Genomic DNA, 57671 nt, shown 5'->3' with positions numbered 1-57671 from the left:
TCACGCCATGTACAAATAAAAGGACTCTCCGAGCGGGATAACAGCACACCTGTATACAGTTCTAAGGCCACAGCGACATAACCTGCATTAAGCGCATCTTCTGCCTGTAAAAAATCTGCCTCTACATGTGCCAGTAAGCGATAAGGTCTCGATCCGAGTAAGCCACCCAAAATATCACGCAACTGAGACATTTCAGCTTTGAGCGTCCCTACACTGACCTTGCGCTCACCATAAAGTGCATGATGCAGTTTTTCCAGATTCAGCCCTTGTGGACATAAAGTTAAAATAGTTAAAATTTCAACTTGTCGTGGCGTTAATACGAGCGCTTTGCCGTTAAATAATATCTGCGGTGTAGAAAAAGCACGAATAAATAAGTGCTGTCGCTGATGCTCGATAAGCGCATTTTGAATGATGGCAGCACAACGCTCTGCCGCCAACATGCCTAAAGCATTGTGATTTTTCCAAGTGGCAGATAAATCGACAACACCCACGGGTTGTTGTGTATAAGGATCTAAAATTGGCGCAGCGTAACACACCCAATCATGCACAGAAGACATGTAATGTTCATTGGAAAAAACACAACTCGACTGCCGGGTTTTAAGTGACAAAGCCAAAGCATTCGTCCCTACAAGCTCTTCTTTCCACTGACCACCAGCAACAAAATGGACCTTCTCAGCAGCGCTTCGCATTTGCGCACTTGGCGCTGCCCATAAAATCGTGCTGCCTATATCTGCCACCGCAATCACCATCGATGATTGCTCCGCGACGTGTTTAAGATCATGTTGACACGCCTGAATCGCCACATCTAAGACACTGGGATTTTTGTTTGAGGCAGGTTTGAGCAAAGGTGCAGCTAAGCGCTCTTTAGGAATATCGGCAGATGCAGATCGCTGCCAAGAGCTCGCAATACTTTGTTCAATTTTTTCAGCATGTTGCGGCGTCAGTACACTTTGATTTCTCAGTTTATCAATGGTATGCCGCTGGTGAAGTAAATCCTGTTTTGTAAACATTTGTCGTTCCCTTGCAAATTCTCATTATTTCCAACCTTTCTCCAACCTTATTTCTTCTATGCTAATTAAATAATGTACAAAAGTACCTTATACCAAAGCTGCAGATGCTTCAATCATAGATGAATAATAAGCAAAGGAATACTGATATGCGATACATCGACCCAAATCAACCCGGTTCAAAAGTTCAATTTAAAGCACAATATGAAAATTTTATTGGGGGTCAGTGGGTACCTCCTGTTAAAGGCGAGTATTTTGGCAACAGTTCTCCAGTAGATGGCAAGGTATTCACTCAAATTCCACGCTCTAGCATTGAAGATATCGAGCTTGCTCTCGATGCGGCGCATAAAGCAAAAGCCGACTGGAACAGCTCATCACCGACTGTTCGTTCAAATTTACTGCTTAAAATTGCAGACCGTCTAGAAGAAAATCTTGAGTTACTTGCCGTAGCAGAAACATGGGAAAACGGCAAACCGATTCGCGAGACACTGGCAGCAGATATTCCACTGGCGATTGACCATTTCCGCTATTTTGCAGGATGTATTCGCGCTCAAGAAGGTGGAATTTCTGAAATTGATGAAGATACCATTGCCTATCATTTTCATGAACCGCTCGGTGTGGTTGGACAGATCATTCCGTGGAACTTTCCAATCTTAATGGCCGCGTGGAAACTTGCACCAGCACTTGCAGCGGGTAACTGCATTGTATTAAAGCCTGCCGAGCAAACGCCTTCAAGTATCCTGGTATTAATGGAATTGATTCAAGATCTAGTTCCACCTGGTGTACTCAATATTGTAAATGGCTATGGTGCCGAGGTTGGTCGTCCACTGGCGACCAACCCAAGAATTGCAAAAATTGCATTTACCGGCTCAACAAAAGTTGGCCAGATGATTATGCAATACGCAACTGAAAATATTATTCCGGTTACGCTCGAACTGGGCGGTAAATCGCCTAATATTTTCTTTGAAGATGTGCTGGCACAGCAAGATGACTATCTTGAAAAAGCACTTGAAGGCTTTGCTATGTTTGCACTGAACCAAGGTGAAGTATGTACATGTCCATCACGCGCGCTGGTACAGGAAAGTATTGCCGATCAGTTTCTGGAATTGGCAGTCGAACGGGTTAAAAAAATCAAAACCGGTCATCCACTTGATACCGACACCATGATTGGTGCTCAAGCATCTAAACAACAGTTTGATAAGATTATTGGCTGCATCGATACTGGTCGAAACGAAGGCGCGCAATTGATGACGGGTGGCGATCCACGTCACGATGTTGATGGTGGTTTTTATATTGAACCGACTATTTTTAAAGGTGACAACAGCATGAAAATTTTCCAAGAGGAAATTTTTGGGCCAGTACTATCGGTCACCACATTTAAAGATTTTGATGAGGCCATCAAGATTGCCAACGACACCATGTATGGCTTAGGTGCTGGTGTATGGTCTCGCTCTGCACACACCTCATATCGTGCGGGCCGTGCAATTCAGGCTGGTCGAGTCTGGACCAACTGTTACCATTTATACCCTGCTCATGCCGCATTTGGAGGATATAAGCAGTCTGGTATTGGACGGGAAAACCACAGAATGATGCTCGATCATTATCAGCAAACCAAAAACTTGTTGGTGAGCTACTCAACCAAACCAATGGGCTTCTTCTAATCACGTGTAACGTACCAAAAAAAGGCCCACGATGGGCCTTTCTTTTTAGCAATATCGAGGTATGGCTTTGCATTTTGTTCTATGCATACTTCAGGTATGATCGCATGAGATCTTTTTAATATTGTGTAATTTACGCCATGAAAACTATTTATGCAGTTCAACATTTGGCCTTTGAAGATCTCGGCTCACTTGAAGATCTTTTTTATGAGCTCGGTTTTAGGGTGCGTTATTTTGAAGCAGGTGTAGATGACCTCAAGCCTGCCTTTGAGCATGATGGCCTTACCGTCATTTTAGGTGGTCCAATCGGTGTGTATGAAGAAGCCGACTATCCATTTTTAAAACAAGAAACGGCACTTCTTAAAGCGCGCTTAGCGGCGAATAAGCCGACGATTGGAATTTGCTTGGGTGCTCAGCTTATTGCAAAAGCACTCGGTGCCAAAGTTTATGCTGGAGAGCACAAAGAAATTGGATGGAGTACGTTAGACATCAAGGCCACATCAGAGAACCCATTACAAGGGCTGATCGATCAACCGGTTTTACACTGGCACGGTGATACCTTTGATTTACCTACGTCAGCGACGCTGCTGGCAAGTTCAGAACATTATCCGCATCAGGCATTTTCATGTGGAACGAATGTACTTGCTTTACAGTTTCATTTGGAAGTGTGTGGTGATAACTTTGAACGCTGGCTCATCGGGCATACAACTGAGCTTCGACAAGGAAATTTTTCAGTTCAAGCGCTTCGCGCCGATACCGCACGCTATGCTCAAGATTTATCTCACGTGGCACGTTCGATTCTCTTGGATTATCTCAAGCAGCTCAATTTGGTATAAGTCAGCTTTATTTCTGATCTTTTATTCGTCACTGGAAAATTGATCGATCACTTGCTGCTCGGTCATTTGAGGTGACTTCGTTAGAAATTGATAATAATCTGGCTTGTGATCGGCATAAATCTCAAGATGGATTTTGGCATTGGAAGCTAAATCGAATAATTCGGCATTAATGCTGTAATACTCTCGTTCGTTCAGCCTATAAAACAAATTGGTGCCGCACTGCTGGCAAAAATATCGTGCCGCCCATTCCGATGAGTCATATTTTCGAACAAATTGCTGTCCAGTAAGCTTGATTTTTTGAGTCGATTCAACCGTCAAAGCTGGACCTCCTCCCCATGTTCTACACATGCCGCAATGACACACTGTAATTTCCTCAGAATTGACCTCAACGTCAATCTGCACTGCACCACACAAACAAGCGCCTAACATTTCTTATTTTCCTTATTTGTTTGAGTCGGTTTTTATACTATCGAAAAAAAAACATCACATGGCTAAATATTGCACTGTGATGCTTTAGATTTTGTAAACACTTATGCGCTTTTAATACTCAGCTTAATTGCAGCCAGCGTCGCTATTCAATTTTGAGCTGAAATTCATCTTGGCTAATTTTAATCTTGAGCTTTTTGTATTTACGCTTACTGGCATCGAGTGCTGAGTGCAAAACCTCATTAGAAAAAGTTGTATCATTCATCAACTCCGAATAGATTTTATATCCAATCACAATCTTGGATGGCTTTTCCCCATTATGTTTAAAATCTTCAATTAATTGATCAAGATATGCAACATTTGCTTTTTTCATCAGATCTATTCTTTCAGCCTTGATACTTATTTAAAGTACTTAGATTTCTTTACACTTTGATTAATTTTAAAAAATTAACGACTACATGATCATTTTTTACTGGAAATTTAAACTGAAAAGCAGCAATTTTGTTCTATAAACCACTATCACGTTTTATCATTCTCTACAGCATGCGTTACAGGTAAGTTTATTATGTCCCGAAGACCGCGTGAACAGGTTCATTATCTGCATCTTAAGGAGTTAGGTGGATTAGAAATGCTGAGCGCACAATACTATCAGCAAACATTTTCTCGTCATGTTCATGAAGGCTTTTGTATTGGTGTAATTGAAGAAGGTGCGCAGCGTTTTTTCCGTACTGGTGCTCACCATGTTGCGCCCAAAGGCGATATTATTTTAGTCAATCCAGATGAAATTCATACAGGCTCTTCGGCTGTTGAAACTGGTTGGCGCTATCGAGCAATTTATCCAACCCCTGAACTATTGAGCCGTCTTACTCAGGATTTGGTTTCTACCCAGCGTTTCATTCCTTGGTTTACGCATGCTGTGGTTCATGATGAAGGTCTTGCCCAGCAACTCAGATTATTATTTGATCTTCTTGAGCAGCCACAGAATATTTTACTTAAAGAAACGCTTTTTCTATCTACCATGGCTTGGTTGACTACACGCTATAGTCAAACAAAGCCGTCATTGTTGAGCTTAAGTGATGCCAAAAGCAAAATACTTACAAGCAAAGAAATGATCGCAACACATCCCGAACATGATTTTTCACTGGGTGAACTTGCAGGCTTTGCGCATTTAAGCCAGTGGCATTTTTTAAGACAATTTAAAAAACATGTAGGTTTTTCTCCGCATGCGTGGCTTGTTCAATGTCGTATTATGAAAGCACAAAAATTATTACGTGAAGATTTGACGATTTCAGATGTCTCGCAACGTTGCGGTTTTTCAGATCAAAGTCATTTCACGCGACATTTTAAAAATGCACTCGGTATCACACCCGGCGGTTATATTCGAAGTTTAAAATAAGCAAGTTTATGCAATCAAGATCAATTTTAGGTGGCTAAAATCGTACTGTTATTTTGAGATGTAAAATCCAATCATGATGAATAATGTAATATCGAATTATTTTAACTTGGCCCATATACGTGATTTAGTTACGGGCGCCTTAAAAATTACTCCCTTGTGCATTGCTGTTTTGCCATGGGGATTACTGGCCGGTTCGATGGCGATTCAGGCTGGACTTTCCCCTGCTCAAGCCATCGGGATGTCTGCTTTTGTATTTGCTGGTGCAGCTCAGTTGGTTTCACTTGGTATGATCATGGCGGGCGCTCCACTCATTAGTATTGTTTTGTCTGTATTTCTGATCACCTCACAACATTACCTATACGCGCTCAACTTACGTTCATCTGTGAAAAATGAATCTTTCGGCAAACGTGTATTATTGGGATTTGTTTTAACCGATGAGCTCTTTGCAATCAGTAGCACTCAACCACATTACAACTATCGTGTACTACTCGGTGCAGGAATCTGGTTTTATCTCTGCTGGCTTGTGTTTAGTTTTTTTGGTGTTCTACTGACCTCATCATTTTCACAACTTGAACACATGCATCTGGATTTTTCTATTGTTGCAACGTTTATAGCCATTATTGTGCCTCTGATTCAAAACCGACATGCTCTGATCGGGGTGATCACCACGCTTGTTCTGACAGCACTAAGCCTATATTTAAATATCTTGATGGGTGGATTAATTGCTGCACTGATTGGGATGTGCGTAGCGGCATGGTCTGAATCTAAGGAGAAAAAAGAATGACATGGACATTTATGCTTTTACTGGCGGGAATTGTCTTTTTAAATCGTTATATTTTTTTAGAACCTCGTTTTCCGATCAAAATTCCCGACTGGCTTAATCGTGCCTTGCGCTATTCTGCACCTTGCATTCTTTCATCGATTTGCGTTCCGATTATTCTGATGGATAATCATGTCTTTCGAGAGCACATTATAAACCCCTACTTTATTGCCACACTGATTACCATATTGGTTGCCTATGTTATTCGACATACGCTAGCCACAATCTGTATAAGCCTGAGCAGTTTTTATCTTCTGGTGTATTTAATGGCCTGATTTGGTTCTAGTTAAAACGCTGACTTGGGCGTATGTTTTTCCGTGTCGGTTTGTTCAATATTCTCATCATATCGAAATTCTTATCATATCGAATCAATGAGGATGCGCAAGATGTGTAGCTTATCCGACATGCTAATACAGGCTAAATTTTAGTGACAAATATCATAGTCGATGGCCAATAAGTTGAACTCATGCAGCCCAAGTGAATTAAAAACTTACTTTTTGTAATTAAACTCGTTTTTATTGCCTAAATCGAGTACATTCAGGACAACAGACTGCGTAATTAAACGCAGATCGTACATTAAATTTTAATTGAAAATTAACGCATTCTAAAAATTATAGTTTGAATTAAAGGACAAAATTATGTTTAAGCACATACTTTTGAGTTCTATTATTGCATCTTCGACCTTTCTTTTATCTTACACTGCTCAGGCGTGTACTCGTGTGGTATATCAAGGTAATAATCAGAATATTCTCACTGCCCGATCCATGGATTGGAAAAGTGATGTAGGTACCAATCTGTGGATTCTACCTAGCGGTATCAAACGCAGTGGCAATTCAGGTAAAAACTCCATCCAGTGGACGTCTAAATACGGAAGCGTTGTTGCTACTGGTTATGATGTTGCAACCACAGACGGTGTCAACGAAGCAGGACTCAACGCCAATCTATTGTGGCTGGTGGAATCACAATATCCAGACGAAAAAACCTCGAACAAGCCTAAATTAACCATTGCCGCGTGGGCACAATATGCGCTCGATAATTTTGCAACCGTAAATGAAGCGGTTACAGCTTTAGAAAAAGAGCCGTTTATTATTGTCAGTGATGCAGTTCCCGGAGAACAAAGACTAACTACCTTACATTTGTCACTTTCCGATGCCACGGGCGACAGCGCTATTGTTGAATATATTAATGGCAAGCAAGTGATTCATCATAGTAAGACTTATCAGGTGATGACCAATTCCCCTATTTTTGAAGAGCAGCTTGCCTTAAATGAATATTGGAAAAAAATAGGGGGAACAACATTTTTACCGGGAACCAATCGAGCAGCTGACCGATTTGCTCGGGCATCGTTTTATATCAATGCCATTCCCAAAACTGAAGATCCAAAAGCTAGTCTTGCTTCTGTATTTGGCGTGATTCGAAACGTATCTGTTCCTTATGGCTTAAATACTGAAGAAGAACCTAATATTTCATCGACCCGATGGCGAACAGTGGTTGACCATAAACATAAAATGTACTTTTTTGAATCGGCTCTTTCACCCAATATTTTTTGGATAGATTTAAAAAAGATTAACTTTAAAGATGGTATAACAAAGAAACTGAATTTAGGAAAAAATCAGGAAAATGTCTATGCGGGAGATGCAACCAGTCAGTTTAAAGCATCAACCCCATTTCATTTTTTAGGTAAAGACGATTAAGTCGAAAGTTTCTCAAAATTGGATGAACGAGGAAAAACATGAAAAGAATTTTTGGGTGGTGTACAGCACTCTTTTTATTGCATGGTTGTGCAACTGTTCCTCAAGATACGGCTCCACCGGATGATGTGGCAACGGCGGGACTGCTTTTGTGTCAACCGACCGAACAGTGCCCAATTATGAGTGCACGCTGGAATCCGGAAAATAAGAGCCAATTAAGAATCGATGTTCGCCTCAATAGCTCGTATTTGTATTACGACATCAAAAAGGTGACTTTTATTGTTGATGGTAAACATTTATCTTACAAACCCAAACAGCCTACCGTCTTACGTTATGTGAATCGTTTAGAGCCTAGACGTTCGAGTAACTATATTGTGGTACCAAGTAGCTTTTTATCTGAATTTAAAAACGCAAAATCGATTGAAGTACAAATCAATACCGATCATGGTCCAATCAAACGTGCCATGTATAAAGATGGACAACAATCAAGCGCCTATAAAAACTTTATCGAAGTGTATAACAAGTCATAAAAAAACACCTCACGCCATCGATGGTGTGAGGTGTTTTCTAAAGTAGCGTCTTAAGGCGCGATTGGCTCAAAAGGCGGAATCACATCTGCGTTTTGTGCACGATGGCGCATAAAATGATCCATCAACACAATCGCAAGCATTGCTTCTGCAATTGGCGTTGCCCGAACTCCGACACACGGATCATGGCGACCTTTGGTTAAAACATCGATATTTTCACGATCGATATTAATGGTTTTACCCGGCGTAGTGATACTCGCAGTTGGCTTCAAGGCAATCGCAACGCGAATATCCTGACCGCTTGAAATTCCGCCTAAAATACCCCCTGCATGATTCGCCAAGAACCCATCAGCGCTCAACTCATCACGGGTTTCATGCCCAAACTGGCCAGCAACAGCAAAACCGTCGCCAATTTCAACCCCTTTTACTGCATTAATGCTCATCATCGCATGTGCAATATCGGCATCGAGTCGATCAAATACAGGTTCCCCCCAACCAACTGGAACATTTTCTGCTACGATTTCGAGTTTGGCGCCACAACTTGTACCTTGTTCACGTAAAGACGTAACTAAAGCTTCAAAACGTGGAACGGCATCAACATCACCACAAAAAAATGGATTTTGAGAAACTTCATTCCAGTCGAGTTTTTCTGTTACTTCAGTTCCGATTTGTGTTACGTGCCCGCGAATGACAATACCAAACTTCTCTGCAAGAAACTTTTTCGCAATCGCGCCAGCAGCGACACGCATGGCCGTTTCACGTGCACTTGAGCGTCCGCCACCGCGATAATCGCGAAAACCATACTTTTGCGTATAGGTATAATCGGCATGTCCAGGACGGAAAGTTTGCGCAATATTGCCGTAATCTTTCGACTTTTGATCCGTATTTTCAATGTATAGACCAATCGATGTACCCGTAGTTTTACCTTCAAACACACCCGAAATAATTTTAACCTGATCGGGCTCTTTGCGCTGTGTTGCAAACTTTGAGGTACCCGGTTTACGTCGATCAAGATCCTGTTGTAAATCCGCTTCAGAAAGTTCAAGACCCGGCGGAACACCATCTACAATTGCCATCAAGCCGACGCCATGCGATTCCCCACAGGTGGTGACTCGAAACAGCTGTCCAATACTATTCCCTGCCATAACGTTCCTTCCTTATCTCTCTAATGATGCTTGAAATAATTTCTGATGACGACGGCACTGTTCAGCAGTCAATGCAAAGATTCCCGAACCACCTTTTTGGAATGTTAACCAGTGGAAATCGACCGTATTAAAGTTTTGACGCATCGCCCACTCAGAATTACCCACCTCAATCACAATCAGACCATTTTCGCTTAAGTAATCAGCCGCTTGCGCGAGCATTTTACGCACCAAATCTAGTCCATCCTGACCTGCTGCCAAAGCCAGTTCAGGCTCATGTAAAAACTCTTCTGGTAAGTCAGCCATATCTTCAGCGTCAACATAAGGCGGGTTGCTGACAATCAAATCGTACTGATTTTCTGCAGGAATTTTTGCGAAAAGATCCGACTCCATAAGTGCAATTTGATATTGCTTATTGTGATGTTCAACGTTTAGCGCAGCCACTTCAAGTGCTTCTTTTGAAATATCTGTTGCATCTACTTCTGCATCTGGATAAGCATAACCCAATGCAACCGCGATACATCCTGAACCTGTACACATATCTAGAATTCGATGCGGTGTTTTTGGCGCAGCATTTTCAGGCAGATTGTTTTGTGCCTCTCGCATTTGACCATTTTCATCAAGGCAATAAGGCGCAAAACGTTGTTCAATCAGCTCTGCTACTGGTGAGCGAGGAATTAAAACACGCTCATCAACATAAAACGGTTTGTTGGCAAAATAAGCAAGATTCAGCAAATATGACGTTGGCGTACGCTCATTGATACGGCGTTCGAGTAAACTCAAAAATTCGGCTTTTTCACTTGGCAGCAATTTGGCATCTAGAATTTCTGAGTCTGCCGCCCATTCAAGTGACAACGTTTGCAATACCAATGCTGAGCTTTCAGCAAAATAATCTTCTGTCCCTTGTCCTAAATGAGCATCATATTGACGTAATGCAGTCACACCAAAACGAATAAAATCACGAATTGTGCTTAAACTTTCTGCTGCTTCCTGTAAATGTTCAGGGCTGATTGTCGGTCGCTCCACTCAGGGATCTCCAAAAGGTTGTTATGCAAAACGCGTTATCATACCTTGTTTTGCCAAGCTTTATAAGATCAAGATGGTATGCATTTAAAGGAACTGTGATCACGAGGTGCGATCATGTCATTCAAATCATTCTGTGTTAAAGATTCAAAAGCCCATTCATCATGAGTAGGCTTTTATTTTTTATAAAACTAAATAGCATTAAAAATCTTGTTGTGTTGGACGTAGCACAATTTCATTGATATCGACATCTTTAGGTTGTTCAATTGCATAGGCAATTACACGTGCAACACTGTCGAAAGGAATTGCCATTTTATAAAATTCTTTCACAGTTTCTGCGCTTTGATCATTGGAACTTCCAAATCTTCGCTTACTTTCAATTGCATACGGACAGAAAACCTAATGCCTGCTACAGAAGAGAGATTGATAACAAAATCAGATCTTTACAAATTCAAATTTAATCACAATAAAAAAAGAGACACCGCAGCATCTCTTTTTGAATGATTTATTGTGTCATTACTTATTTTTTAGCAGCAGTTGCTTCAGTGGTGATGTTGACTGTGATCTTATCACCTACGTTTGGTACGTAGTTGCCGATACCGAATTCTGAGCGGTTAAACGAAGTGGTTGCATTAAAGCCAATCGCTGGAACTTTTGCCATTGGGTGCTCACCTTGTTTATTAAGTACAGCATCAAGCACCACAGGTTTGGTAATGCCTTTAACGGTTAAATTACCTGTAATTTTGAAGTGTTTTTTGTCTTTGGTTTCAACTTTAGTACTTTTGAAGGTAATGTTTGGATACTTGGCTGCATTAAACCAGCCTTCTTGCTGGAATTCTTTATCTAGAGCTGGCACATTGGTATTTACGCTACTGACTGGAATCGTCACGTCTACCGATGAGTTCGCAGGTTTAGCGTTATCGACTTTAATGACACCTTGGATGTCACTGAAGTTCGCGCTTGGTGTTGAAAAACCAAAATGGTTCCAGCTAAATACGGTTGCTGTATGCGTTGGATCAATTTTGTAGTCTACTGGCGCTGCGAGTGCCAATGTACTGCTGATCGCAACCGCCAAACCTAAAGATAATGATTGAAGTTTCATTCGATGTTTTCCTTTTAAATCATGTTATTTAGTCTATACATTCAACAATTTAAATCATTCTGATTTATAAAACGATATGTTGCATGGATGAAACACCACACTTTAAATTTAATTTTTCTTAATAATTTTGAATTTTATTTATTTAAATTATACATTTAGAGGATGTAATAAAAGTTGCTCTAAAGAATTTATCTTATTTTAAAAGACAAAAAGCTACATTATTGATTCAATCGATCACAATTACAGGCAAAAAAAAGCCCTTGCAAACAAGGGCCTTTCTTTTAAAGCGCTAAAACTTAGTAGCTTTGTACCGCTTCAATTACAGCTTGGCTAGTAATACCAAAGTGCTGGAACAAATCTTTTGCAGGTGCAGATTCACCATAAGTGGTCATTCCGATCACTTTACCGTCTAGACCTACGAACTTCCACCAGTAATCGACATGCGCCGCTTCAATCGCAACACGAGCACGAATGCTCGCAGGCAATACCGCTTCACGATATGCTGCATCTTGAGTCATGAACAACTCTGCGCAAGGCATAGATACCACACGAACGCCTTCAAGCTGTGCGTAGGCATCCATCGCGATAGATACTTCAGAACCTGTTGCAATAATGATCGCTTTCAATTCGCCTTTTTCTTGTGCCAATACATAACCGCCTTTCGCAGCATCTTGAATTTGTGCTTCAGAACGTGACTGGAATGGCAAGTTTTGACGAGACAAGATCAATGCGGTTGGACCATCTTTACGCTCAAGCGCAGATTTCCATGCAATTGCTGTTTCAACTGTATCAGCAGGACGCCATGTATTGAGGTTTGGCGTACCACGAAGAGACGCGATTTGCTCGATTGGCTGATGTGTTGGACCATCTTCACCCAAACCAATTGAATCGTGGGTATATACATGAATCACACGTTGCTTCATTAATGCAGACATACGTACAGCATTACGCGCGTATTCCATAAACATCAGGAACGTTGCAACATAAGGAACAAAACCACCGTGCAGCGCAACACCGTTAGCAATGGCTGTCATACCGAATTCACGTACGCCATAGTAAACGTAGTTTCCTGCCGGGTTGTCCTGCACACCTTCACACCCTTTCCAAAGTGTCAGGTTAGAACCTGCCAAATCTGCTGAACCGCCTAGCATTTCTGGCAATAACGGACCAAACGCTTGCAAGGTGTTCTGGCTCGCTTTACGGGTTGCAATTGTTTCTGCTTTCTCATTCACCTGCGCAATAAATGCATCGGCTTGTGCAGTAAAGTCTGCTGGCAAGTCACCATTTACACGGCGCAATAATTCTGCTGCTTCAGTTGGATATTTTGCTTGATATGCGGCAAATACATCATTCCATGCAGCTTCAGAAGTTTGACCTTTTTCATTGGCATTCCAAGCGGCATAAATATCTTGCGGAATAACAAATGCTTCATCGCTCCAACCCAGTGCTTCACGGGTAAGTTTGATTTCTTCTGCACCCAATGGCGCACCGTGACAGTCTTCTTTACCTTGCTTGTTTGGAGAACCTAAACCAATAATTGTCTTACAGATAATTAAAGTTGGTTTAGTAGTTTCTGCTTTTGCTTCAATCGTTGCCTGACGAATTGCAGCGGCATCATGACCATCTACACGAAGAACTTGCCAACCGTAAGCCTTAAAACGTTGCTCAGTATCATCACTGAACCAACCTTCAACCTCACCATCAATCGAGATGCCATTGTCGTCATAGTAAGCAATGAGTTTGCCTAGACCTAATGTACCCGCCAATGAACACACTTCATGTGAAATGCCTTCCATCAAACAGCCATCGCCCAAGAAGCAATAAGTGAAATGATCAACGACTGTTAAGTCGTCTTTATTGAACTGAGCGGCTAGTGTTTTTTCAGCCAGTGCGAAACCAACAGCATTTGCAATGCCCTGACCTAAAGGACCTGTTGTTGTTTCGATACCTGGTGCATAACCATATTCTGGGTGACCCGGTGTTTTTGAATGAAGCTGACGGAACTGTTTTAAATCGTCAATTGAAAGATCATAACCAGTTAAATGCAACAACGCATAATGCAGCATTGATCCATGACCGTTAGACAGTACAAAACGGTCGCGGTTGGCCCATTGCGGGTTTGCTGGATTATGGTTTAAAAATTCACGCCACACCACATCAGCAATATCTGCCATCCCCATTGGTGCACCAGGATGCCCTGAGTTTGCTTGTTGCACAGCATCCATAGCCAATACACGAATTGCGTTTGCAATACGACGTTCGTTTAAAGGGGTCGTCATAGGTCAGTATCCAAATTAAAGCTGATAAGGAAGAAGAAATGAATCAGAATTCAAACTGTGAGTATTGTCTTAAAAAAAACTGAATGGGTAAAGCCTAGAGTGACGTTTCATGTTTGTTTTTTTGAATTCAGGCACAAAATGTCTAAAAATTAACTGATTCTCGATGATTTTTAAATTGCTCAAATCTGATGAACGAATCTAAAGGCAATAAATTTAAGCACTCAATCTTGTTGAAAGTGAATTTGATTCATCTTTATATACATCTTTGTTAGCTTCAATCAGTTATAGAGTTTTCGATTTAATACACTTCGGTGAAAAGAATCGGATGATTTCACATAAATTTCATCTGAGATTGATTATTGTATAACTGAAACTTAGACAAAACACTATGCTTTATAAGTTCTATTGATATAAATTAAAATTTATATGAATTGAAATAAATTCATTGATTTTAGTCAGCTTAAGCTAGTCCTGAAGTCTAAGTCGATGTAACATATCCCGTCTTTTGAATTAACTGTGATAGGACTTTCATGCGCGAGTACGCTGTTTTTACTTCGGAATCTGTAAGCGAAGGTCATCCCGATAAAATGGCAGATCAGATCAGTGATGCTATTTTGGATGCGATCTTAAAAGAAGACCCATACGCACGGGTTGCTTGTGAAACACTCGTAAAAACAGGTGCTGTGGTTCTGGCTGGTGAAATTACCACAACAGCGAATGTTGATTTTGAAGCGATCGTTCGTCAAACCGTAAACGGTATTGGCTACCATCACTCTGATCTCGGATTTGATGGTTCAACCTGTGCGGTCATTAACATGATCGGCAAGCAATCACCTGAAATTGCACAAGGTGTAGATCGTCAGAAACCTGAAGATCAAGGCGCTGGCGACCAAGGTTTGATGTTTGGTTATGCAAGCCGTGAAACTGACGTGCTTATGCCTGCACCAATCTCTTATGCGCATCGCTTAATGGAACGTCAAGCCGAGCTTCGTCGCTCTGGTGTTTTGCCATGGTTACGACCAGATGCAAAAAGCCAAGTCACATTCGCTTATGAAAATGGCAAACCTGTGCGTTTGGATGCGGTTGTTTTATCGACTCAACACGATCCTGAAATTTCTCAAGCACAGCTAAAAGAAGCCATTATTGAAGAAATTATCAAGCCAGTTATTCCAGCAGACATGTTCCATGCCGCAACTAAATTCCACATTAATCCAACGGGTTTGTTTGTGATTGGTGGCCCAGTGGGTGACTGTGGCTTAACAGGTCGTAAAATCATTGTAGATACTTACGGCGGTATGGCACGTCACGGTGGTGGTGCATTCTCTGGTAAAGATCCATCGAAAGTTGACCGTTCTGCTGCTTATGCAGGGCGCTATGTGGCAAAAAATATTGTCGCGGCTGGCTTGGCAGACAAATGTGAAATTCAGGTAAGTTACGCGATTGGTGTGGCTGAGCCAACTTCGATTTCAATCAATACGTTTAATACTGGAAAAGTAGATGACGAATTGATCGTGGCCTTGGTGCGCGAACACTTCGACCTTCGTCCATTTGGTATTACCCGTATGCTTAACCTGCTTCAACCGATGTATAAGCAAACTGCTGCTTACGGCCATTTTGGTCGCGAAGGATCAGATACTGCCTTCACTTGGGAAAAAACAGATAAAGTACAAGTGCTCAAAGATGCATCTGGCCTTTAATTGCTAAGCAATTGATTAAAAAAATGTCCGACACAAGTCGGACATTTTTTTGGTTTTAATTACGCGTTATTGATTCGATTTAGTCGGTTTATCATGATTAAAAATGTCCAGCAAAGTATGCTGATTGGGTGTGTCATCTTGCGCCTCAACATAGAAATGAAAGGTTTTAACTACCATCACTACGGCTAGACAACCCACCAAGCAAAATACCCACCACCCGTAAGGACTACGGATATGATGCGAACCACAGTGAGGACATTCTTTGTCTGTTGATGCAACGACCTTGTCACAACACGCACAACGATATTGATACAGCATGGGCTTCCCCCTGTCTTAGTGCTGATTTATTTTTCTAGTTTCGTTTGCATAATTAAGAACCAAATATGGATCTTTAATTGCATACTATGACAATGTGTATGATATTTCAACAGCAAACCATTTCAATCAAATGACTCAATAGTGCCAAAATTGTTACATTTTTGGCACGGCTAGTGAAAAAAAGTTTCAACTGTTAAAATGTGAAATGTCATGTAGCAATTAACCTCATCATATGGCTCAACTTATTAACAAAGGTGGTTTCCGTGAGCGCGCGAACCGCAGCCGTGGTTATCAGCAGTCTGAAAATCGCCAAACTGCGCTCCTTCCCAACAAATATCAACCCAATCACGGTACTGAAGCTTCTAGCCTCACATTAGATCAAGAGACTTCTGATAAAACTGATGACAATAAAAAAGCTGAATGAAAATATCATTCAGCTTTTTTTCAACTCAGAAAATCGTTTATTTCTGATCTTTGTGCTCGATTTGTTTCTGATCTGGCTTCACTTCGCGCGCTTCACCATCAATTACATTTGAATCTTGAAATGGAGATCCACCACCCTGCTGATTCTGCATATTTTGCATTTGACGCATGAGATCTTCAAATGGGTTTTGGCCATTCGCTCCGCCAGCACCTCCCATCATGCCACCCATCATTTTGTTCATCATGGCTTCTTGACGCTTAGCGAGCGTTTTCATTAAGGCATTACGGAAGAATGTTTGTACCCCTGGAATTAAAATCAATAACGCTAAAATATCGGAAATTACACCCGGTATCATTAGTAAAAAGCCAGCCATCGCCGTTGCAAGTTTCTTGCTGACCGCTGGATCGTTACCAAGCTGACCTGACATCTGCATTTGTTGTAGTTGTGGCATGATGGTGGATGCACTTGAACGTAACATGTTCAAACCAATGAAAAAAGCGATAATAAACCAGAAAAACACGTACCAGCCGCTTATGAATTGAGCAATGCCAATCCATACAGCAATTTCCAGAATCGCGCCAAGAACAACAATAAGAAGTAAATTCATTTAAAACTATGTCTATCTCAAAAAATTAAAGGTTTTATGCAGTATCAAGACCGACTCAAAGAGAATCAAGCTTTTTTCATGCGCTTATGTAAAAATATGGGCATTATTTTATTTTTAAAGTCTTTTATGCCATTAATCATCGGAATTGATCCAGGTTCGCGTTTAACCGGTTATGGAATCATTGAAAAAAATGGAAATGACCTACGTTTTATCGATGCCGGCACGATTCGCACCGAAACCCAAGGAATGCCAGAGCGATTAAAACGAATTTTTGCTGGCGTTGAACGCATTGTAAAGTTTCATGGCCCAACCGAAGCTGCGGTTGAGCAAGTATTTATGGCACAAAACCCTGATTCTGCTTTAAAACTCGGTCAAGCACGCGGCGCTGCGATTGCTGCATTGGTCAATTTAGATCTAGACGTGGCTGAATATACCGCACGTCAGATCAAACAATCGGTGGTTGGATATGGCGCAGCCGACAAAGAGCAAGTGCAAATGATGGTCATGCGTATTTTGAGCTTAACCATCAAACCACAAGCAGATGCTGCGGATGCCTTGGCTGCTGCAATTTGCCATGCCCATGCATCGGGCAATATGAGTAAATTTGCAGTGCTCAATGCACTTGGCGGTATGGCCAGAGGCCGCAGCAGATACAGTAGCCGGCGTCGTTAAAATGAAATCTAAGGATTAACGACCTGATAGATCGCATCAAGCATTTGGTGCGCCTGAATCCCTCGTTGGCCCGATTGCGCCAGTCGATCACCTGCCTGTCCGTGTAAAGTCACAATATCCGATAACGAAATATGCGTATCGACTTGTGCTTTCAGGCTGGCAATCATACCTGCCAATACATCCCCCATACCCGCCGTGCCCATACCGGCATTACCAGTTGTACAGATCCAGAGCTGATCTGGTTCTAAAACAAGACTACCAGCACCTTTGAGTACCCATTGTCCAGAAAATCGCTGATAAAGCTGCTCAATGGCAGTCACTCGATCTTGTTCGATCTCTTTAGCAGAAGTATTTAGTAATCTCGCTGCCTCGCCAGCATGAGGGGTGAGATATACGTTTTGTGAAACTGTGAAACTGTGTTCAGCTAAAAACCAGAGTGCGTCGGCATCGATGACTAGATGTAATTCAGCGCGTTTCAGTAATACAGGACACCATTTCATAAACTGTTTTTCTGACCATTCATCACGGCCAAGCCCCATACCAAAACAAACCGAATCGATTTGCTGAAGTAAAGTCAGAATTTCATCTGAAGTTAAAGCTTGAATGTCTTTAATCATGATGTTGGGCGCTCGTGCCAAAATAGCAGCATGATGAGTCGCATCACAAACCACAGTCACTTTTCCGGCGCCAGCATGAAAGGCTGCTTCTGCAGCCATAATCACCGCGCCGCCCATATCACGATGGCCACCAACAACCAGTACATGGCCATATGTTCCTTTATGTCCAAAGGCTTGGCGTTTAGGCAATATGATCTTGGCAGATTTTAAAAGTGCGGTCGGTTGCAACGAAACGTCAGGTGGAAGCAAGTCAATCAGTTCAACTTGTCCAGAGAACTCAGAACCTTGCCCTGTATGCAGTCCTATTTTGTGGGCAAGCACGGTATAGGTGATATCGGCTTTAATTGCTATAGGCAAGCACTGCCCCGTATTTGCATTTAAGCCACTAGGTAAATCAAGCGCCACTTTAAACCCCGAAAGCTGATTAAAATGCTTAATCACCGTCTGCCAGTCTGAGTCGAGGTTACGATTTAAACCATGACCAAATAGCGCATCGATATGACAATCATATACATCGGGTACATCGAAAGATGAATGAATATTAAGCTGATGCCTACGCGCAATTTGTACGGCCTGCGCAAGATCTGGAGATTCACCTGCCGGGGCAGCAAAAATAGTAACCTGATAACCCGCTTGCTGAAGATAAGCCGCCAGAAAATAACCATCACCTGCGTTATTCCCCATTCCACACCAAACCGCGATTTTACGAGCACTTAGGCTATTTTTTTGAATGAAATGATCTAATTTATTGCAAATCGACCATGCAACCTGTTGCATAAGCCCGAGCGATGAATTTTGCTTTTGGAACCATCGTTGTTCCCATGCTCGGATCTCTTGGCTGTGATAAACTGCTGCATGCATTTTGAATTCTCCGTTATTTTTTAATTTATGCCACTTGATCAGCCGCATGGCAGCATTCCCCTCACCCAAGATGATCCAGAAGAACTCAAAAGCTGGATTAAATCGCAGGCCTTAGCGCTGGGTTTTTCTGATTGTGTCATCGCTAAACCAGATGCTCAAGACCAAATGCCACGTTTTAAAGAGTATTTAAAACGTGGTTATCATGCCGATATGCATTATCTGGCAGAAAATCTCGATAAGCGTGCCGACCCAACCCTACTGTTGCCGGGTACCAAAAGCATTATTTGTGTGCGCATGAATTATCTGGTAGAAAGCCCTAAGCCTCGATATGTACCAGATCAACCCAATTCGGCCATTATTGCGCGTTATGCACGCGGGCGCGATTATCATAAGGTCATGCGTGGGCGCCTCAAAACATTGGCTGGAATCATTAAAGCGCGCGTTGGTGAGTTTGAATCACGTCCATTTGCCGATTCTGCGCCAATTTTTGAAAAATCACTGGCGGAGAGTGCCGGAATGGGCTGGACGGGCAAGCACACCCTACTCATTCATAAAAAATCTGGCTCTTTTTTTGTGCTAGGTGAACTATTTACCTCTTTGGAATTGCCCTTTGATCAGCCTGCCACAGCACATTGTGGCTCATGTACCGCCTGTATCGATATTTGTCCAACCCAAGCGATTGTCGAACCGTATATGCTGGATGCACGCAAATGTATTGCCTATTTAACCATTGAATATAAAGGCATCATTGCTGAAGAATTAAGAGCTGGTATTGGTAATCGTATTTTTGGATGTGACGATTGCCAGCTCATTTGCCCGTGGAACAGTTTTGCAAAAATAGCTTCAATTCCGGACTTCAACCCGCGACATGGATTAGATAATATTTCACTACTTGAAATATGGACATGGGATGAGGCCACATTTTTGGCAAATACTGAAGGTAGCCCAATTCGGCGAACTGGCTTTCAATCATTTAAACGCAATATTGCGATTGGGTTGGGAAATGCACCCTACTCAGATGAAGTCATCGAGGCCTTAAAAATGGCGCGCGAGCAGCATGATGAAATTGTACAAATTCATATTGATTGGGCAATTGAACAACAATTGAAAAAACAATACCAGATCCATTAAAAAATGATGTTTTTTGCCCTTCGGCTTTGGCACGAATTCTGTATGATTAGGAACTAGTAAATGCAATCATCATGGACTATGACAATGACATTACGTAATGATTGGACTCGTGACGAAATCCAAGCACTCTACGATCAACCTTTTTTAGATTTGGTATTTCAGGCACAACAAGTGCATCGTGAGCATTTTTCTGCCAACACGATTCAAGTAAGTACGTTACTTTCAATCAAAACAGGTAAATGCCCGGAAGATTGTAAATATTGCTCTCAATCTGCACATTATGATTCTAAATTAGAAGCAGAAAAGCGTATTGCCGTCGATAAAGTTATTTTAGAAGCGAAAGCTGCTAAAGAATCTGGCTCTTCACGTTTTTGTATGGGTGCTGCATGGCGTAACCCGCATGAACGCGATATGCCTTATGTGCTTGAAATGGTTCGCGAAGTAAAATCACTGGGCCTTGAAACCTGTATGACACTTGGTATGCTGAATCAGTCGCAAGCTGAGCGTTTAAAAGATGCAGGGCTAGATTACTACAACCACAACCTCGATACATCACGCGAGTACTATAACAATATTATCAGTACCCGTACCTTTGATGATCGTTTGAATACGCTTGATCACGTTCGTGGTGCAGGCATGAAAGTGTGTAGTGGTGGTATTGTGGGCTTGGGCGAACAGAAACAAGATCGAATCGGCTTGTTACATGAGCTTGCAACGCTTCCAATTCATCCTGAATCTGTGCCAATTAATATGTTGGTACCAATTGAAGGTACACCATTGGCAGAAGTTGAAAAATTAGATGTGACTGAATGGATTCGTACCATTGCTGTAGCACGTATTATCATGCCACAGAGTTATATTCGTCTCTCGGCAGGCCGTGAATCTTTGAGTGATTCAGATCAAGCATTGGCATTTATGGCAGGTGCAAACTCCCTATTTTCCGGTGACAAACTTCTCACTACACCAAACGCTGGTGAAGGTAAAGATCAGGTCTTGTTTGCAAAATTAGGCCTTGTTGCAGAAAAACCAAAAGTATCTGTACGTGCCATGGCTGTCGATGCAATGTCAGCTTAAGTTCAGTTGGTAAGAAAAGCCCTCAAGTCATTTGAGGGCTTTTTTATATTGATGTCACTAAATTTCCATATTTTGCAGTTAAATACATTCCTTCTCGAATCAGATCTTCACCTAGTGCGTGACATACCCGTAATTGGTTTGTTGCTGTATCATAATGTAATGAATCAAAAATATCAGGATGATGAAATAAACAGATAATGGTTTCACTCAAATCTTGCGTTACTACATGGTCGAGTTTTGACATTTCGTTTCTTTAACAAATCTAAAAATATTCAAGAATAATCATAATTGTTAATCCACATAAAATAAAGTGTAGTATTTAATGCTAATTGGATAAGTACGTATTCTTTAATTTGTCTCTTATTAAAATTTATATGTAAAAATCAAAGATGGAAAACGAGTTTTCCACCTTTCAGCTAAATATATTTCTATATTTAGTTTATCTTATAAAAATTAAAATCAAACACTGTTTGGTTTGAGTGTATAAAAGCTATCTTTCTGCTTAGAAAGTAAATTAATAAATTCAGGAATATTATCAATTGACAAAGTATATGGATTAAATTCATCAATATTATATTCAGAGAAAAAATTAACAATTTCCTTGTGAAAAATAGCATATTTCATATGCCATTTAGAAAATAATCTGTCTGTTACATCCTCACAATACATTAATTCACAATTTTCATGACGAGGATCATTTAAGATTTTGTTATGAAAAAGATCATTAATTTTGATTTTGTTACCTTCAAGACACTGAACGAAATAGCCATTTCCATAATAAAGTGCACCACAAATAGCATTTGGGGTATTAAAATTTAATGCTTCAGTTAAAATATTAAATAATTCATTCATTGGATTATCGCATTCTTTTAACTTACTCACATACAGCATTCTTGCATCGCTCATACTTGTCTCGATATATAATAATTTAAAAAAATTAAAATAATACAAATACTTGCTGAAGGGATTTGTGTTTTTAATCACTTAAAGAATACTCTAAACTTTTTGTATAAGTAATAACTAAAATGAAAAATATTCTTTTTTGATCAAATTTTAACAAATATTGATAGAATCTGCCTTTATATTAAAAATATATTTAAAAATAAATACTTATTCTAATAATGTAGATTTATTGATAACTTACAGAGATTAATTAATATTATTCCACACCTTAAAAGTGTGACAAATTTAACAATTCTATTGCAAATTGATACATATTTTCATTTTATCCTTAGCAGATCTGTTGAATTTATACCCACTATAAATGCTTGAATTTCATAAAAAAACGTTTTTCATATCACTTTTCCTAAATTTCCATTTACGCATATCTCGATATCATTTAAGCAAATTTGATACCGTACCCACGCTTATTGCTAACTCATGCTTTGATGTTCTGATCTGGATGGATGTTCTTTATCTACTTCAAATCTCTTACATTCACCAATGGGCTTTATTAGAGTGATTGATGCATAAATAATCAAAGTATATGTGCCATACTGTGTATTATCTTTCCTTTACAACAAGCATCTTTCGGAGTCATTAAAGCTTAAAATAGAGCTTACCCGTTTAATTTATTAATAAATCGTCAAAAACAATTCGAGTTGGTCAATAATTGTCTTTGATTGCTTTACTCAACAAGATGACATGAGCTAGAATCCGAATGTTTTGCAATATAGCGTTTTTTTGCAATTTTTTTGAGAGTTTACGCTGTATCTACTTAATAAAAAACTTGTAATATATTTTGAAATTCGCTAAGATTGCGCTCAACGCAAATTGTTTGAAATACAATAACTTGCGATATAGGGCCTATAGCTCAGTCGGTTAGAGCAGCGGACTCATAATCCGTTGGTCCCCAGTTCGAGTCTGGGTGGGCCCACCATATAAATCAACCACTTAGGTGCATTAATCCTAAGTGGTTTTTTAATTTATAAGATTTTAGTAAGCGTATAGTAAGCAACTAAAATCAACGCAAAATTCTAAGATCATTAAAACCCGACACCATGATTTCTTGAACTTTTTCTGACATAACTCTACTGTTCTTATAAACAATTCTTAAATTTTTATTATGTAATATTCTTTGTTCACTTAAAGTAGACTTAAGTGAATTTTCGAGCTCCCAATCACTTCTCATCAACAACCACTCTGGTGTTTGAAATGAATAGTCGTTAAATGAACTGCTTTCAATTCTTATAAGTTTTGTTTGAATTATATTAAACAAAAAAATGTGTGCCCGTTCCATACCAACTAATAATGAAATTTCCTCCATACTATCAAGGATCAGATCATAAATTAAATTAAGCATTGGCAAGTCATGTTGTTGTTCAGCTAAAATATAAAGTAAGAAAAGGAAGCCAAAACTGTCCAAATTATGAAAATTTTTAATTTCATTTAAAATCTCCGCATTTAGAAGCGCACCTTCTCCATAACTTGAAGCCATATATTTTTTTAGATATTCGGGGGCTTTTTTTATCCAATACCAAGTTTCATATTTGAATTTTGGAATATTCTTTAATATGCTCCATATATAATGCTCATGTAATTCAATAGAGTTCGGAAGCTTCTCTCTAATCCTTTCTACCCATTTATTACCTAAAGTAACTTTTCCATTTTTAATTTTCGAGAAATATTGGCTATCACTTTCAATATTTAAATTTTCGTGAAAAAAAAATGAAAACTCTTCATCAGTTTTCACGTCAAAGTTGAGTTTTAGATAAATAGCAGTCGCATCATACCAAAATAAATTCTGTGCCACATCAATTGCTTGTACTTTTGGTCTAGCCATACCTTAAACTCCATTTTTTGTCAAGGTAATGAATCAAAGTTAATTATTACCTTTTTGAAGCATAAAAAAAATCATTTACTTGAGTAAAAGTTGAAACAGGTTGATTTTTTGATGAAAAAACAAGCAATTATTTGTAATCCACAGCTATTACTTAGTACAAAAGAAGCGGCTGAGATGCTTGGTTTAAAGCCACAAACATTAAGGAGATGGGCTATCTATGAAAACGGACCAATAACTCCTATCAGATATGGTCGATTAGTCCGCTGGAATAAACGTGAAATTTTAGATTTTGCTCGTGAAAATGTGTAAGGATATTAAAATGAAGACTAGTGAAAAAGACAATTTTTTCGAGCTAATAGAAAAATATGAACCACTTGAATACGATAATGGTTATTTCGAAGTTACAGAAGCAGGACTATTTTATATAAAAAAGAACAAAGATGCTGAGCATAAGAAATTTATTTCAAGCCCTATACTGGTATTAGCAAAAACCAGAGATGACCGCTCAGTTGCATGGGGTAGATTGTTAAAATGGATTGATGACTCAGGTGTTATCCATACATTAGCAATATCTATGCAAAATTTTCAAACTGATGGCGCCGAGTTAAGGAAAATGTTATCTGATCAGGGTGTGACGATTGGTATTGGCGTAAATGAGCGTAAGCTTTTTCTCACTTACTTAGCAAATTACCCCATTAAAAAATTTGCTTTGTGCGTAAATAAGGTTGGATGGCATGCTGATCAATATATTTTACCTAATAGTGTAATTGGATCTAATCAGTCAAATGAGATAGTAGTTTACCAAACGAATGATCCGTTACAAGATAAATATAAGCAGAAAGGAACACTAGCAGAATGGCAGGAAAATATTTCAAAAAAAGCAGAGGCTCATAAGTTTTTAGTACTAGCAATTTGTGTAGCTTTCGCAGGATCATTACTTAGTCCCTTAAAACAGAATGGGACAATTATTCATAATAAAAGTAAATCAAGCAAAGGTAAAACTACTTCTCTTTACGTATCAGCCAGCGTTTGGGGTAATCCTGTAGACTATTATCAGACTTGGCGAAGTACAAGTAATGCTCTTGAGCAAGCGGCATTTTCACATAATGATGGAGTTTTAATTCTTGATGAAATTAGTGAAATTTCAAACCCCTCAGAGCTAGGCAATATCGTTTATATGCTAATTAATGGTAGTGGGAAAGGACGTCTGACAAAATCGATTAGTTTAAGAGATATTAATAAATGGCAACTAATGGTTCTTTCCAGTGGAGAAAAATCATTATCTGAATTAATGCAAGAAGTTGGGCAAAAAACTAAATTAGGGCAAGAAATACGTTTAATTAACATCGATCTTGACTCATCACCATATGGTATTTTTGACTCAGTTGATTTTGAAGATAATGCTGCATTACAAGCAATTTTATTGAATAAAAATTTAAAACTTTACTATGGTACTGCAGGAATTGAGTGGTTGAACTATTTAACGAACGATCTTAAAAAAAGATCATCTGAGGCTCAAATTTTATTTGATGAGTATAGCAAATTGTTGATATCCGATTACAAAGAAGGACATATTATTAGAGTGGCTAACAGTTTTGCACTGATTGCAGTAGCTGGTGAACTGGCTACTCAAGCTAACATTACTTCTTGGCAAAGTGGGACAGCAATTCATGCAATTAAAAATGTATTTAAAGAATGGTATGATAATTTTGATCATAAATCAGGTTATGAAGATAAAGAAATACTTGAACACATTAAGTCTTTTTTTTCAATTCATGGATCGAGTCGTTTTGAGAGTCTGGAGCAAGTTTTTTGTAACCCAATTACTGGAAATCAAATTAATATAAAAACTACGAATAGAGTTGGTTACTGGAAAGATTCAGATGATGGTAAGTTGTATTTGGTTTATCCCGAACTATTTAAAAAAGACATCTGTATAGGACTTAATCATAGACAAGTATCAAAATTACTTCGTGATTACGGATGGTTGGATCATGATGATGGACGCACGACCAAATCGATACGCTTACCACACTTATCAGGTACTACGCGCATGATGATTTTTAAAGAATCTGAAATGTATAAATTTTCTATTGACTGAATATACAACAGTATTTAGGTGACAACGGTAACTTGGGTGACAGTATAGAATTGATTGGCTTAAAGATGTCACCAAAGAACTGTACTGTTCGGTGACAAGCTCAAACGCTTATTTATCAATATGTCACCAGTGTAGCCATTGTCACCAAAAATATACTAATAAATATATTTTATTTTCGATGCTACATAAGAAAAATGTATTATGAAAATATTTTACAAGATTCGATAAAATTTGTATGGATAATAAGGAATTTTATTCAATCCATGGAACACTTTCCCTTGGACCATAAATATAACCATCGCTTATCCAGAATTTACCACTATCTTTCGGCCCGTATATAAAATTACTATCGATCCAATATTTTCCAGAATTTTTGGGACCATAGATAAAGTTACTCTCAACCCAATACCTACCAGAAAATTCTGGACCATAAATAAAATTACCATCAATCCAATATGTTGTATACATAAATATCTACCATTCAAAATTGTGAACTTACATCTATGTTTAGAAGTTGTTTTGACTCATTTGTAGTTATTCCAGTAAATATGAATTCCATCTACTCGTCAACATTTCGTTTTATTTCCGCATGAAATATATTTATGTCTGTTATATCAAAAAACTTTACAAGCTGATCATAATCAATAATCGCTTCTTCATCATTAGCAATTAAGACATGTAAATCAAGGTCAAAAATTTTTAGTTACTTGATTAAATCTTTAACTTTCATTTTTTATTATCTCGACAAATTATTTCATATTTTTTAAGTATTAGAAGAAGAATAAACGATTCGTTAATCTATAAAGGTTTTATAGATTTATCATAATTTTCTAAATAAATTATATCATTAGGGCTATCTTGCATTAAGGGTTTGGAGATAAATATTATCTAAGTTACTTAAATTTAACTGACAACTTGTGTGTGAGGTCGATCTAATTCAGTGAATTTATTTAACACGGCTACGCGTGTATAAATTTCATTAATCTGACTAAGAAAGAATGTTGCCGTTAATTTATCGCCTAATAATTTGATACAATCCATCTTGGTTTCCACCAAACTTCGACGATGATAGCCAGATCTTTTTTCAATAATGTCTTGCCTAAACATTTAACTTTTCAAAGTAGCTCATTTTGCTAGAGCTAGATAATCTTTGTATTTATCCAAGACTTAGCAGAATCACCGTTTGCGCTCGCAGATCTATAACGAACTGACGGCATTCTTTGGTGTCATAGGCTCCATCAGTATAAATAGAGCTAATCTGCTAATCTTATGGAATCTGATTGAGTAAATCACTAAGTACCTTTGAATTAGTAATATTATTTATGATGAGCTGTACTGCACGTATTTCAGCGTCTATACAAATCTGGAACTTACGTCATTGGCGACGATATTCAGTCTGATGCTTCTTCTATTTCCATTCACCCTCATCTAAAAACTTTAGACCACTAGAATCCAAGATCAATAGAAACCTATCACTACTCTTTTGATAAAGTATTGCAATATTATAATATAGTTCTGTCTTCTACAAAGCGTCGTACAATCTGGTGTTGATCAATCTAATCAAGCTCTAAACAAATCCTGTAACCATGCGTAGAGAGACGAAATAAAGATTTTATCGTTAAAAAGCATTTGATGGCTGTGTCGGAATAAGTCTGATTTCGATCATGCTTATTGACTCATCGTCGATACCGTCTATGACTTACAAGTTTTGTTCCTTATTGAACTCGGTATCAACGTTTCCCTATACTTCTTTTGATTGCACGATAGATTGTTAATCGAGAACGGCCCAACTCCCAAGCAAGAATCGCGATTGAACTTTTGCTTTTCAAAGTAGTATAAATCTCGTATCTTTCTTTTTGAGACAGTTAGATTAATTTCTTTATTGTGTGCTTTACAATTGATAGTTGAAAAAGTCTTATATTTCTATAAATATACCTAAATTTTTCAACTAACTAAAATGTATTGTAATTGGAACTCGAATCTTCAAAGCTGAATGAGTAAAAAATGTATATAAATAATATTTTTATAGAAAACATGGGAGCAATTGAAAAACTCCAACTTACATCAAGTCAATTAATTAAGACTGATAAAAATCCTAAAACCCTGATTCTTGTCGGTAAAAATGGTACAGGGAAGACAACCTTACTATCAAGTATAGTAGACTCATTATATGAGTTATCTAATAGTGCTTTTAGCGATATTTTACCAAAAAATGGTAATGGCTATAAATATTTTCGTATCTCTGGTGCTTCAAATATGCGAGTAGACTCGAGTTATGCATTTGCCTATATAGAATATAAAAATAAAGATAATCATAACTATGAATATATAGAGAAAAATGGTCAAATATCATCAAGCTCTTTAAAAGAAAAAACTCAAAATTTATTGAGAATTAATATCTCTGATAAAAATGGTAATTTTAAAGAAATAACGAATACTGAGGAAAGTTCAGAATTTAAAAAAGATTTTTCTTCAAACTCATATTGTTATTTCCCTTCAGATCGTTATGAACTTCCATATTGGTTAAATAGAGAAACGATAAAACAAAGTGAACAATTTGTTGATATCAAAAGATTTAATGATCAATTAGATCGAGAAATTCTAGTCCGTAGATCTATTGATGACATTAAGCAATGGATTTTAGATGTTTTTTTAGATTCAAGAGCAGATCTAGTTTTTGAGGGTCCTAATGTTTCTACAAAAATTTCGACGAGTACTTTGAGGTTGTTAAAACAATCAATTGAAAATATTGAAAATATTATTTCAAAGATTGTTCAAACAGATATTTCTATTGACCTGAACTTCAGAGGGCATGGACATTCACGTATTAAATTAGTTGAAAAAGGCTCAAGAAAAATTTTTAGCCCAACCCTAGATAATTTATCGGCAGGTCAAAGTACACTTTTAGGTATTTTTGCTACTATTATTAAATATTCAGATAGACTAGAAATCAATAAAAGTATTAATCTAAATGAAATTGAAGGAATCGTGATCATTGATGAGGTTGATTTACATTTACATATAGAGCTTCAATATCAAGTATTACCACAGCTTATTCAGTTATTTCCAAAAGTTCAATTCATTATCACGACCCACTCACCTTTCTTACTAGCAGGTATTTCAGATAAATTTACACTTGATGATTACGTAATGATTAATATGCCAGATGGAGTACTTATTGAAAGAGCTGATGATTTTGAAGAGTTTACGAAAGCTTATAGCTTATTCCAAGATATTACTAATGCACACAAAGAAGAACTGAATATTCTCAAACAAAAAATTTTAAGTTCTACTAAACCTCTTATTATTACAGAAGGTAAAACAGATTGGAAACATTTAGTAGCTGCTTTTAAACAGCTAGGCCACGAGTACGCTGAGCTTGATATAGAATTTCTTAAATATGAAGATGAGCTTAAAATGGGATCATCTGCATTGAAAACTATGTTAGAAAACTTAAAGAAAGTTCCGCAATCTAGAAAAATAATTGGTATCTTCGATAGAGATGAACCTGCAATTTTAAAGGAGTATGGTGAAAATTTTTATAATGATTTAGGAAACAATGTATATGTATTATGTATTCCTAAGATAAGTGAAGCATTAGACCAGATATCTATTGAATATTACTATCCTGCCTCTGATTTAAAGAAAGAAGATAAACATGGAAGACGATTATTTGATGGTCTAGAATTTCATAAAAGCGGTAATAGTATGTGTGGAAATTTTCAAGCTCAAGAGAAAAGTAAAACAGGTAAACAAATAATTATTGACAGCGGAGTTTTTAAGTCAGATGATCTAGAATGGCAGAATTCAGTAGCTTTAAGTAAAAATAATTTTGCAGAATATATTTTAAATAAAGAAGCAGAATTTTCTGACATTCAATTTTCAAATTTTAGTAAAATATTTGATATTATTAAAGCTATATCAATCTGCTAAATATATATTTCAAAGAAGCCTAACAAGCTTCTTTCTAAATACTCATTATTAAATTCAATCCACAATTAAGAAAATCAGGTTTTTATTTCAATCAAATTTATACAATTTTCATAGCTCAAAAAATTTCCTAAATTTTAACAAAATTTTGACTATCTATATATCAAGTTTTAAGAGAATTATTTCATTTATTTTTTTATTAATAAATTTACAAATAATTCCATAAAACACACAGAATTTATAAAAATATGATTTAATTAAAATTTGCTATATCTTTAAAAAAATCACAATCATTCATAGCTAAACTTGAAAAATTGAACAGAAGAATTGATGTTTTAGAATTGCGTGTTGGCTTATAAGCTTTAGATAAAACTATCAGTGAATTTTTAGCATACTGTTTTAAGCATTAAGAATTTGAGGTAGCAATTTTTTAAGTTAAATAAGTGTGCTACCCATAATTATAGTTGGTGGATTAAGGTTAATAGAATATGTACATAGTAGTTCAAATCTAATCTGTTAAAAAACAAATAGGCGTGAGATAAGATTTGAGCTACTAAAATAACAATTATTGAAACTTAATGTGCAAAGTAATTTGCATAATCCACCATAATTATGAAATTTCTGAAAAACTATCATTACACTAAAATAAAAACTCTATCACTAAAAAGCCGCCTGCTGCTGCTTCGCCTTCTGTTGAAACTGCTTTTTGTCTTGCGCATCCATTTCAGCTTTCATTTTGCTGTAGCTTGCTTTGTCTTTGATCTGTAAAAAAGTGGTCGTGTCAGGCCAGCCACGATAGACCACAATAGCCATACCGTTCTTAAAATTCCACGTAAAGCTTGCTTCTCCTACATTTGTATTTCCTGAACGCTGGCTTGGTTGACCGTATTTGCTGGCCACTAAGTTAGCCACTTCTAAAATTTTCCCTGTATTCACAAACGCTGGAAACTTGTATTCAGCATATGCAAATTGCCCGTTTGAGGTATAAGCAAAATTTAAATCCGTTGCACCATCCAGTACACCATTTGCATTGTATTTATCCACCCAATACTGATCCTCTTCACGGATCGGCTTTACTGCTGTGCCTGCGAGTACGGTACGCATTTTATCGCGTGAGATGCCTTTTAGTTCGGCATTGAATAGCTTAGGATCGGCGAAGACAGATGTCGAGACTATTACTGAACACGCAATGATGGCAGAACTCAATAAATGACGCATAAGATGGTTTCCTAATTATAATGATGTGAGGTGGTTGAGTCTTAAAACGCACTCGAATCTTGCTTTTGACTGTCATTATTTGACTGATCTGATTCAACTGCTGGTGAGTTGTTACTCGCCCCAGATTGAGTCTTTTCAGTATCATGTGATCGTGAGGATGGTTGAGTAGATTCATTCCAGCGTTTATCGAAGTCTGCTCGCTGGCGATTAAAATTCGCCTCGAACTCAGCGCGTTGTTTTTCAAACTGCGCCTGCCTAGCATTTTGTTCATCTATGAACTGGATCAGTTTTTGATAAATCGGTCTGGCCTGTAAAAGCTTTGGATTTAAATCAACGAGTTCCCTAGTCTGTTCATAATGCTGTTTGGTTTCAAGCCATTCTTGCTGAGTGATTTCAATCCAAGTTTCAGCCAACAGATTTCGTTGGTTGGTTAAATCATTCTTGGTGAATTCTTGAATAGATTTATAGAAATGTTCCTGACCATCACCGCTACGACGTTCATAACGATAAGCAAAACCATAATTGTTGTAGGTATTACTGCTTTCAAATGAATTGATTGACGTTTGAGACGCTGTAAATTTGGCATTAGGGTCATCGCCCATCATGACTCTGTCATTTTTTGCGACTAATGCTGAAGAAGAGTTATCCTCGTCTCCAACAGTCTTGGTATGAGTTGAATCTTTCTTGCTACAACCGTTACCTATCAACAGAGTCAGCAAAACCAGAGCAGTCAATCTCTGTTTCGACATTTTAAAATTCCTTATTATTTTTTATTGGTGCTGATTGATGCTGGATAAGTTTTAAATCCTAATTTTTTTCGGTTTGCATTTAATCCATCAATATCTTTTTGAATGATGTTACTTACGGCATCATTTACAGCATTTATTAATAGCCTTTTTTCAACAGAGCTACTTTGTTCTGAATTACTCCACATAGATCTACTATAGGTATTTGATTCGATCGGTAGATTTTTATCCATGACTGTCGCAATAACTACAGCAGTGGTTTCTCGATCACTTGTACCAGTCATATATGACAGCTTAATTCTGGCATTAGCATTATTTAAACGTTGACAGAGCGCATCATAATTATCAAATTCAAATTTAAATTTATTTTCTTTAGTGATGGCAATTAATTTATCATCAGAACTGTAAGTAATAGAACAATTTGAGGCAGCAAATGTACTGGTTCCGATAGCACTCAATAGACTGAGCAAAAATAGTTTTTTCATGAAAATTATCCTTTCTGGTTATAAAAATTAACGAATAGTGCGAATCAGTGTATTTTCTAGATATCGATTGGAAAAGTTATTCTCAAACCAACGCATGGTGGCTTGGCCAAAATAGATGTTGGTATAAACGCGACTGGCAACACCGATGATTGAAACGGTTTGCCAAGAGCGAGTCATAATCGCAACAGGACTGCCGGTTTGATCGAATTCAATAAAGACCGGATCAAAACCATAGTTATTTTGCGCACCTTTAAACTCGATGATGGTCTGTTTTAAATGCTGATTGATCTCTGCATTGAGCGATGCTTTATACATCCGTACTTCATGGCCTTGTGCTAAAGCCTGTTCGATAAACAGTTTTGCGGCTAAGTCTTTTTCTGAGATATATGCACCATTACGAATGCGACGATTCGCTTCATCAAAATTTGACTCTTGAAGCACATATTTTTCTAAATATATGGCGCTGAAATTTCGTTCTTTTAACTCAAATTTATCATTGACTAATAAGGGATTAAGCTTCATCTGATTATTGCCATTTGAGTTATGACTCAAAATCAGAAACTTATCTCGAATCGCGGGATTAGCCATTTCATCCCATACCCGTTGTGTACCTTTACTGACCCAGCCGTCATAAACCTGAATCCCTTTGGAGACTGTCCCCATGGTGGTATTTGCTGCATCTTGCATGTGTTGGCAACCGCCAAGAGAAATTGCTGTAAGCACTGTGAAAATGATGAGTGATTTCTTGTACATGTAAAAATCCCAAAAACAATATAAGGATTACTGTCCGTGGACTAATAATCCGCAAACTTTAATAGTTTTGTTCTTTAAGCGAATAAAACTTATGAATGATTTGCCCCAACAGATCGGATGCTTAATACGCAAGCAACGTTCAGATAAAAAGATCAGCCAAGAAAAGTTAGCTTTGCTGTGCAATATTGATCGTAGCTATGTAGGTCGAATTGAGCGCGGAGAGGTCAACATTACCGTGATCAAGCTATATGAGATTGCTTCTGTCCTAAATGTTAGCCCCAAAGATTTAATGCCTTAGCCAATTATAGATGTACCTATTTTGGGTACAAAATATATTGTATCCATAATGGGTACATGACATCAAGTATTAATACTCAAGAAATGCTAGCTTTAACTCAGTGGTTAAAGTCGATGCGCGAAGAACAGCACCTTTCTATGCGTACTTTAGCGGAACGCATGGAGAAGCCTCATTCATATATACAAAAGGTTGAGCAAGGTGAACGACGATTAGATGTTGTGGAATATATTTGGTATTGTCGTTCACTAGGTGTGAATCCATATCAAGGCTTAGATTTGATCCAAAAAATAATAATTGATTAGAATTTTATTTAATCATATAGAATGGAAACGGTTATAAGTTCATAAACAAGCTAATAAAATCCACACATTGCAATATACCCTTCGAACTTTATAAAAAATTACTCATAAAATTCTGAGCTTTCTTTTCATTTAAAGTTTTGGAAATATCCCGTGGTAATTCTTCACCACAAGTCATGTAAACATAGCGCCTTAAATCATACTCTTCATAGCTTTCAGCGTAGGTTTTATAACGCTTAATAAACGATAAGTTTAATTGCGGAAGTTGGGCATCATCCCATTTTTGCTGGGTTCGGCTGTAATAGAACTTCTTGCCAAAGGTGTATAGCCGACCTGCCTGCTGGCGATTCCCACGAAATACGGCATAAGTATTCATATACTTTTGCCAGACTCGCAAGTCATTCAATGCCTTGTCTTTCTTCGGTTGGGAAATAATCCGATTAATGATTCGAGTCAGTTCAACTTTTTTTTGAACAATGACATCCTGTTTAAAACGCCAAGTCCAAGAATAGCTTTTACGCGGTTGACGAAAAAACTTCTTTTGGTTCGGAGCATATTTCTTGTGGCTCAGTCTAACCAGTTCAGCATCAGATGATCCAAAAGCCAAACTCAGATAAGGTTTTTGAAATACAGACCTGAGTGCTTCTGTATCTTTAAAATAACGATAGATAAGCTCAATATCTTTTAATTCAACTTCTTTATTCCAAGAGGTCGGGGTTAACTCGTTAATCTTATCTTGAACATAGCCCTGCTGAGGTTTAGCTGTAATTTCTGAATCAAGAGAATGCTTAGAGTGCTGTTGGCTAGTCGGTGTAGTGATCAATAAGGTAAATATCCATTTATTGGTATAAATCACATCCTGCACAATCAGGTCGGCAATGGGAAAACCTTGTTTCAAACGATAGTTACGCTGCCGACTGGTCAAATTCAAATGATATCGCTGGGTCAATTTTGCAATGACCTGTGCAATATCAACCTCTTTTTTAAGGTAAGTATCAATCTCAAACTGGGTGTAGTAATACGCACCACGAGTCACTTTATCCTGAATTTTTTGGGCGGTGTATTTGATGTGTGGGGAATAATCAATCATTTTTTATCACTCAACTATACAGTTCATGGGTAAGTCGGCAATACACTGATCCAAACAAATTGGGCTTACTTCAAAGGATGTCATTCGACTAAAGCAAAGCATCAATTTGGGCACTTTTAATGTTTGAGCGTCAGCTTAAACATTCATGGCATTAGCCATGTTTATCTGCCTCGTCACCTCAGTTCGTAAGGTGACAATAAAGTAGTTCCTAGACGACCACCACCGACCTAATAAGTTGATCTTATATCAGTTGAATTTATATATCAATATTATTTATATATAAATGTGTTTTAATGATTAAATTTGATATAAAATTCTTAAATACTTTTAATTGATTAAGTTAATTTGAATCCAAAGAGTTAAACAGTGTATTCTGAGAAAAAATAAAATTGGATTTTAAAATGCTTTCACCAATTCAAAAGGTAATTTTTGATGATTTTAAAAGACTAATAGAGACATTTTTTTCAATATTTAAGTTTGGAATAGGTATCGGTGCTGCTTGCCTCATATACTATTTAATAAAAATTGAATATTTACCTAATGAAATATCCTTAGGTGATGGATTTGTATTATTTTTTGTAGCTATCGTTTTTGCTTTTATTTTAACAATTTACATTGCTTCAGAAATAGTTCTAGGAATGACTATCTGTAATTTTTTTTCATTCCTATATATCAGATTTATTTCTAAAAAAAATAGAGAAAAAATATACATTAAATTAAGCCAAATATTAAGACTAAAACAAGATCGAAATAAATTTTTAATTATAAAAGTAAGGAAATTAGACTATATATTTATGATTCCTCTGATGGTGCTATTACCATTTTTATGGGATTTCTCTTTTTGGGGATTTCTATGGGCTTCAATCATTGGATTGGTTACTTATTTATTTCTAACAATAATGTATACTTTATCAAAAGAGTATAATTTTTTTGATAGATTTAATGGTCATACCGATGATGAAAAAGATTCAGATTTTTATAGAGGTTTAATTACAAAAGTTAACTACAAAAATAAAGATAATCAAAATGTTATCAAATTTTCCTTACTAATCCTAATATTTTTCCCTATTCTTTATAGTGCATATTTTTCTAACGTTCCTTTCAAAATAATCTCATCAACAATGAGTTTAGTTAGTATGAGAAAAGAAAAAACCACACTTTATATAAAAAAAGAATATGCACAAATTATTTTAGAATCAAATCAGGCTCTATCGCCATATACATATTATTCTATACCGAACGTTACTATATTATTTAAAGGTATAGGAAAAAACACCTATTTAGAGATAAAAAAAGATAATGAGGTTAGAAGATTTGAGATTCCTAATGATGCGATACTAAATACTGTCATTATTAAAGAGAAATAATTTTATCCGAGCTTTAATCTTCTTGAATTTCTTTAATACTCAAACTCATCACGATAATGAGCATTACAATAAAAAATAAAAGTTTATAATGTAATGTTCGTAAACTGAGTTCTCGATCTAAAAGAAGGTCTTGGATAAAATTTGATGGATAAGCTACACCTTGTTGATTTGTAATTCTAATTGGATAAAAGTCACCCTGACCATTTTGCAATATAAATCCATATACAATAGTCATTTCTTTCGGATGATCCTTTAAGAAATAATATACAAACGAAAGAACAGAACTACTCACTTGTAGGTTCTCATGTTTGTAAAAGGTATAAGGCACATTATAGTAAGTTTTACCTTTATCTGGGTATATCTCGTCACCTGAAAGTTTAAGCAGAGTCGTTGTTTTGGATTTATGTGTAGTAAAATTTCCTTTAATTCCAATGATTGGACTATGAGGAGGAAGATCTCCAGAAATAGCTCGATAATCCAGATACCCATCAACTAATAAAAAACCTGATAAAAAACAGATCAATATCGTTAATTTAACATATCTATGCTTACCAAACTTTGTGTCGTTATTAATCTCTTTAAATAAGAACACTAGTTCCTTGATTGTGTTAATCATAATTTTTAAGAAATTGTATTTCTGTTTTTTAAGGCTGAATTATGACATTAGCTTTCATCCTATGAAAGAATAAAACGCGGACTAAGATTCGCAAATCTATACTTATCAGTGAAATTTTCTTTTTAATAAATTTATATCAATATTATTGATATAAATAATTATCTAAGCTAATATGTGTTCATATCAATCGAATCGTGGATTCACCATCCATCCTGACTTTTCTTTTTTGAAAGTTTTTTGGATGGCTGACCACCATTCAAAAACTTTGATACATATTGCCCTGAATATAAAGACCAACTATCTTTATATTCGCCGATGTAGCGGACTGCTGGAGAAATCTCGCTCGGTACGCTGCAACGGGGGCTAGAGAATTGCAATATTCTCTTTCTATCCGTTCATTCACTTTTTAAGAGTTCCAAGCAAATAAAAAGTGGTTGGGCGACAAGGACACGGGAACCTATAAGTCGATGATGTTTTGATCGGTGAAGTGGTCATCAGGTTTAAATGAACCTGATTAGATGAAATATTGGTGAATCGATATTTTGTTGAAACCCTGTTTAGAATGAGACAGTGAGGAGCAGTACAGGACGTGCGATTGTCTCCGATAAAAACTGAGTGTGTATGCTCGATCGAACAAGTTTTACTTGGAAGAGTATGCTCATTTCCAGTCACGATGGCTGCTGAGAGTATAGTGATGTACTAGGACTTTGAGGCAAACGCTGGAAAAGTTGGCACCATTTGGCTCAAGCTGAATGGGTCGCTGGATAGCTTAAACGTGTAACGGCATTAATCGATAGATGCTGACTGGAGTGTAAGAGCTTTACCCTTGTTGAAGTTGTGTATACATCATATCCCGATATTTTTTAAGGAACTACGGTCGGGGGAAACTGGAAGTATGTATGCAAGCGAGAGGATAAGCGGTCTGCACGATAAGATATTCTAAACTAACTTGGGAAGCACTTAAAAAATAGACTTGAATTGGTTAAAAGTCTGCTGTTTTTTTTTAAGTGTGGGAGCGATGGTGAGTAGCGCATATAAGACAAGGCAACTTGTTGAAATTGTGATTCCCCCAACCCAAAGTTTTTTTTAGGTCGGAGGAATTAAGTGAGATAGCTAGCTGAAAGCGAATCCTAAAACAGTCTGAAGTAAATGATATTCAGATTGCTCACTGCGAAAACTGGAGTCGGCACATGTGTGAGCATGTTCGGTAATATGTGAAAAGAAAGGTTAATGGAACACTGGTCGTGTTTCTAAGTCAGGGATTGGTCTCCCTGACTAGGCCAAGGTTGATGGAGTATGAGTATTCTGAGGTTTGGTCACTGAAGAAATTTACTTGTACGGGTTAGTCTGAGACTCAAATCAGAATAATGCTACACCAGCATGAAAATATCGTGGCTTGTTTTTCCATATGAGACAAGCATAAAACTGTTATTTTGCAACAGAAATATAAAGTGGAATATGGCCTGAATCGGCATGAAAAAATTGAATAGTCAATCAAGACGTAAAAATTTGCTCAACAAAGTGCATCAACAAATGAAATTTAGGCTCGATCCCTTAGGGACGAGCCTTGTCTAACTTAGTAGATAGTCTTTCTTTTACCAATCAAATCTTTCACTTCTTTGCCTTTGCTCTTCTTGATCCCGTTCTGTCTGTTTTTCAATTTTATACAACCATTCTTTTTCTTTAGCATCTATTAAAGTTAATAATTCAGGATATTCTAGTTCAAATTTTTCTTTTAACAAATGGATGGATAGCAACCTCCTATGCATTTCCTCTGACCAACTCCCAGAAGCGGAACGTAAAGTAAAGATATTTTCTTCAATAATCTGATCTAATGTTTTCTGAGCAGAGCCACTTATATCTAGTAATTTCAACACTAGATCTAACCAAAAAATTTGACCATTATCTTGAATAATAAATAATCTAGAATTTGCAATCCAGAATTGTAATCTCTCTTGATCGTGACCAATCCAATTTAATACACTTTCCTCATTTGCATAAACAAGAACTTTTCTTAGATCATTACTCCAAAGCTTATCTAAAAATTCTTGATCGTCTAAGAATAGAGGAAGAAATAGATCTGTACTCTTTTCAACACAAATTTTTAATAACTTAAAGTTTTTTGAGTTTCGATGCATAGAAATATATTTCTCATCATCAAATAAGCTTTTTACTGCTTCAATAACTTTCTTTCTAAGTGGTTCATCAAACGTAAATAAGTATTCTAAAGCATCTTCACTATGATCATACAAGTTATCATTTTTGAATATTGTTTTAATTTCATTTAGGAGAATACCCATATATTTTCTATTTAATTTTTTTTGAAAAAAACATTCTTCTAAAAGCTCGTATCTAATTTGATCAGTTGCTCCTACAGAAATCAATGCATCGAGTAAGATTTCAAATTGATCATTAGTGATTCTATTGTGATATTTATTTGCAGACAATCTTGGAAAATTCAGAACATCAATTTTTTTATCAATGATTAACTTACTAAAATATTGGAAATCATCATCATTTTGACACGCTTGAATCAACAATAAGCAAATAGTATGTTTAAAACTATTATTCTGCCTTAAAAATTCTATAAAAACATAAAAATTATCTAATGAATTATTCTTAAAACCGACTAACAGGCCTACTAAAAACTCAGAAGAACGCATTGATTTTTCAATATTAATATCACTTAAAGAGTTTATGCATTGATTTATATCAATAAATATTTTTGAGCTAGCTTCTCCTAACTTTATTAGATAATTATTTTGCATCCATCCAGTATTCGCTTTAAGTAGTAGATCAAGATTTTCTATTAATTTCTCTACTTTCGTTAATTCATTACTAATATGATGTATTAGATCTTCATAGTTATCAAAATCTGGAATTCGTATTGCATATTTATCATCATTTTTTTTAGTCATTTTATATAAATCATGATCAGATATCAAAATATATGATTTGATTAGTTCAGTTAAATTATCTTTTGTAGGTCTCAAAGAGCGTTCTAGATTTTCCAAATCTAATAATAATTCTGGAGCATTAGTGTTCAATTCTTCTTCATTAAATTTAAGGATGTTTAAAATTCGAGTATGTGCCTCTGAAAAGTAACTTCTTTCACTAAACTTTTCTAAATATGCTTTTACAAAATCAACCTTTCCACACGTCCATATAATGTCTTTAATGTTATTTAAAAAAATTTTTCGGGCTTGTGCAACGCCTTGCTGATCCAACTTATTTAATATTTCGAGTAAAAATTCAGTCCATGACCAAAGTTCATCATAAGTTTTTGGTTGATAGCCATAATCTGATGATCTTCCACCTTCATTAGATCCGAGAATAAGATAACCAGACTCGTGGAAGTTTAAGGCTTTAGATAGGCAAGCTAATAAAATTGGTAAATTTTCTTCATTAGCATGCAATGTAGTAAGTACTTCTTTTTTTTGTTCTAAATTGGCTAAAGTCTCAGATATTCGTAGTCTAAATAAAGATGTCAATAAATCCATAATGGAATTATTTCTTTCATCCTCTTTTTCGTCCTTAGCAAAATAAACAAGCAAATGAAATGCTTTTGCGAAGTTATGCTCTTGGTAGGCTAACGCTCTAATTAAATGAGAAATCTCTACAAAAGAAGGGTTTTCACGTGTTAAAAAAATTGGATCTAACTGATGCTTTCTTTCAAATAAATTAAGAAGTTGGTCTTCATCTATTTGCGATAGTAGTCTTATTTTTACTAAGTCTTGAGCATCATAATTTCCTGTTAGAATTTTTTCGCCAAGGAAACCTTCATTAGAGAACCATAAAGTGACTAAATCCTTAATTTTGGGAAGATCATGAAAATAACTCAGACGTTTAATAAAAGATCGCTGTAAACGTTCAGGCATTGACTTAGTTAGTTTATCTAGTTGATTAACTAACTTTGTAGAAATTAACTCTTTAGCTAAATGATTTGCCAGTGCATGAGGTAGAATTGCTCGCCATACGCCACGTTGTTGAACTATATCTTTACTTTTCAAAATCTCAATTGCTTCAATTGCGGTATCAGAGTCCACCTTTGCAAGGTTAGATAAAAAATCCAATTCAGAATTTTCTTCACCGCTATCTTCTATATTAAAGGAATAGACTAGAGCAAAATTTTTCGCAACTTTAAATAGCTCCTCATTTTGTCGACCTTTTTGCCAAAATAGTCGTTCAAATAATTCACTATCAGTGAGTAATGCTAGGTTATCAGTTTTCCCAATATTTGATGCTATGGCTAAGGCCAATCGATAATTCCCACCTGAGAAATCTGCAATTTTATGTCGGTTCATATCATTAACATCAGGATAATGTCGTTCAATTACTTTTTGAATAATATCTGTACTGTTTGGTTGAAGCTTATAGACATCAGTCCTTTCTGGTAGATCATCTTTTACATCATATTCGATTGTTAAAAGTGAAATTTCAGTACTCTGAATTTTTTTGGTTAAATTGGCATGAGTATCTTGTCCACAATTATCTACAATTAGAATAAAGGGCTTATTTTTTAATTTTAATTCTTCAATAAAATGTTCAGGGAGTGGATTTGGAGAATCCCCAATATCACAGTACCAAACAGATCGAACATCTAAATTATTGTCACCTATTCGCTTATCAAACAAAGCTTGTGCAAAACGTGTCTTTCCTACGCCAGATAAACCTACAAACCTTACAGAAGTACCACCATGATAAAGTTTAGCTCGAATTGCGTTGATACCATCTACAACATTAAGTTCATTATTACTTTTGTTTTGTGGAGTAATGACTTTTATATCATTATCAACAAAATACGCTTCTTCAACACTTACTTTTGTATTTGACCAATCATCAAAACGCTGCCAACCTTGCTGAGGTTGTTCAGTAAAAAAATATTTGGATAAATCATCATGTTCCAAAGTTACAAACTCTGATTCAAAAAATGATGCCTCTCTCCATTCAATTGTAATTCTAAGCTCTTTCGCTTTAGTTTCAATATCTATTAAAGCCTGCGGTGTGGTCATTTTATCTTCTTTCTTGCAATATGCTTGCCCCCAGAGTTGATTTGTATAAATCAGTATTTTAGTGAGTTTAGGATAATCTCTTTTCGCGTTATCAAGCATATCTATAAAATCAATTTTATGAGCAGAAAGAGAAGTTGTATAAAATTTGGTTTGAAAGCCAATAGTTTCACCACCTTGCTCAATAGGATTTTTCTCGATACCAGACTGATTTTTAAAACCGAACCATCCTTTAGGTAAGTTGAATTCCCTGCAAAAAAGTAGATAAGTAAACCATTCGAATGTTGATTCTTTGTCTGTTGAGAATTTTGAAGAAAATATATCCCAATTTGGTTTGATCATTTAAGTTTACCTAATTTGATTAATTTCTAATTTTATTAATATCTAAAGGATTTATATAAGCTTTGGCTGGAGTATTTGATGTATTTCTCAAGTAAATTGAGAATCTATTAATGTTATTAGATAAAGACAGATACATTAATCTTTCCCAATTATTTACTCCTAAATATCTAGCTATTGACCTAGCTCGACGATCTAAATGTCTCTTTAGTGCATCAGTACCATCAAATTTCAAAATATCCTGATATTCAAGCAGATTTTTTTTTAAGTTACTAGATGCTTTCAGTGAATATCGATTTAAAATATCTAATTTGCTTAATTGCCATTCGACACGTTTTTTTTGACTGAGAAGCCAATTATTTGGGCAACTAACAGAGTATGCAAAAGTAGGCTCATTATTATAATTAAAAGATGTATCACAATTTAGAAAATTATCATTCAAAAAACTACTGAAATATGGGTGTATAAATGTTTCAATAGTATATTCTCCTACATGTTTTAATTTTTTTTGATTACATGTGCCACAACTAGGTAATAAATTGTATGACATCACACATAGTTGTGGAAAAAATAGGTCAAAATTAGAATCAATTTGGCCCTCAGGTAGAAAATGATCGATATTTTCAAAATCTTTAGCGCCACAATAATAACATTGGCCATTATTATGATTTATGCATATAGTTATTAATTGTTGAATTGGGTGCGTAGGCACCTTTACTTTTCTATTTTTTGTATATAACTCAAGAAAATCTTTTTTATTAATGTTGTAATATTCTTTAAATTTATGATGCTGTTTTATTCTTGTGTAGAATAATGTTCCTGCAGTTGCCATTAATTTGTATTTAAAACTAAATATTTTTAAATCTGTGTAAATATTATTAGTGTAAATTTGATGCTTTAAATTTTCACTGCCCTTTAACTTAACACAATATTCAAACAAGCCTATGTCTTTGCATAGTTTAGGTTTGTTTTCTTTTGATGGGTCATACAATTCTGGTTCAGAAAAATAACGCATTATTAAAATCCATCATTGTTTTTGAAGTAGGTTTCTAATATTGATAAAATTACATTGACTGCTTCTGAGCCTAATTCATTATCAAATTCCTCTAAAAACATTCGATAACCATGATCTACACTATAGATATAGTTTTTATTTTTCTGAAAAAAATCAAATAATAATTTGTAGTATCCAGATTCATATACTTCTAAATTAAAAATCTCATTTGTTAATATATCTACCCGTTCACCAAATGTATTAATATCAACATTCTTATAAGTCTGAATATTACCAAACCTTTTTATTACTTTGATATCCTTTTTTGGAACCTCTTGTAATACAACTGGAGAATGAGTAGTTATAATGGCCATAGCATTGGTACTAATCATAAGATCAGCGAATGCTCTTACATATGCTGATAATAAGGGAGGATGTAAATATAATTCTGGCTCGTCATAAAGAACTAAAGTATTTCTATCGACTAGATCAACTAACTTAAACAGTGTATAAATCACCATTTTATGACCTGAACTTAGAATGTCAAATAATCTAACAACTTCTGTCTTACTTATTTTTTCTTGATTAATTTTTTTTATATCTAATTCAGATATTAATTGTTTAAATTTAAAATTATATAAAATACTATCACTAGAAATTATATCTAATAAATTTATCAATAATTCTTTTTTGGAAGAGCTGAATAAACAGTTTCCTAAGCTCTCAATAAATTCATTTTTTAAATCAATACTTCTTGTAATATCTCTTTCATTTTTTAAACTTATTAGTCTTACACTTTTTAGATAATCTTTACGACGTAAATAAACCTTATACCCTTCAAGTTTATCAAAAGGGCTGAAAGATACTAGAACTATATTTTTAATTTCTTTAGTATCAATACGATCATTAATATAATCAAGAACAACTTTGTTTAGTAGTTCTGATTTACCAGATCCATTACTACCAATAAGGACCTTTATGTTGTTTTTAAATTTGGTGTTACTAGTTATATAAAAATCCAAATTTTCACGATCATTAAACTTTAGAGTGATCCCCATCCCATTATTTATTTTTTTTCTTTGAATAATGGCTGAAAACTGATCCGTTATATTCTCATACGATGTTGATCTTAAAAAAGACCGTTTAAAAACATCATGTTCTAATGCTTTATGGAGTATTTGTCTATTTTTTGCGACATCATTTAAGGAGTCGTAGTAATGAGAAATTAGTTGATGATTATTGTGAAATATTTCATTAACATTTTCATAATATTCATGATCTATTCCCATAGAAAAAAAATCATTATCTATATTTTCTAAAATTTTTCCCTTTATCTTAGGGTTTTCGATGGTTGAATACGATTTTTCTCCAATACCACCTTGAAAAATGTAGCCAATTTTACATGATCCTAATTTGTATATTTCTTTACTTGAATTGTTTTTAATTGTGATATCAAAAATTGTTTTATAACCAAAATCATCCCAATAGGAAGCTTCTAAAACAATATAATATTTACAATCAGGAGTGATTATATCTATAATGTTTCGACTGTCTTCTGGAGTTTTGAAATGAAATAACATTAAAGGCATTTCACAATGCAGTATGCTTGATGTCCCAAATAAGCCCATTAAGATCCCCAGAATATTATATTAGTGTATGCCATAATAGCATATTTCATTATTTTTCATTCACATAGTAGTTTAGCTTCTTCAAGAATCCAGTTTTCAAAACCCTGCATATGCATACCAAGCATATCCATAGGTCTTACCGTATAATGCTTTTCAGTAATTGAATCAGCCTTATGTCCACTAATCTGATGTGTAACACCTTTGGGTAACTCTATCCATCCTGAAAGTGTCTCAAATGAGCGTCTTAATCCATGTATCGTGATATTGATATGTAAAGTTTTTCGTATCTTTTCAAGCTCTTTGTAAGGATTAACAATATGGCCTGTTTCAGATCTTTCACTAGAGAAAACATAAGCTGAATCCGTATGGCGTTTAAGCTCTTTTAGCTTACTTTCAATGTATTTTGTCATAGGGATAGTACGACCTTCATCAATTACTTTGTCTTTGAGATGTATAGTTTTCCATTTAAAATCAATATTTTGCCATTCCAAAGTTAAAATCTCATTCTTACGGGCGCCAGTTAACAAGGCAAAAATAAAGAACACAGATATTTTTTTATTTTCTATTTCTAAGATTTCTTTAAACCAAGGCTTTAATTGTTCTTTCAAAAGACAGTCATTTTTAGCTTTAGTTTTTTGCACATCTCTTTTAACTTTTTTTGAGCTATATGAATCTTTAGGTATTATATTTGAATATGCCTCTTCCTCTTCGCACCAGTTTAAAAAAGCCCTTATTAAACGATAAGATTTGCTAGTTGAGGTTTTTCTAAACTGATTGTTTTTATCCAGCCAATTTACAAAAAAATCTTTAGTTAATTCTGATAGTTTTAATTCTAATAATTCATGAATTGGCTGAGGTTTATAAGTTTTATTCGTAGAAGGATCAAAACCACCACGTGCCATTTCAATATGATCTAAATAGGAACGTTCTCTCCAATTTTTTTTATTTTCCTCTAGATATTTTCCCCATGCATCTTGAAATTTTATATTTTGCCTTTTTATTTGGATATCATGTTCTTCACCTTGAGATATTCTTTTCTTCTTTTCATGCACAGGGTTGATTCCATCATTGCAAAGAACAGCGAATCTATTTGCCTGATCTTTAGCATCTTTCAATTTCCAGTTTTTGACATCACCGATTTTAACACGAATAGTCTTTCTTCCAACCCTACCTTGAAATACATATGACTTACTTCTTGAACTGACTTTAACACCAAATCCTGAGACCTCGCTATCCCAATAAAATTCTGGTTTGCTAGGATCATTAAATTCTAGTGAATCGATAAAAGGTTTTGTGAGTTTCATAATGTCATTATAGTAAGCGAATGGTAAGCATATAAATAATACTACAATCAACTTAAAGGCATAAATAATTTTGGATTTACTTTTATAAGCTATTGTTATATATAAATATTAAATACAAGTCATTGTTTTTTTAGATTGGATAAAACGGACTCATAATCCGTTGGTCCCGTGTTCGAGTCACGGTGGGCCCACCAGATACAACCTCATAAACCATTGGTTTATGAGGTTTTTTAATGCCTACCATCTTTGGACCATCGGATTTTTGTGTCTATCTTGTGGTCCATCATGTCTTATACTCCTGTGGTCTGATTGCTTGTTACTCTCATTCTCTGCAAGCAATTCATCTTCTCTGGCTCATCAACAATTGTGATGCTCACTTCTCTTGCTTCGCTTCAGAGCAATCGGCGATGAACAGAGGCGTGTATTGTGGGGGCACAATGTAATTGATCTTCAGTTTCGATTGTAGCCCAGACGCTGTAATGGCTTAGACAAGAAGCTTATGGGGGACTTTTGCTAGTAAGGCTTTAACATATGATTGAGATATCTCGTACAAATATATGTTTTCTTCTCTGCACTAAATACAAGGTATAGGAGTAATATCTAGTAGCCAATCTATAAATTTCAGATGATTGTCATTGGTGAGGAATTCAGAGAAGTTTTCAACAACTTAAATTACTGTTAAAATAAAAAAATTACTATATCGATGAACTTATAATGACTAAAAAATTATATTACTGGGCTGAGAACTTAGAAAATTATAGCTCTGATATTGACAAAAGCTTTCCTCTTTCAATTGAAATAAAAAGACTAAACTTTTTTATCGGTAAAAATAATTCTGGTAAAAGTCGATTTGTTAGAAATTTATTTACAAATTCTTCATATACAATAAGTGACTATTCCTTTCCTGATTTAACAGATTTTTTTACTGAATTAAAAATTATTTTTGAAAATACTCATGGGAGTCTTTGGATAGGAAATACAAGTTCAGGTTCAGATCGATCTACATTATTAAACTCAATACAGGATGTAATTAATTTTCCGACTTATCCAAAAGGTAAGTATAAAGATAATTATTCTAAAAATATAAGTCTTTTAGCGAAAGCAAGGTTTGAGCATACAACAGTCATTGAAGATAAAGTTAAAGAAATTGAAAAGTATGTTAGTGATTATGAGTCTACATTAATATCTGAAGACAATAAGTTTTATATACCTGTATTACGTGGAATGCGTCCTGTAACTGACATTACAAACAAACAACCATATATAGAACGTGCTCAAAAAGATTATTTTTCAGAAATATTAAAATATAATCAAGAAAATATAGTAACAGGTGAATGTTTATATTACCAATTAAAAACTCACTTATTAGGTGAACCTGAACAACGTGACTTAATTAAGAGTTACGAAGAAAAACTCAGTCTATACTTTTTTGATAATGAACCTATAACACTTATCCCCAAGCATGATCATGATGTTGTCAATATTAAGATTGGGTCTGAAAAGCAGTTCCCAATTTCACATCTAGGAGATGGTTTACAGCAATCTATCATTTTGACTTTTGAAGCTTATATAAGAAATTTAGATAAAAATGGAAATAAAAAAAGTCATGTTTTTTTTATAGAAGAACCAGAACTTAATATGCATGCAGGAATGGTTCGACAATTAATGAACTTCTATCTAAATGAAACTAATCATTTTTATTTTTTTACAACACACTCAAATCATTTGTTAGATATGGTCGATGAATCAGATGAGGTCATAATTCAAAAGTTTGTGAAACAATATAAAGAAGATGATACTAAAGAATTCGAGTTTAAAGTTTATCGCTGCGATAAAGATCATGAACTATTAAACTCATTGGGTGTTCGACCATCATCGCTATATTTAGCTAATTGTACAATTTGGGTTGAAGGAGTTACAGATCGAATGTACTTATCGAAGTTAATGCAGCAATATATTCTAGAACTCGATCGCAGTGACTGTTCCTTAGAAATCGAAAAAGCAAAAAAATACAAAAGCTTTATGGCTAATTTCCACTATGCATTCATTGAATATGCAGGTGGAAACATTACACACTGGAGTTTTATTGACGATTATCCCGAGAAACAAGAAGCTCTAGATTTTCTATCTAATAGTAAGGGATTAACTGCTAAGGCTATTACAAAAAATATTTTACTTATAGCTGATGGAGACAATGTTGATAAGTCTGAAAGACTTATTGAATGGCAAAAAGAACTTAATAAAAATAATGTCTATATTTTACCATGTAAAGAAATTGAGAATATCTTAAGTCCTGAAATTGTTTATAAGGCATGTTTAATACAATTTAATGGAAAAAATAAATTACCATCTGAAACAATCTTCGATGAACGAACTATTGGTAATATAAAATTTAATGGCTTTAATAGTAAAACAAAAAAAGGTTTTGACATAGGTAAACTTGAAGTTAAAAATTTAAATTTAATCAGTCATAAGGGTATTGGGGAAATTATTGATGATATTATACGAAGTGATAGTACTTTAAAATCAGATCTACGTTTGTTTTCTGATAATTCTGGCACTATTTCTAATAAAGTGAAATTTTGTGAGATATGTAAGATTCTAATGAGCTATGAACATTGGCAACTGACAGAGCAAGCAAAAGATCTTTGCCAGAAAATTTTTAGTCACATTGAAAAATGTAATTTCTAAATAAATTTTTATAAATCAATCTATAGGTATATTCTTAAAATATTTCATCAATTAATGTCACTGAGCAAAAATACCAATATTTATGAAACCGATAATACCTATACATTTATTTAGATCTACATCTGTTTTATTATTAATATATTGATTCTTAATTATAGCTATAAGTGAAAATTTATATATACTTCAATTATTAGTTTTATTCTTATCTAAGATTTTACATGTAATTAAATAATTCTAAAAAATATATTATTTTCATGGTCTATTCATACAGGAAAGACTTTGTTGCACAAACCTATGTCTAAAGGCTTATTCCACAATATAATTTTCAAATGAATAAGCCTACACCTAAAATTTATCGTACAACCAATTGGTCTTCATATAACCGAGCACTCGTTAATCGTGGAAATATTTCTATTTGGTTTGATCCTGCTACGCAATGGTATGCTCCATCAAAAGGCAAACAAGGACGAAATCAAACCTACTCCAACGTAGCCATCCAATGCTGCTTAATGATTAAATCCTTATTCCGCCTGTCTTTACGTATGGTCACCGGCTTTGTGCAAAGTCTGATTAAACTTTGCGGATTAAATTGGACAGCGCCAGATTACACCACGCTTTGTAGAAGACAAAAACATATTGATATTACAATTAGCTACCAAAAAAGTAGCGATGGACTGCATCTACTCGTGGACTCTACAGGCTTGAAGTTTCTAGGTGAAGGTGAATGGAAACGCAAGAAACATGGACCTGAATATCGTCGCCAATGGCGTAAGCTCCATATTGCTATAGATACTGAAACCCTTCAAATACGTGCAGTACAACTTACCACAAATAATGTCAGTGATTCACAAGTACTCGAAGATTTACTTGATCAAATCCCACCTAATGAACGAATTGATTCAGTCTATACAGATGGTGCTTATGACACAAAGCACTGCCGACAAGTCATTTTAGATCGAGATGCACATGCAGTCATTCCACCTAGGAAGAATGCAAAGCCTTGAAAAGATAAGAAATTGAGATCTTTAGAGAGGAATGAATTATTAAAAACAGTCAAACGACTAGGTAGATCTCTTTGGAAAAAATGGTCTGGTTATCATCGTCGAAGTTTAGTGGAAACCAAAATGCATTGCATCAAATTATTAGGCGATAAATTAACAGCAAGGAGTTTTCCTAGTCAGGTGAATGAGATTCATGCACGTGTAGCAGTCCTCAACAGATTTACGGAATTAGGTCACCCTCATACTCAAGTTGTCACTTGAATTTTAGCTCAATTAGGGTAGCTATATTTTTCAAACTTTTGTGCAACAAAGCCGAGAGATGATAGAAGTTACTCCTAATGTATAATTACGAAAAACCTCGATAATATATCGAGGTTTCTTATCGCGTATTTAAAAATAAATCAGCTTTAATTGTAATTACTCTGGAAGCATACAACCTTTAGCTTTAAGGCTATTGATCACCCAAGTTCGATCATTTTCACCTTTTTCGATCTGATCTAACTGTTTTTGTTCAGCTGTATGTTTACTATTTGCTTTTATAAAAACGTCTTCAACATGATCAAATGGTACGCTGAGTAAACCATCCTCATCACCGATGACTAAATCACCTGGTTCAATGACCATACCATTAATAGCGATAGGCACATTAATTTCACCAGGACCATCTTTATATGGTCCACGGTGTGAAATACCAGCTGCAAATATAGGAAAAATACCTTGTCCAATCACAGCAGAATCACGAATTGCACCGTTAATGACAATACCAGCTACACCTCTTTTAATTGCATAGGCAATCATCATTTCACCAATCAAGGCATTAGATAAATCACCACCAGCATCAACAACAATTACATCACCAGGTTCTGCAATATCAATTGCATAGTGGAGCATCAAATTGTCACCTGGCCGTGCTTTAACTGTTAGTGCAGGACCGCAAAGATAACCTTCTTTATGCATTGGACGTAAAGCTACTCCACCCGATGTCATGCGATTCATTGAATCACTCACATTTGCAACAGGTAAATTTTGATAATGCTTGACCCATGAAGAGTCTACTTTTCGTACGCGGTTCAAAACTCTAAAACCAATTGTCATTATTGATATCCTTGATTCATACAAATATCCGATGTTTCATCATACAGGTTATTTTTGAAATGTCATTTTATTTTTAAACATTGAAAAGAGATTTATTAGCTTTATTTTAGTTAAAAATACAAAAAATAATTTGTTTTTGAAATACCATTTCATTATTATTTGTATTGTTAAAAAATGGATTTTATGAAAATGAGTTTCAAAATTTTAATTACTGGCCCGAACTTAGCTCAAAATGCTGTTGATTTTTCTAGTGAACACGGGCTAATGCTTATTCCTACACAGCCATACATGGCGCCAGATGAAATGATTGCTTTAATTCAACATGAGCAGCCAGATGCGATTATTGTCCGTACTGGAAAACTCACCAGAGAAATGATCTTTGCTTGCAATAATTTAAAGGTGATAGCTAAGCATGGTGTTGGGTTCGATACCATCGATATTCAGGCTGCTGCAGAACGAAATATTCCAGTAACGATTGCGGTAGGAGCTAATGCCCAATCTGTTGCAGAGCATGCATTTGCATTGATGTTTAGCGTATCGAGACAAATTGCTTGGTTAGATCAACGTGTGAGACAAGGGCATTGGGATAAATCGAGTGCGAATGGTGTAGAGTTATTTGGAAAAACACTGGGCTTAGTTGGACTAGGTTCAATTGGACGTATTTTGATGGAGCTTGTCGCGCCATTTAAAATGAAAGTTAAGGTATTTGATCCATTTCTTAAAAATTTTCCACAAGTCGATTATGTTGAGCAGGAAACTGATTTCAATCATCTATTAAAAAGCTGTGATTTCATTAGCTTACATTGTCCACTGACCAATGAAAATCGAAAATTGTTTTCATACGAACAATTTGATCTGATGAAGGAAACGAGCATTTTGATAAATACCGCTCGAGGTGAACTGATTGATACCGATGCTTTAATTGATGCACTTCAGAATAATAAAATTACAGGAGCAGGTTTAGATACGTTCTATCCAGAGCCACCCGAAGCTTCAAGTCCACTATGGACATTAAGCAATCTAGTTGCAACCCCGCATGTTGGTGCAAACACCACCGATTCTCGCAATCGCGTGGGTCTACTTGCTTTAGAGCAAATTCTTTCAGTATTAAACCGTCAACAGTTAGAACCAAGAGCAATTGCAAACTGGAATCTACTTCCAAATTAAAATACAGAATATAAAAAGGATTTTTTATGTCTACTGAAATTAATCAAATCAGTGCTATTGAAAAAGAAACCATGCGAAAAGTCGCGTGGCGCATTCTACCATTTCTAATCGTTTGTTATGTCATCGCTATTATTGATCGTGGAAATATAGGAATGGCTTCTTTGCAGATGAATGCAGATCTTGGCTTAACCGCCAAAGCATTTGGTTTTGCGAGTAGTTTATTCTTTTTTGCCTACTTTTTATTTGAAGTGCCTAGTAACTTAGCCATGCAAAAATTTGGAGCAAAAAAATGGATTGCCCGAATTATGATTAGCTGGGGAATCGTTACAATGTGTACGGCATTCGTCAATAGTCCTACTTCATTATATGTCATGCGTTTTTTACTTGGTGCAGCTGAGGCAGGATTTTTCCCAGGGGTTATTTTATATCTAACCTATTGGTTACCTGCAAGTTACCGTGCTCGCATGGTTGCTATCTTTATGGTTGCAATTCCTGCAGCAAATTTTATAGGTTCACCATTATCGGGCTTACTAATGTCTTTTGACGGAATGCTTGGTATGCGTGGATGGCATTGGTTATTTATATTAGAGGGAATTCCTGCCATTATTTTAGGTATCGCATGTTTATTTGTATTAACCAATCGTCCTTCTGAAGCAAAGTGGTTATCTCAAGAACAGCGTACTTGGTTAACAGAGCGTTTAGAACACGAAAATCAGGTTAAAAAGCCAATTGGTCATATTTCGTTATGGCAACTACTCAGAAATAAATATATTTGGGCGATGATCATCATTTATTCAGGTGCTTCTGCTGCGGGAAGTACCATGAGTGTCTGGGCACCGCAATTGATTAAATCTTTTGGTTTAAGCACATTAGAGATTGGTCTTGTCAATGCGATTCCTTACGGTGTGGCTGCTGTAGCCATGATTTTCTGGGGCAGAAGTTCTGACAAGAAAAATGAGCGTCGTTGGCATACTGCATTAACCTTATTTATGATTGCTGCTGGCTTACTCATTGCTTTGTTTACATCCTCTCTTGTAGGTACTATCTTCTTGTTAAGCTTAGTATTAGTTGGAGCTTATTCGATGAAAGGACCATTCTGGGCATTAGCATCATCATGGATGTCACCAACTACTGCAGCAGCAGGCTTAGCAGCAATCGGCGCGTTTGCAAACTTAATTGGTGGCGGTATTATGGTAAATGTTTATGGCGCAGTACATGATGCTACTGATAGTTATGCTATTGCTTTAATTCCACTTGCCGTTTTAAATATTGTAGCGGGTTGTCTCGTATTCTTTATGTCATCGAAGAAAGATGTTATCTCATCTGAGACTCAAGATTTAGCTCATAAATCAACTTAACTTTACACACGAATAAAAAGCCTCATATGAACCTATGAGGCTTTTTTTATTTTTAATGCGTTTTTATACTTCAAATACCTCAAGCTGAAGTATAAGGGCTTTCGCCTCCTAATTGATGAATTAGCTCATCAGCAACTTTATACAAAAATTGACTAACTGATTTTGCACGTTCAAGAGTGAAACGGCTTGCAGGACCTGAAACAACAAGTGCACCCATCATTTCATTATTAACACCAAAAATGGGGAGTGCCATAGATGCTGCATGTGGGTCAGTAACACCCATAGAGTAAAAAGGTTCTTTTCTAACTAAAATTTGCTCATATGTTGCACGTAAGGCTTGTGCACCAGCTGCTTCATCCATAGGACGAATTTCGCCTGGTTGAATATGTAGTCTTAATCGGTGGTTTGAATTTACTCGATATTGACATAAGCGGTAAGCACCATGCTTTACATAAAATGATGCCGTTTCACCAATCTCATTTACTAATTGATGTAAGTAGGGCTCAACGTGTCTTTCTAAATCAAAAGCATCCTGATAAATCGCATTGAGTCGCATAACCTCACTTGCAAGTGTATAGCTCCCATCCGCTAATCTATTGATGAAACCATACGTTTCTAGTGACACGATCAGCCTCATAATCGTTGCTTTATTGAGATCTGTCCTTTCTGCAAACTCAGCCAAACTTAATGAAGTATCACCAAGTCTAAAAGCAGTTAAAACTGTTAAAAGGCGATCTGCTGAAGCAATCCCTCCTATTGCAGGACGGGGTTTAATTCTGACCATATGTACCTGAAATTTTTTGAAAATAAATTTTTAGCTATCCTATTACAGATATACTAGTTGACTATAGTAGTTTAACTAAAAATATTAATAAATTGTGGTTGATTATTGGATAAATATTTTTTTAACAGCATTTTTATCTCAACTATCTATATTTAAAGGAATTTTTATTAGAAGCTAAATTAAATTGAAAGACTGTATTTAGTGCATGGATTTTGTTGATCTTACTGTAAAAGTCTTTTGTGCATAAATTATCATTCCATAGTTTGATATAATGCATATTAACCTCTAACAAAGATTTGTAGATGTTAGTGTTACCACTTCCTAAATACTGTTATAAACTCTTAACTATTTATAAACAATTCATTTCCTATGCGTAAGAAAAATGGTGAAAACTTAATGTCTATCCCTTTATGGAAAAGTTAAGTCTTGAGCATGGTATCTCATCAATTAATAGAAATGGAAACAAGAAGAATGCTCGTTAACTAGGAAAAGAATTTTTAGATAAATTCTTACTCAATAGCATAAATAATTATGTATAAATGTAATTTTAAAAACACTTAATTAATTATATGTTTTCGAAAATGAATAGCCATCATTCTCCTAGACAAATATGGTCTATTCTAATTACATAGGAGAAACAATTATATAGGATGTAAGCAGACTTATGTATAAAAAATTATATATAGTATTTTGTAAATTATTGACAAATAAAATATTTATTTGTTCTCCAGTCTTTCTAAAATTATCATGTAGTACCCCTCTCATCATTCTCTTAATTCACTTTCATTCTCTGTTTTCGCTTAGCGTTTGTTATTGCAAAGCATGCTGTAACACACAATGCAAGTGAAGACGAGATGTGCAAATGCATAGGTGGAAAAAGTAGTCAGATCGAAAATGATGGGATTTTTTGATAGTTAGCATCATCTACTGGAAAAGTATAAGGTGGAGTTTGGTTATGATAAATGATTTTGTTGTAATCGGGACTTGCAGCGAGTTATTGAGATTTTAGGGTTTATCAGAGCCTTATAGATTATGAAAAAGCTCACCCAAAGATGAGCAATTACACTTAAAATTTTAACTACTATTGCTATGAATTTGTCTTATATTAAATATACATGTTTCTCCCTGCCATTATTCTACTTAACGCACCTAATATGGCAATTTTAGAAGTCATTACTAAAGCTGCTGTCCAATCATGTGATAAATCAAAAATCTTACCAAACAATAATGGTTAGACCTAGCATCATGCTAGCACCGCAGCCAAAACAAAGTATAAGTGACCAAATTAATGTAAATTTTGGAGCAAATACAAAACCTGTAAATGCTATAGCTGATAGTTAACTGGCCATAACCGCAGCTAAGCGGTGATCATTCATACGATGTAATGTAGCAGCTAAAATCAACCCCGGAATTGCTGTGGCTAATTGAAGAAAATCGTGCATTGAACCTGCTTGAGCTGCTGATATTTATTTGATTGGATCTAATTTTTTTGAATAAAATTCATGAATTGTACCAACTCAAATCTAATATGACGGTTATCAATGTTTATTGAAGAGCATCAAGTTAAGTTTAAAATAGTACAATTAATTCTCTTTAATTTTTATAGAAATTCATATCTAAAAAGTGTTTACAAAATTGGTGGCTACTCATTGATTGATTTTTATTCTCCCTAGCTAAAGCCTGAAAAAATACTAGTCCTTAACTAAGGAGGGATAGCGCTAGAATAGTTTTAGAATCTATTTTTTATATCATAGAATTTTACTAAATTTTATTCTTCCTAATCATCTCAATTGTCATTTTTGTTAACGGATTATACTGATTTCCATAATCTTCGACTATTTCAAAATGATTGAAATAAGGTTGCATAATGAATTTTACTTCTTTCTGACTATCCTTTAACTTTTTCACAAACTCATCTGACTGGCGCTTAAACTCATCAGATTCTAGACTTCCATAGGATACTATGAGTGGTACATTTATAGTCTCAACACGCTTAATAGTACTCATATCAATTTCATTTTTATCGTTGAAATTCATATATTTAGATCTAACTGACAATCGTACTGGATTCATATCATATAAACCTGATATTAAAACTGCCCCTTTAATGAATCCTTTAGGTAAATTTTCACTCTCCCAGTTGGTTGTTGTTATAACACCTGCTAAATGAGCACCTGAAGAGTGTCCAGCAATGTAAATCTTATCTTTGTTAATTTTTAGAGAGTACGAATTATTATAAATCCATTTTAGGGATGTTCTTATTTGTTTCACCATTCCATCTAGGCCTACTTTAGTAACATCATCGAAATCAAGAATTGCAACACTGATACCATTCGCTAGAAATGGATTCGCTATAAAGTCGTAGTCTTTTGCATTACCGCTTTTCCATGCACCTCCATGAATGAAAACTAGTAATGGTGCGTTTTTACTTGATGATTTATAAAAATCTAATTTTTCGTTAGCAGACGCTCCATACTGAAATATTTTAGGATTACCTAAACTTTTTCTTGTTAAATCACTACGGTAGCTTACCCTATCCATAATTTGTTTGGCATTTGGTGCCCACTCAGTTTGAGTATAATTTTTATCTAACTCCGATTGTGTGTAATTTAAAAATACTTTGGCATGTGTATTGTCCTCACCTGATTTTTCGGCAAGCACGCTGTTACTACAAGTTATGAGAAGAATTGAACTAATTACTTTTACTAGCTTTTCGTAGGTCATTGTATACATCCTGTTTACTGTCTAACGTAAAAGTAGCCTAATCATTTTAGTTCTTCTATCCAATTAATCCAGAATTCTATCCAGAATGGGTTTAGATTAGTATTTTGAGTTAAATTTTATCCAATAATTTTTTTGAGATAATGAATTTCTATAGAAAGTTGCTACATCAACATAACTTTTAGCATAGATTAAATCAATTTTTAGGGGATCTTTTTCATACTGAAATCTATCAAGTGAAACATAACATCCTCTCCTTATACATCACAGATTCACTTGCATTTTGTGTAATTTTATTGAGTACAGATCAGTTCCTTTTTTTACAATTTCTTAGTAACTTAATTCAAGTTGTATAAATTTCAATCAATGGCTTTTATGAAATTTTTATTTATAACCTCGAATCGTAGATAAGAAATTGTCTTGCATAATAAGGTGAAATGAATAGAGCCATAAGCTTTTCTTATGCTTACAAGTTTTGGGTAGGAGAAGTATACGCGAATTCTGGTAATTACCTATGTCATGATGTATTTTGAAGTGAAATCATGTGATCATCGCACCATATTTTATTTACGGTCTGGCTTCATGCA

General features: G+C 35.7%; 47 protein-coding genes, 1 tRNA gene and 4 pseudogenes (1 of these 52 only partly in view). 23 read left to right on the top strand and 29 right to left on the bottom strand.

The window, feature by feature from the left end; translation table 11 throughout:
• Positions 1-1010, bottom strand: the 5' portion of a protein-coding gene (locus tag QLG00_RS10680; protein ID WP_111812559.1) for a transcriptional regulator. The gene continues 172 nt to the left of window position 1, outside the view; 1010 of the gene's 1182 nt are visible here — the first part of the coding sequence; it begins with the start codon at positions 1008-1010; the stop codon falls past the left edge of the window.
• A 146-nt stretch (positions 1011-1156) separates the two neighbouring features.
• Between QLG00_RS10680 and QLG00_RS10675 the strand changes: the two genes are divergently transcribed.
• Together QLG00_RS10675 and QLG00_RS10670 are read left to right on the top strand one after the other, a co-directional pair.
• Positions 1157-2668: an aldehyde dehydrogenase family protein gene (locus tag QLG00_RS10675; RefSeq protein WP_004937243.1), complete on the top strand. Its 1512-nt coding sequence runs from the start codon at positions 1157-1159 to the stop codon at positions 2666-2668.
• Between the two features lie 137 nt (positions 2669-2805).
• Positions 2806-3501, top strand: a complete 696-nt coding sequence (locus tag QLG00_RS10670; protein WP_119689811.1) for a glutamine amidotransferase — start codon at positions 2806-2808, stop codon at positions 3499-3501.
• Between the two features lie 21 nt (positions 3502-3522).
• Here QLG00_RS10670 and QLG00_RS10665 read toward each other — a convergent pair whose 3' ends face one another.
• Positions 3523-3930 (bottom strand): GFA family protein, encoded by a 408-nt coding sequence (locus QLG00_RS10665; protein ID WP_119689812.1) that lies wholly within the window; start codon positions 3928-3930, stop codon positions 3523-3525.
• A gap of 142 nt (positions 3931-4072) precedes the next feature.
• Complete coding sequence (locus QLG00_RS10660; protein WP_004937238.1) at positions 4073-4300, bottom strand: hypothetical protein; 228 nt, start codon at positions 4298-4300, stop codon at positions 4073-4075.
• 192 nt (positions 4301-4492) lie between these two features.
• Between QLG00_RS10660 and QLG00_RS10655 the strand changes: the two genes are divergently transcribed.
• From QLG00_RS10655 to QLG00_RS10635, 5 genes are all read left to right on the top strand, one after another.
• The gene (locus QLG00_RS10655; RefSeq protein WP_119689813.1) at positions 4493-5323 is read left to right on the top strand and encodes an AraC family transcriptional regulator; all 831 of its coding nucleotides are present in this window, start codon (positions 4493-4495) and stop codon (positions 5321-5323) included.
• 73 nt (positions 5324-5396) lie between these two features.
• Positions 5397-6107 (top strand): AzlC family ABC transporter permease, encoded by a 711-nt coding sequence (locus tag QLG00_RS10650; protein ID WP_004947014.1) that lies wholly within the window; start codon positions 5397-5399, stop codon positions 6105-6107.
• A complete protein-coding gene (locus QLG00_RS10645) occupies positions 6104-6418 on the top strand; it encodes an AzlD domain-containing protein (protein ID WP_004937233.1) in 315 nt (104 codons plus the stop codon). The genes QLG00_RS10650 and QLG00_RS10645 overlap by 4 nt, the downstream gene beginning before the upstream one ends.
• Before the next feature lie 363 nt (positions 6419-6781).
• Positions 6782-7837, top strand: a complete 1056-nt coding sequence (locus QLG00_RS10640) for a linear amide C-N hydrolase (protein ID WP_119689814.1) — start codon at positions 6782-6784, stop codon at positions 7835-7837.
• Between the two features lie 38 nt (positions 7838-7875).
• Positions 7876-8364: a hypothetical protein gene (locus QLG00_RS10635; protein WP_025095180.1), complete on the top strand. Its 489-nt coding sequence runs from the start codon at positions 7876-7878 to the stop codon at positions 8362-8364.
• A gap of 50 nt (positions 8365-8414) precedes the next feature.
• Here the strand turns inward: QLG00_RS10635 and aroC are convergent, their stop codons facing one another.
• From aroC to tkt, 5 genes and pseudogenes are all read right to left on the bottom strand, one after another.
• On the bottom strand, positions 8415-9506 hold the full coding sequence (gene aroC, locus QLG00_RS10630) for a chorismate synthase (RefSeq protein ID WP_004947003.1): 1092 nt from the start codon (positions 9504-9506) through the stop codon (positions 8415-8417).
• A gap of 12 nt (positions 9507-9518) precedes the next feature.
• Positions 9519-10529, bottom strand: coding sequence for a 50S ribosomal protein L3 N(5)-glutamine methyltransferase (prmB, locus tag QLG00_RS10625; RefSeq protein ID WP_282470956.1), 1011 nt, complete (start codon positions 10527-10529; stop codon positions 9519-9521).
• A 198-nt stretch (positions 10530-10727) separates the two neighbouring features.
• A pseudogene (locus tag QLG00_RS10620) lies at positions 10728-10916 on the bottom strand (oxidoreductase); the annotation flags it as partial.
• 130 nt (positions 10917-11046) lie between these two features.
• Entirely contained in the window at positions 11047-11628 is a 582-nt protein-coding gene (locus QLG00_RS10615; RefSeq protein ID WP_004937223.1) for a YceI family protein, read from the bottom strand.
• Between the two features lie 296 nt (positions 11629-11924).
• Positions 11925-13907, bottom strand: a complete 1983-nt coding sequence (gene tkt, locus QLG00_RS10610) for a transketolase (protein ID WP_104124330.1) — start codon at positions 13905-13907, stop codon at positions 11925-11927.
• 530 nt (positions 13908-14437) lie between these two features.
• On the opposite strand from tkt, the gene metK reads away from it, so the two are divergent.
• A complete protein-coding gene (gene metK, locus QLG00_RS10605; RefSeq protein ID WP_004937219.1) occupies positions 14438-15604 on the top strand; it encodes a methionine adenosyltransferase in 1167 nt (388 codons plus the stop codon).
• A 66-nt stretch (positions 15605-15670) separates the two neighbouring features.
• On the opposite strand, the gene QLG00_RS10600 is transcribed toward metK, so the two are convergent.
• Positions 15671-15922, bottom strand: a complete 252-nt coding sequence (locus QLG00_RS10600; RefSeq protein ID WP_004937217.1) for a hypothetical protein — start codon at positions 15920-15922, stop codon at positions 15671-15673.
• A gap of 232 nt (positions 15923-16154) precedes the next feature.
• Between QLG00_RS10600 and QLG00_RS10595 the strand changes: the two genes are divergently transcribed.
• Positions 16155-16346, top strand: coding sequence for a hypothetical protein (locus QLG00_RS10595; RefSeq protein WP_282470955.1), 192 nt, complete (start codon positions 16155-16157; stop codon positions 16344-16346).
• Positions 16347-16383: 37 nt separating this feature from the next.
• On the opposite strand, the gene QLG00_RS10590 is transcribed toward QLG00_RS10595, so the two are convergent.
• Positions 16384-16953 (bottom strand): FxsA family protein, encoded by a 570-nt coding sequence (locus QLG00_RS10590; protein WP_025095185.1) that lies wholly within the window; start codon positions 16951-16953, stop codon positions 16384-16386.
• A 126-nt stretch (positions 16954-17079) separates the two neighbouring features.
• Between QLG00_RS10590 and ruvC the strand changes: the two genes are divergently transcribed.
• A complete protein-coding gene (gene ruvC / locus QLG00_RS10585; protein WP_025095186.1) occupies positions 17080-17625 on the top strand; it encodes a crossover junction endodeoxyribonuclease RuvC in 546 nt (181 codons plus the stop codon).
• 8 nt (positions 17626-17633) lie between these two features.
• On the opposite strand, the gene QLG00_RS10580 is transcribed toward ruvC, so the two are convergent.
• Positions 17634-19103 carry an NAD(P)H-hydrate dehydratase gene (locus QLG00_RS10580; protein ID WP_282470954.1) on the bottom strand — a complete coding sequence of 490 codons (1470 nt, stop codon included), beginning with the start codon at positions 19101-19103 and terminating at the stop codon, positions 17634-17636.
• Positions 19104-19130: 27 nt separating this feature from the next.
• Between QLG00_RS10580 and queG the strand changes: the two genes are divergently transcribed.
• Entirely contained in the window at positions 19131-20234 is a 1104-nt protein-coding gene (gene queG, locus QLG00_RS10575) for a tRNA epoxyqueuosine(34) reductase QueG (RefSeq protein ID WP_119025783.1), read from the top strand.
• A gap of 84 nt (positions 20235-20318) precedes the next feature.
• A complete protein-coding gene (gene bioB, locus QLG00_RS10570) occupies positions 20319-21308 on the top strand; it encodes a biotin synthase BioB (RefSeq protein ID WP_025095189.1) in 990 nt (329 codons plus the stop codon).
• A 43-nt stretch (positions 21309-21351) separates the two neighbouring features.
• Here bioB and QLG00_RS10565 read toward each other — a convergent pair whose 3' ends face one another.
• Together QLG00_RS10565 and QLG00_RS10560 are read right to left on the bottom strand one after the other, a co-directional pair.
• Positions 21352-21552, bottom strand: coding sequence for a hypothetical protein (locus QLG00_RS10565; RefSeq protein ID WP_282470953.1), 201 nt, complete (start codon positions 21550-21552; stop codon positions 21352-21354).
• A 215-nt stretch (positions 21553-21767) separates the two neighbouring features.
• Complete coding sequence (locus QLG00_RS10560; RefSeq protein ID WP_151790934.1) at positions 21768-22214, bottom strand: BLUF domain-containing protein; 447 nt, start codon at positions 22212-22214, stop codon at positions 21768-21770.
• An 896-nt stretch (positions 22215-23110) separates the two neighbouring features.
• Here QLG00_RS10560 and QLG00_RS10555 point away from each other — a divergent pair.
• A tRNA-Ile gene (locus tag QLG00_RS10555) sits at positions 23111-23187 on the top strand.
• Between the two features lie 84 nt (positions 23188-23271).
• Here the strand turns inward: QLG00_RS10555 and QLG00_RS10550 are convergent.
• Complete coding sequence (locus QLG00_RS10550; RefSeq protein ID WP_282470952.1) at positions 23272-24090, bottom strand: hypothetical protein; 819 nt, start codon at positions 24088-24090, stop codon at positions 23272-23274.
• Positions 24091-24201: 111 nt separating this feature from the next.
• On the opposite strand from QLG00_RS10550, the gene QLG00_RS10545 reads away from it, so the two are divergent.
• On the top strand, positions 24202-24399 hold the full coding sequence (locus tag QLG00_RS10545; protein ID WP_076032591.1) for a helix-turn-helix domain-containing protein: 198 nt from the start codon (positions 24202-24204) through the stop codon (positions 24397-24399).
• A 10-nt stretch (positions 24400-24409) separates the two neighbouring features.
• On the top strand, positions 24410-26191 hold the full coding sequence (locus QLG00_RS10540) for a DUF927 domain-containing protein (protein ID WP_282470951.1): 1782 nt from the start codon (positions 24410-24412) through the stop codon (positions 26189-26191).
• Positions 26192-27094: 903 nt separating this feature from the next.
• Here the strand turns inward: QLG00_RS10540 and QLG00_RS10535 are convergent.
• Positions 27095-27861: pseudogene (locus QLG00_RS10535) on the bottom strand (IS5 family transposase); the annotation flags it as partial.
• A gap of 63 nt (positions 27862-27924) precedes the next feature.
• Positions 27925-28056 (bottom strand): annotated as a pseudogene (locus QLG00_RS10530) (helix-turn-helix domain-containing protein); the annotation flags it as partial.
• Positions 28057-28195: 139 nt separating this feature from the next.
• On the opposite strand from QLG00_RS10530, the gene QLG00_RS10525 reads away from it, so the two are divergent.
• Positions 28196-30124 (top strand): AAA family ATPase, encoded by a 1929-nt coding sequence (locus QLG00_RS10525; RefSeq protein ID WP_282470950.1) that lies wholly within the window; start codon positions 28196-28198, stop codon positions 30122-30124.
• 657 nt (positions 30125-30781) lie between these two features.
• Here the strand turns inward: QLG00_RS10525 and QLG00_RS10520 are convergent.
• From QLG00_RS10520 to QLG00_RS10505, 4 genes are read right to left on the bottom strand one after another with little or no spacing between them, the layout of a single operon-like run.
• Entirely contained in the window at positions 30782-31339 is a 558-nt protein-coding gene (locus tag QLG00_RS10520) for a hypothetical protein (protein ID WP_282470949.1), read from the bottom strand.
• A 41-nt stretch (positions 31340-31380) separates the two neighbouring features.
• Positions 31381-32088, bottom strand: coding sequence for a hypothetical protein (locus tag QLG00_RS10515; protein ID WP_282470948.1), 708 nt, complete (start codon positions 32086-32088; stop codon positions 31381-31383).
• A gap of 14 nt (positions 32089-32102) precedes the next feature.
• Positions 32103-32570 (bottom strand): hypothetical protein, encoded by a 468-nt coding sequence (locus QLG00_RS10510; RefSeq protein WP_282470947.1) that lies wholly within the window; start codon positions 32568-32570, stop codon positions 32103-32105.
• A gap of 27 nt (positions 32571-32597) precedes the next feature.
• Entirely contained in the window at positions 32598-33323 is a 726-nt protein-coding gene (locus QLG00_RS10505) for a hypothetical protein (protein ID WP_282470946.1), read from the bottom strand.
• A 91-nt stretch (positions 33324-33414) separates the two neighbouring features.
• On the opposite strand from QLG00_RS10505, the gene QLG00_RS10500 reads away from it, so the two are divergent.
• Entirely contained in the window at positions 33415-33621 is a 207-nt protein-coding gene (locus QLG00_RS10500; RefSeq protein WP_282470945.1) for a helix-turn-helix transcriptional regulator, read from the top strand.
• A 56-nt stretch (positions 33622-33677) separates the two neighbouring features.
• Positions 33678-33923 carry a helix-turn-helix transcriptional regulator gene (locus QLG00_RS10495; protein WP_282470944.1) on the top strand — a complete coding sequence of 82 codons (246 nt, stop codon included), beginning with the start codon at positions 33678-33680 and terminating at the stop codon, positions 33921-33923.
• An 88-nt stretch (positions 33924-34011) separates the two neighbouring features.
• Here QLG00_RS10495 and QLG00_RS10490 read toward each other — a convergent pair whose 3' ends face one another.
• A complete protein-coding gene (locus QLG00_RS10490; RefSeq protein ID WP_282470943.1) occupies positions 34012-35010 on the bottom strand; it encodes a hypothetical protein in 999 nt (332 codons plus the stop codon).
• 401 nt (positions 35011-35411) lie between these two features.
• Here QLG00_RS10490 and QLG00_RS10485 point away from each other — a divergent pair, with 401 nt between their 5' ends.
• Positions 35412-36377, top strand: a complete 966-nt coding sequence (locus tag QLG00_RS10485; RefSeq protein ID WP_282470942.1) for a hypothetical protein — start codon at positions 35412-35414, stop codon at positions 36375-36377.
• A 13-nt stretch (positions 36378-36390) separates the two neighbouring features.
• On the opposite strand, the gene QLG00_RS10480 is transcribed toward QLG00_RS10485, so the two are convergent.
• From QLG00_RS10480 to QLG00_RS10460, 5 genes are all read right to left on the bottom strand, one after another.
• Positions 36391-36969: a hypothetical protein gene (locus tag QLG00_RS10480; RefSeq protein WP_282470941.1), complete on the bottom strand. Its 579-nt coding sequence runs from the start codon at positions 36967-36969 to the stop codon at positions 36391-36393.
• 1619 nt (positions 36970-38588) lie between these two features.
• A complete protein-coding gene (locus tag QLG00_RS10475; protein WP_282470940.1) occupies positions 38589-42344 on the bottom strand; it encodes a hypothetical protein in 3756 nt (1251 codons plus the stop codon).
• 19 nt (positions 42345-42363) lie between these two features.
• A complete protein-coding gene (locus QLG00_RS10470; protein WP_282470939.1) occupies positions 42364-43356 on the bottom strand; it encodes a hypothetical protein in 993 nt (330 codons plus the stop codon).
• 2 nt (positions 43357-43358) lie between these two features.
• Entirely contained in the window at positions 43359-44963 is a 1605-nt protein-coding gene (locus QLG00_RS10465; protein WP_282470938.1) for an AAA family ATPase, read from the bottom strand.
• Positions 44964-45019: 56 nt separating this feature from the next.
• On the bottom strand, positions 45020-46267 hold the full coding sequence (locus tag QLG00_RS10460) for an integrase family protein (protein ID WP_282470937.1): 1248 nt from the start codon (positions 46265-46267) through the stop codon (positions 45020-45022).
• A gap of 714 nt (positions 46268-46981) precedes the next feature.
• On the opposite strand from QLG00_RS10460, the gene QLG00_RS10455 reads away from it, so the two are divergent.
• A complete protein-coding gene (locus QLG00_RS10455) occupies positions 46982-48958 on the top strand; it encodes an AAA family ATPase (RefSeq protein ID WP_208477050.1) in 1977 nt (658 codons plus the stop codon).
• A gap of 329 nt (positions 48959-49287) precedes the next feature.
• Positions 49288-50220 (top strand): annotated as a pseudogene (locus tag QLG00_RS10450) (IS5 family transposase).
• 156 nt (positions 50221-50376) lie between these two features.
• On the opposite strand, the gene QLG00_RS10445 reads toward QLG00_RS10450, so the two are convergent.
• Complete coding sequence (locus tag QLG00_RS10445) at positions 50377-51054, bottom strand: RraA family protein (RefSeq protein ID WP_104124334.1); 678 nt, start codon at positions 51052-51054, stop codon at positions 50377-50379.
• A 189-nt stretch (positions 51055-51243) separates the two neighbouring features.
• Here QLG00_RS10445 and QLG00_RS10440 point away from each other — a divergent pair, with 189 nt between their 5' ends.
• Complete coding sequence (locus tag QLG00_RS10440) at positions 51244-52221, top strand: hydroxyacid dehydrogenase (RefSeq protein WP_208477049.1); 978 nt, start codon at positions 51244-51246, stop codon at positions 52219-52221.
• 26 nt (positions 52222-52247) lie between these two features.
• The gene (locus QLG00_RS10435; RefSeq protein WP_104124336.1) at positions 52248-53579 is read left to right on the top strand and encodes an MFS transporter; all 1332 of its coding nucleotides are present in this window, start codon (positions 52248-52250) and stop codon (positions 53577-53579) included.
• Between the two features lie 79 nt (positions 53580-53658).
• Here the strand turns inward: QLG00_RS10435 and QLG00_RS10430 are convergent, their stop codons facing one another.
• Together QLG00_RS10430 and QLG00_RS10425 are read right to left on the bottom strand one after the other, a co-directional pair.
• The gene (locus QLG00_RS10430) at positions 53659-54363 is read right to left on the bottom strand and encodes a helix-turn-helix domain-containing protein (RefSeq protein ID WP_104124337.1); all 705 of its coding nucleotides are present in this window, start codon (positions 54361-54363) and stop codon (positions 53659-53661) included.
• 1761 nt (positions 54364-56124) lie between these two features.
• Positions 56125-57087 carry an alpha/beta hydrolase gene (locus tag QLG00_RS10425; RefSeq protein WP_208477340.1) on the bottom strand — a complete coding sequence of 321 codons (963 nt, stop codon included), beginning with the start codon at positions 57085-57087 and terminating at the stop codon, positions 56125-56127.
• Positions 57088-57671 lie beyond the last annotated feature (584 nt).

The sequence above is a fragment of the Acinetobacter sp. V89_7 genome (assembly GCF_029967895.1).
In the GTDB taxonomy this organism is placed as follows: domain Bacteria; phylum Pseudomonadota; class Gammaproteobacteria; order Pseudomonadales; family Moraxellaceae; genus Acinetobacter; species Acinetobacter soli.
The sequence above is the reverse complement of the archived record's forward strand: the minus strand, read 5'-3'. Positions and strand labels throughout refer to the sequence as shown.

What these genes read in the sequence shown, in the direction of transcription:
- QLG00_RS10445 (WP_104124334.1), bottom strand. Translation starts at nt 51,054, where the DNA reads ATGACAATTGGTTTTAGAGTTTTGAACCGCGTACGAAAAGTAGACTCT.
- QLG00_RS10505 (WP_282470946.1), bottom strand. Translation starts at nt 33,323, where the DNA reads ATGTACAAGAAATCACTCATCATTTTCACAGTGCTTACAGCAATTTCT.
- QLG00_RS10485 (WP_282470942.1), top strand. Translation starts at nt 35,412, where the DNA reads ATGCTTTCACCAATTCAAAAGGTAATTTTTGATGATTTTAAAAGACTA.
- QLG00_RS10595 (WP_282470955.1), top strand. Translation starts at nt 16,155, where the DNA reads ATGGCTCAACTTATTAACAAAGGTGGTTTCCGTGAGCGCGCGAACCGC.
- QLG00_RS10470 (WP_282470939.1), bottom strand. Translation starts at nt 43,356, where the DNA reads ATGCGTTATTTTTCTGAACCAGAATTGTATGACCCATCAAAAGAAAAC.
- QLG00_RS10520 (WP_282470949.1), bottom strand. Translation starts at nt 31,339, where the DNA reads ATGCGTCATTTATTGAGTTCTGCCATCATTGCGTGTTCAGTAATAGTC.
- QLG00_RS10600 (WP_004937217.1), bottom strand. Translation starts at nt 15,922, where the DNA reads ATGCTGTATCAATATCGTTGTGCGTGTTGTGACAAGGTCGTTGCATCA.
- QLG00_RS10645 (WP_004937233.1), top strand. Translation starts at nt 6,104, where the DNA reads ATGACATGGACATTTATGCTTTTACTGGCGGGAATTGTCTTTTTAAAT.
- QLG00_RS10440 (WP_208477049.1), top strand. Translation starts at nt 51,244, where the DNA reads ATGAGTTTCAAAATTTTAATTACTGGCCCGAACTTAGCTCAAAATGCT.
- QLG00_RS10540 (WP_282470951.1), top strand. Translation starts at nt 24,410, where the DNA reads ATGAAGACTAGTGAAAAAGACAATTTTTTCGAGCTAATAGAAAAATAT.
- QLG00_RS10660 (WP_004937238.1), bottom strand. Translation starts at nt 4,300, where the DNA reads ATGAAAAAAGCAAATGTTGCATATCTTGATCAATTAATTGAAGATTTT.
- QLG00_RS10590 (WP_025095185.1), bottom strand. Translation starts at nt 16,953, where the DNA reads ATGAATTTACTTCTTATTGTTGTTCTTGGCGCGATTCTGGAAATTGCT.
- tkt (WP_104124330.1), bottom strand. Translation starts at nt 13,907, where the DNA reads ATGACGACCCCTTTAAACGAACGTCGTATTGCAAACGCAATTCGTGTA.
- queG (WP_119025783.1), top strand. Translation starts at nt 19,131, where the DNA reads ATGCCACTTGATCAGCCGCATGGCAGCATTCCCCTCACCCAAGATGAT.
- QLG00_RS10475 (WP_282470940.1), bottom strand. Translation starts at nt 42,344, where the DNA reads ATGATCAAACCAAATTGGGATATATTTTCTTCAAAATTCTCAACAGAC.
- QLG00_RS10640 (WP_119689814.1), top strand. Translation starts at nt 6,782, where the DNA reads ATGTTTAAGCACATACTTTTGAGTTCTATTATTGCATCTTCGACCTTT.
- QLG00_RS10435 (WP_104124336.1), top strand. Translation starts at nt 52,248, where the DNA reads ATGTCTACTGAAATTAATCAAATCAGTGCTATTGAAAAAGAAACCATG.
- QLG00_RS10670 (WP_119689811.1), top strand. Translation starts at nt 2,806, where the DNA reads ATGAAAACTATTTATGCAGTTCAACATTTGGCCTTTGAAGATCTCGGC.
- metK (WP_004937219.1), top strand. Translation starts at nt 14,438, where the DNA reads ATGCGCGAGTACGCTGTTTTTACTTCGGAATCTGTAAGCGAAGGTCAT.
- QLG00_RS10460 (WP_282470937.1), bottom strand. Translation starts at nt 46,267, where the DNA reads ATGAAACTCACAAAACCTTTTATCGATTCACTAGAATTTAATGATCCT.
- QLG00_RS10455 (WP_208477050.1), top strand. Translation starts at nt 46,982, where the DNA reads ATGACTAAAAAATTATATTACTGGGCTGAGAACTTAGAAAATTATAGC.
- QLG00_RS10500 (WP_282470945.1), top strand. Translation starts at nt 33,415, where the DNA reads ATGAATGATTTGCCCCAACAGATCGGATGCTTAATACGCAAGCAACGT.
- QLG00_RS10675 (WP_004937243.1), top strand. Translation starts at nt 1,157, where the DNA reads ATGCGATACATCGACCCAAATCAACCCGGTTCAAAAGTTCAATTTAAA.
- aroC (WP_004947003.1), bottom strand. Translation starts at nt 9,506, where the DNA reads ATGGCAGGGAATAGTATTGGACAGCTGTTTCGAGTCACCACCTGTGGG.
- ruvC (WP_025095186.1), top strand. Translation starts at nt 17,080, where the DNA reads ATGCCATTAATCATCGGAATTGATCCAGGTTCGCGTTTAACCGGTTAT.
- QLG00_RS10655 (WP_119689813.1), top strand. Translation starts at nt 4,493, where the DNA reads ATGTCCCGAAGACCGCGTGAACAGGTTCATTATCTGCATCTTAAGGAG.
- QLG00_RS10515 (WP_282470948.1), bottom strand. Translation starts at nt 32,088, where the DNA reads ATGTCGAAACAGAGATTGACTGCTCTGGTTTTGCTGACTCTGTTGATA.
- QLG00_RS10650 (WP_004947014.1), top strand. Translation starts at nt 5,397, where the DNA reads ATGATGAATAATGTAATATCGAATTATTTTAACTTGGCCCATATACGT.
- QLG00_RS10665 (WP_119689812.1), bottom strand. Translation starts at nt 3,930, where the DNA reads ATGTTAGGCGCTTGTTTGTGTGGTGCAGTGCAGATTGACGTTGAGGTC.
- QLG00_RS10490 (WP_282470943.1), bottom strand. Translation starts at nt 35,010, where the DNA reads ATGATTGATTATTCCCCACACATCAAATACACCGCCCAAAAAATTCAG.
- QLG00_RS10465 (WP_282470938.1), bottom strand. Translation starts at nt 44,963, where the DNA reads ATGGGCTTATTTGGGACATCAAGCATACTGCATTGTGAAATGCCTTTA.
- bioB (WP_025095189.1), top strand. Translation starts at nt 20,319, where the DNA reads ATGACATTACGTAATGATTGGACTCGTGACGAAATCCAAGCACTCTAC.
- QLG00_RS10430 (WP_104124337.1), bottom strand. Translation starts at nt 54,363, where the DNA reads ATGGTCAGAATTAAACCCCGTCCTGCAATAGGAGGGATTGCTTCAGCA.
- QLG00_RS10495 (WP_282470944.1), top strand. Translation starts at nt 33,678, where the DNA reads ATGACATCAAGTATTAATACTCAAGAAATGCTAGCTTTAACTCAGTGG.
- QLG00_RS10580 (WP_282470954.1), bottom strand. Translation starts at nt 19,103, where the DNA reads ATGCATGCAGCAGTTTATCACAGCCAAGAGATCCGAGCATGGGAACAA.
- QLG00_RS10550 (WP_282470952.1), bottom strand. Translation starts at nt 24,090, where the DNA reads ATGGCTAGACCAAAAGTACAAGCAATTGATGTGGCACAGAATTTATTT.
- QLG00_RS10425 (WP_208477340.1), bottom strand. Translation starts at nt 57,087, where the DNA reads ATGACCTACGAAAAGCTAGTAAAAGTAATTAGTTCAATTCTTCTCATA.
- QLG00_RS10525 (WP_282470950.1), top strand. Translation starts at nt 28,196, where the DNA reads ATGTATATAAATAATATTTTTATAGAAAACATGGGAGCAATTGAAAAA.
- QLG00_RS10635 (WP_025095180.1), top strand. Translation starts at nt 7,876, where the DNA reads ATGAAAAGAATTTTTGGGTGGTGTACAGCACTCTTTTTATTGCATGGT.
- QLG00_RS10545 (WP_076032591.1), top strand. Translation starts at nt 24,202, where the DNA reads ATGAAAAAACAAGCAATTATTTGTAATCCACAGCTATTACTTAGTACA.
- QLG00_RS10510 (WP_282470947.1), bottom strand. Translation starts at nt 32,570, where the DNA reads ATGAAAAAACTATTTTTGCTCAGTCTATTGAGTGCTATCGGAACCAGT.
- QLG00_RS10565 (WP_282470953.1), bottom strand. Translation starts at nt 21,552, where the DNA reads ATGTCAAAACTCGACCATGTAGTAACGCAAGATTTGAGTGAAACCATT.
- QLG00_RS10560 (WP_151790934.1), bottom strand. Translation starts at nt 22,214, where the DNA reads ATGAGCGATGCAAGAATGCTGTATGTGAGTAAGTTAAAAGAATGCGAT.
- QLG00_RS10615 (WP_004937223.1), bottom strand. Translation starts at nt 11,628, where the DNA reads ATGAAACTTCAATCATTATCTTTAGGTTTGGCGGTTGCGATCAGCAGT.